The sequence below is a fragment of the Ruegeria sp. AL3 genome (assembly GCF_056536065.1).
The window spans coordinates 2,403,146-2,460,466 of the sequence record NZ_JBQFJG010000001.1 but is presented as its reverse complement, the minus strand read 5'-3'; the positions used below and the strand labels follow the sequence as shown (position 1 = coordinate 2,460,466).

At 57.9% G+C, this 57,321-nt stretch carries 54 protein-coding genes (2 of these 54 only partly in view); 34 read left to right on the top strand and 20 right to left on the bottom strand.

From position 1 onward, the window contains the following. From ACR3E6_RS12420 to pyrH, 8 genes are all read right to left on the bottom strand, one after another. Positions 1–190 carry the start of a DUF3772 domain-containing protein gene (locus ACR3E6_RS12420; protein WP_480487371.1) on the bottom strand. It extends 2,237 nt beyond the left edge of the window, so only the first 190 of its 2,427 coding nucleotides appear in the window; it begins with the start codon at positions 188–190; the stop codon falls past the left edge of the window. Next, the gene (locus ACR3E6_RS12415) at positions 190–1,224 is read right to left on the bottom strand and encodes a cysteine synthase A (protein WP_480487369.1); all 1,035 of its coding nucleotides are present in this window, start codon (positions 1,222–1,224) and stop codon (positions 190–192) included. Before ACR3E6_RS12415 ends, ACR3E6_RS12420 begins: the two co-directional genes overlap by 1 nt. A gap of 68 nt (positions 1,225–1,292) precedes the next feature. Further along, positions 1,293–2,408: an NUDIX domain-containing protein gene (locus ACR3E6_RS12410; protein WP_480487367.1), complete on the bottom strand. Its 1,116-nt coding sequence runs from the start codon at positions 2,406–2,408 to the stop codon at positions 1,293–1,295. Between the two features lie 27 nt (positions 2,409–2,435). After that, positions 2,436–2,876 carry a TrgA family protein gene (locus tag ACR3E6_RS12405; RefSeq protein WP_171632910.1) on the bottom strand — a complete coding sequence of 147 codons (441 nt, stop codon included), beginning with the start codon at positions 2,874–2,876 and terminating at the stop codon, positions 2,436–2,438. A gap of 15 nt (positions 2,877–2,891) precedes the next feature. After that, entirely contained in the window at positions 2,892–4,100 is a 1,209-nt protein-coding gene (locus ACR3E6_RS12400; RefSeq protein WP_480487365.1) for a class I SAM-dependent methyltransferase, read from the bottom strand. A 69-nt stretch (positions 4,101–4,169) separates the two neighbouring features. Next, a complete protein-coding gene (locus tag ACR3E6_RS12395; protein WP_480487363.1) occupies positions 4,170–5,594 on the bottom strand; it encodes a cryptochrome/photolyase family protein in 1,425 nt (474 codons plus the stop codon). A gap of 50 nt (positions 5,595–5,644) precedes the next feature. After that, complete coding sequence (locus ACR3E6_RS12390; protein ID WP_480487361.1) at positions 5,645–6,871, bottom strand: aminotransferase class V-fold PLP-dependent enzyme; 1,227 nt, start codon at positions 6,869–6,871, stop codon at positions 5,645–5,647. 264 nt (positions 6,872–7,135) lie between these two features. Continuing rightward, complete coding sequence (pyrH, locus tag ACR3E6_RS12385) at positions 7,136–7,888, bottom strand: UMP kinase (protein ID WP_480487359.1); 753 nt, start codon at positions 7,886–7,888, stop codon at positions 7,136–7,138. A 97-nt stretch (positions 7,889–7,985) separates the two neighbouring features. Between pyrH and miaA the strand changes: the two genes are divergently transcribed. The 5 genes from miaA (at position 7,986) to ACR3E6_RS12360 (ending at position 15,740) form a co-directional block, all read left to right on the top strand. Next, positions 7,986–8,879, top strand: coding sequence for a tRNA (adenosine(37)-N6)-dimethylallyltransferase MiaA (gene miaA / locus ACR3E6_RS12380; protein ID WP_480487357.1), 894 nt, complete (start codon positions 7,986–7,988; stop codon positions 8,877–8,879). Between the two features lie 355 nt (positions 8,880–9,234). Then, on the top strand, positions 9,235–10,899 hold the full coding sequence (locus tag ACR3E6_RS12375) for an ABC transporter substrate-binding protein (RefSeq protein WP_171723401.1): 1,665 nt from the start codon (positions 9,235–9,237) through the stop codon (positions 10,897–10,899). 136 nt (positions 10,900–11,035) lie between these two features. Next, complete coding sequence (locus ACR3E6_RS12370) at positions 11,036–12,082, top strand: ABC transporter permease (RefSeq protein WP_152457770.1); 1,047 nt, start codon at positions 11,036–11,038, stop codon at positions 12,080–12,082. 13 nt (positions 12,083–12,095) lie between these two features. Beyond that, a complete protein-coding gene (locus ACR3E6_RS12365) occupies positions 12,096–13,559 on the top strand; it encodes an ABC transporter permease (protein WP_171723402.1) in 1,464 nt (487 codons plus the stop codon). 93 nt (positions 13,560–13,652) lie between these two features. Next, entirely contained in the window at positions 13,653–15,740 is a 2,088-nt protein-coding gene (locus ACR3E6_RS12360) for a dipeptide ABC transporter ATP-binding protein (RefSeq protein WP_480487355.1), read from the top strand. A 119-nt stretch (positions 15,741–15,859) separates the two neighbouring features. Here ACR3E6_RS12360 and ACR3E6_RS12355 read toward each other — a convergent pair whose 3' ends face one another. From ACR3E6_RS12355 to ACR3E6_RS12345, 3 genes are all read right to left on the bottom strand, one after another. Then, positions 15,860–16,846 (bottom strand): MBL fold metallo-hydrolase, encoded by a 987-nt coding sequence (locus tag ACR3E6_RS12355; protein WP_480487353.1) that lies wholly within the window; start codon positions 16,844–16,846, stop codon positions 15,860–15,862. 130 nt (positions 16,847–16,976) lie between these two features. Further along, entirely contained in the window at positions 16,977–17,939 is a 963-nt protein-coding gene (locus tag ACR3E6_RS12350) for a LuxR C-terminal-related transcriptional regulator (protein WP_171632933.1), read from the bottom strand. Between the two features lie 97 nt (positions 17,940–18,036). Beyond that, positions 18,037–18,615 (bottom strand): lytic transglycosylase domain-containing protein, encoded by a 579-nt coding sequence (locus tag ACR3E6_RS12345; RefSeq protein ID WP_171632935.1) that lies wholly within the window; start codon positions 18,613–18,615, stop codon positions 18,037–18,039. A 203-nt stretch (positions 18,616–18,818) separates the two neighbouring features. Between ACR3E6_RS12345 and ssb the strand changes: the two genes are divergently transcribed. Together ssb and ACR3E6_RS12335 are read left to right on the top strand one after the other, a co-directional pair. Continuing rightward, positions 18,819–19,307, top strand: coding sequence for a single-stranded DNA-binding protein (ssb, locus tag ACR3E6_RS12340; protein ID WP_152457764.1), 489 nt, complete (start codon positions 18,819–18,821; stop codon positions 19,305–19,307). 18 nt (positions 19,308–19,325) lie between these two features. Then, positions 19,326–20,396, top strand: a complete 1,071-nt coding sequence (locus ACR3E6_RS12335) for a site-2 protease family protein (RefSeq protein WP_171639631.1) — start codon at positions 19,326–19,328, stop codon at positions 20,394–20,396. A gap of 9 nt (positions 20,397–20,405) precedes the next feature. Here ACR3E6_RS12335 and aroB read toward each other — a convergent pair whose 3' ends face one another. Both aroB and ACR3E6_RS12325 read right to left on the bottom strand, forming a co-directional pair. Then, a complete protein-coding gene (aroB, locus tag ACR3E6_RS12330) occupies positions 20,406–21,518 on the bottom strand; it encodes a 3-dehydroquinate synthase (protein WP_480487350.1) in 1,113 nt (370 codons plus the stop codon). After that, positions 21,519–22,106, bottom strand: coding sequence for a shikimate kinase (locus ACR3E6_RS12325; protein ID WP_152457761.1), 588 nt, complete (start codon positions 22,104–22,106; stop codon positions 21,519–21,521). A 79-nt stretch (positions 22,107–22,185) separates the two neighbouring features. On the opposite strand from ACR3E6_RS12325, the gene ACR3E6_RS12320 reads away from it, so the two are divergent. The 10 genes from ACR3E6_RS12320 to ACR3E6_RS12275 all read left to right on the top strand — a co-directional run bounded on the left by ACR3E6_RS12320 (position 22,186) and on the right by ACR3E6_RS12275 (position 34,048). Further along, positions 22,186–22,335 (top strand): hypothetical protein, encoded by a 150-nt coding sequence (locus ACR3E6_RS12320; protein WP_171168466.1) that lies wholly within the window; start codon positions 22,186–22,188, stop codon positions 22,333–22,335. Continuing rightward, positions 22,325–23,845, top strand: coding sequence for a hypothetical protein (locus ACR3E6_RS12315; RefSeq protein ID WP_480487348.1), 1,521 nt, complete (start codon positions 22,325–22,327; stop codon positions 23,843–23,845). Before ACR3E6_RS12320 ends, ACR3E6_RS12315 begins: the two co-directional genes overlap by 11 nt. A 2-nt stretch (positions 23,846–23,847) precedes the next feature. After that, entirely contained in the window at positions 23,848–24,804 is a 957-nt protein-coding gene (locus ACR3E6_RS12310; protein ID WP_171723408.1) for a site-specific tyrosine recombinase XerD, read from the top strand. A gap of 63 nt (positions 24,805–24,867) precedes the next feature. Continuing rightward, a complete protein-coding gene (locus ACR3E6_RS12305) occupies positions 24,868–26,175 on the top strand; it encodes an HlyC/CorC family transporter (RefSeq protein ID WP_171632949.1) in 1,308 nt (435 codons plus the stop codon). A 19-nt stretch (positions 26,176–26,194) separates the two neighbouring features. Then, positions 26,195–26,353, top strand: a complete 159-nt coding sequence (locus ACR3E6_RS12300; RefSeq protein ID WP_480487346.1) for a hypothetical protein — start codon at positions 26,195–26,197, stop codon at positions 26,351–26,353. A 235-nt stretch (positions 26,354–26,588) separates the two neighbouring features. Next, positions 26,589–29,006 (top strand): GcvT family protein, encoded by a 2,418-nt coding sequence (locus tag ACR3E6_RS12295; RefSeq protein ID WP_480487344.1) that lies wholly within the window; start codon positions 26,589–26,591, stop codon positions 29,004–29,006. A gap of 31 nt (positions 29,007–29,037) precedes the next feature. Beyond that, on the top strand, positions 29,038–29,637 hold the full coding sequence (locus tag ACR3E6_RS12290; protein ID WP_480487342.1) for a nucleotidyltransferase family protein: 600 nt from the start codon (positions 29,038–29,040) through the stop codon (positions 29,635–29,637). Between the two features lie 750 nt (positions 29,638–30,387). Next, on the top strand, positions 30,388–31,824 hold the full coding sequence (locus ACR3E6_RS12285) for a DegQ family serine endoprotease (RefSeq protein ID WP_480487340.1): 1,437 nt from the start codon (positions 30,388–30,390) through the stop codon (positions 31,822–31,824). 180 nt (positions 31,825–32,004) lie between these two features. Beyond that, entirely contained in the window at positions 32,005–32,685 is a 681-nt protein-coding gene (locus ACR3E6_RS12280) for a response regulator transcription factor (protein WP_152457754.1), read from the top strand. Then, positions 32,678–34,048, top strand: a complete 1,371-nt coding sequence (locus tag ACR3E6_RS12275) for an ATP-binding protein (RefSeq protein ID WP_171632960.1) — start codon at positions 32,678–32,680, stop codon at positions 34,046–34,048. Before ACR3E6_RS12280 ends, ACR3E6_RS12275 begins: the two co-directional genes overlap by 8 nt. Here ACR3E6_RS12275 and ACR3E6_RS12270 read toward each other — a convergent pair. From ACR3E6_RS12270 to ACR3E6_RS12260, 3 genes are read right to left on the bottom strand one after another with little or no spacing between them, the layout of a single operon-like run. Continuing rightward, complete coding sequence (locus ACR3E6_RS12270; RefSeq protein ID WP_480487338.1) at positions 34,045–34,512, bottom strand: CYTH domain-containing protein; 468 nt, start codon at positions 34,510–34,512, stop codon at positions 34,045–34,047. The two genes, ACR3E6_RS12275 and ACR3E6_RS12270, sit on opposite strands and share 4 nt — an antisense overlap. Beyond that, complete coding sequence (locus tag ACR3E6_RS12265) at positions 34,509–35,264, bottom strand: ParA family protein (protein ID WP_480487336.1); 756 nt, start codon at positions 35,262–35,264, stop codon at positions 34,509–34,511. Before ACR3E6_RS12265 ends, ACR3E6_RS12270 begins: the two co-directional genes overlap by 4 nt. 3 nt (positions 35,265–35,267) lie before the next feature. Further along, positions 35,268–36,788, bottom strand: coding sequence for a CHAD domain-containing protein (locus tag ACR3E6_RS12260; RefSeq protein WP_480487334.1), 1,521 nt, complete (start codon positions 36,786–36,788; stop codon positions 35,268–35,270). 305 nt (positions 36,789–37,093) lie between these two features. On the opposite strand from ACR3E6_RS12260, the gene ACR3E6_RS12255 reads away from it, so the two are divergent. After that, positions 37,094–37,441, top strand: coding sequence for a TfoX/Sxy family protein (locus tag ACR3E6_RS12255; protein ID WP_171632970.1), 348 nt, complete (start codon positions 37,094–37,096; stop codon positions 37,439–37,441). Positions 37,442–37,494: 53 nt separating this feature from the next. Here the strand turns inward: ACR3E6_RS12255 and ndk are convergent, their stop codons facing one another. Together ndk and ACR3E6_RS12245 are read right to left on the bottom strand one after the other, a co-directional pair. Continuing rightward, positions 37,495–37,917 (bottom strand): nucleoside-diphosphate kinase, encoded by a 423-nt coding sequence (ndk, locus tag ACR3E6_RS12250; protein WP_068334875.1) that lies wholly within the window; start codon positions 37,915–37,917, stop codon positions 37,495–37,497. 114 nt (positions 37,918–38,031) lie between these two features. Then, complete coding sequence (locus ACR3E6_RS12245) at positions 38,032–39,234, bottom strand: multidrug effflux MFS transporter (RefSeq protein WP_480488136.1); 1,203 nt, start codon at positions 39,232–39,234, stop codon at positions 38,032–38,034. Positions 39,235–39,340: 106 nt separating this feature from the next. Between ACR3E6_RS12245 and ACR3E6_RS12240 the strand changes: the two genes are divergently transcribed. The 9 genes from ACR3E6_RS12240 (at position 39,341) to metG (ending at position 48,692) form a co-directional block, all read left to right on the top strand. Continuing rightward, positions 39,341–41,191: an ABC-F family ATP-binding cassette domain-containing protein gene (locus ACR3E6_RS12240; RefSeq protein WP_480487332.1), complete on the top strand. Its 1,851-nt coding sequence runs from the start codon at positions 39,341–39,343 to the stop codon at positions 41,189–41,191. After that, positions 41,188–41,580 carry an ACT domain-containing protein gene (locus ACR3E6_RS12235; protein WP_171723418.1) on the top strand — a complete coding sequence of 131 codons (393 nt, stop codon included), beginning with the start codon at positions 41,188–41,190 and terminating at the stop codon, positions 41,578–41,580. The genes ACR3E6_RS12240 and ACR3E6_RS12235 overlap by 4 nt, the downstream gene beginning before the upstream one ends. After that, the gene (locus ACR3E6_RS12230; protein WP_171632979.1) at positions 41,577–42,197 is read left to right on the top strand and encodes a MarC family protein; all 621 of its coding nucleotides are present in this window, start codon (positions 41,577–41,579) and stop codon (positions 42,195–42,197) included. Before ACR3E6_RS12235 ends, ACR3E6_RS12230 begins: the two co-directional genes overlap by 4 nt. A gap of 41 nt (positions 42,198–42,238) precedes the next feature. Next, positions 42,239–42,820 (top strand): retropepsin-like aspartic protease family protein, encoded by a 582-nt coding sequence (locus ACR3E6_RS12225; protein ID WP_171632981.1) that lies wholly within the window; start codon positions 42,239–42,241, stop codon positions 42,818–42,820. Between the two features lie 48 nt (positions 42,821–42,868). Further along, entirely contained in the window at positions 42,869–43,489 is a 621-nt protein-coding gene (locus ACR3E6_RS12220; RefSeq protein WP_152457744.1) for an ImuA family protein, read from the top strand. Positions 43,490–43,551: 62 nt separating this feature from the next. Further along, entirely contained in the window at positions 43,552–44,766 is a 1,215-nt protein-coding gene (locus tag ACR3E6_RS12215) for an MFS transporter (RefSeq protein WP_171723420.1), read from the top strand. Then, positions 44,763–45,359, top strand: a complete 597-nt coding sequence (locus tag ACR3E6_RS12210) for a YceI family protein (protein ID WP_480487329.1) — start codon at positions 44,763–44,765, stop codon at positions 45,357–45,359. The genes ACR3E6_RS12215 and ACR3E6_RS12210 overlap by 4 nt, the downstream gene beginning before the upstream one ends. A gap of 80 nt (positions 45,360–45,439) precedes the next feature. After that, entirely contained in the window at positions 45,440–46,660 is a 1,221-nt protein-coding gene (locus tag ACR3E6_RS12205; protein ID WP_171632989.1) for an MFS transporter, read from the top strand. A 286-nt stretch (positions 46,661–46,946) separates the two neighbouring features. Then, positions 46,947–48,692: a methionine--tRNA ligase gene (metG, locus tag ACR3E6_RS12200; protein WP_480487327.1), complete on the top strand. Its 1,746-nt coding sequence runs from the start codon at positions 46,947–46,949 to the stop codon at positions 48,690–48,692. Between the two features lie 130 nt (positions 48,693–48,822). On the opposite strand, the gene ACR3E6_RS12195 is transcribed toward metG, so the two are convergent. Next, positions 48,823–48,996, bottom strand: a complete 174-nt coding sequence (locus ACR3E6_RS12195) for a hypothetical protein (protein ID WP_480487325.1) — start codon at positions 48,994–48,996, stop codon at positions 48,823–48,825. Here ACR3E6_RS12195 and ACR3E6_RS12190 point away from each other — a divergent pair. Both ACR3E6_RS12190 and ACR3E6_RS12185 read left to right on the top strand, forming a co-directional pair. After that, positions 48,995–50,095 (top strand): efflux RND transporter periplasmic adaptor subunit, encoded by a 1,101-nt coding sequence (locus tag ACR3E6_RS12190; RefSeq protein ID WP_171639648.1) that lies wholly within the window; start codon positions 48,995–48,997, stop codon positions 50,093–50,095. The two genes, ACR3E6_RS12195 and ACR3E6_RS12190, sit on opposite strands and share 2 nt — an antisense overlap. A gap of 3 nt (positions 50,096–50,098) precedes the next feature. Beyond that, positions 50,099–53,236, top strand: a complete 3,138-nt coding sequence (locus ACR3E6_RS12185; RefSeq protein ID WP_480487323.1) for an efflux RND transporter permease subunit — start codon at positions 50,099–50,101, stop codon at positions 53,234–53,236. Positions 53,237–53,307: 71 nt separating this feature from the next. On the opposite strand, the gene glpD is transcribed toward ACR3E6_RS12185, so the two are convergent. Further along, a complete protein-coding gene (glpD, locus tag ACR3E6_RS12180; RefSeq protein WP_480487321.1) occupies positions 53,308–54,891 on the bottom strand; it encodes a glycerol-3-phosphate dehydrogenase in 1,584 nt (527 codons plus the stop codon). A gap of 180 nt (positions 54,892–55,071) precedes the next feature. Between glpD and ACR3E6_RS12175 the strand changes: the two genes are divergently transcribed. The 5 genes from ACR3E6_RS12175 to ACR3E6_RS12155 all read left to right on the top strand — a co-directional run. Further along, positions 55,072–55,833 (top strand): DeoR/GlpR family DNA-binding transcription regulator, encoded by a 762-nt coding sequence (locus ACR3E6_RS12175; RefSeq protein ID WP_171633000.1) that lies wholly within the window; start codon positions 55,072–55,074, stop codon positions 55,831–55,833. A gap of 109 nt (positions 55,834–55,942) precedes the next feature. Then, positions 55,943–56,098, top strand: coding sequence for a DUF5993 family protein (locus ACR3E6_RS12170; protein WP_171116330.1), 156 nt, complete (start codon positions 55,943–55,945; stop codon positions 56,096–56,098). Positions 56,099–56,108: 10 nt separating this feature from the next. Further along, positions 56,109–56,678: a disulfide bond formation protein B gene (locus ACR3E6_RS12165; protein ID WP_152457736.1), complete on the top strand. Its 570-nt coding sequence runs from the start codon at positions 56,109–56,111 to the stop codon at positions 56,676–56,678. A 35-nt stretch (positions 56,679–56,713) separates the two neighbouring features. Then, the gene (locus tag ACR3E6_RS12160; protein WP_152457735.1) at positions 56,714–57,076 is read left to right on the top strand and encodes a DUF3302 domain-containing protein; all 363 of its coding nucleotides are present in this window, start codon (positions 56,714–56,716) and stop codon (positions 57,074–57,076) included. Between the two features lie 21 nt (positions 57,077–57,097). Next, positions 57,098–57,321 carry the 5' end (the start) of an HlyD family secretion protein gene (locus ACR3E6_RS12155; RefSeq protein ID WP_171633005.1) on the top strand. 922 nt of this gene lie beyond the right edge of the window, so 224 of the gene's 1,146 nt are visible here — the first part of the coding sequence; it begins with the start codon at positions 57,098–57,100; the stop codon falls past the right edge of the window.

Genomic DNA, 57,321 nt, shown 5'->3' with positions numbered 1-57,321 from the left:
AGCGCAAATTCTCTAACGCTGCGTCAGAGGCGCGGTTCGCCTCGATAACGGCTTCGGCCCGGTTAGCGGTTTTGACCCAACCTTGGTAATATTCACTTTGCCGATCCGTCAGCTGCGCGACAGCGCTATTCGAAAAGCCGACAAAGCACAGGAATAGCAGGGTCAGAAACAGGCGGACCCGTCCAAGCATCACACGTCCTCGAAAACGCCGGGAATGCTACGCGGTGCCTCGGTCATCCAATCCGGAACCGGAAGCTCTTTTTCACGCAGGAACTCGGGGTTGAACAGCTTGGATTGATACCGTGTGCCATAATCGCACAGGATGGTCACAATGGTATGACCCGGCCCCATTTCCTTGGCCAGGCGCACCGCCCCTGCCATGTTGATTGCGGTCGAGCCGCCCATGACCAGGCCTTCTTCACGCAGAAGATCAAAGATGTAGGGCAGCGCTTCGTTATCGGTGATCTGAAAAGAAAAATCCGGCGTGAACCCTTCCAGGTTTTTTGTGATACGCACCTGCCCGATACCTTCGGCGATCGACCCACCTTCCATCGCGATTTCGCCTGTCGTGTAATACGAATACAGGCCAGCCCCCATGGGATCGGCAAGACCGATCTTGACGCCCTTGGGCTGCAAAACTTCAGCAACGCCTGCCAATGTCCCACCCGACCCGACCGCGCTGACGAACCCGTCAACCTTGCCGTCTGTCTGCTCCCAGATCTCGGGCCCCGTGGTTTCCACATGTGCCTGACGATTCGCCACATTGTCGAACTGGTTGGCCCAGATTGCGCCATTGGGTTCAGTCTGCGCCAGTTCCTCGGCCAAACGGCGGGAATAGTGCACGAAATTGTTGGGGTTGCGATACGGGGCTGCGGGCACCTGAACCAGCTGTGCGCCCGCCAGACGCAGCATATCCTTCTTTTCTTCCGACTGGGTCTCGGGGATAACGATAACCGTTTTGAACCCCATCGACGCACCGACCAGAGCCAGACCAATACCGGTGTTGCCGGCGGTGCCTTCCACGATGGTTCCGCCCGGCTTCAGATCCCCGCGCGCGATGGCATCTTTGATGATAAAAAGAGCAGCACGATCCTTTACCGACTGCCCCGGGTTCATGAACTCGGCTTTGCCAAGAATCTCGCATCCGGTCTCTTCGCTGATGCGGCGCAGCCGGATCAACGGTGTTTTTCCTACTGCGTCAGCAAGATCTCGTGCAATGCGCATGGTCGCCTCTTGTCATTTGGTATCTTCGAAGATTTACAGGCGCACTGCCGGGACCACAAGCGCGATAGTCACGCGCGCAAACGATCCCGATGGCGGGCCAGCCAGTAAGCCAGAGACACCAGCTGCAAATCCTTGAAAAGATGGCGGTCCGTCATATCAATGAATTCGTCGAATGGCAGAATTCGACTGCGGATATCTTCACCTTCTAATTCCAGTCCACCGGTGATGGTTGTCTGGGTCAAGTTGCCAAGCCCGACATAGAGATACGTGAAACCCGTAGATGACCCGCTGGAGGAATACGCCCCGCCCGCATATTCCAGCCTGTCAAATTGAACTCCGGCTTCCTCCATGGCTTCGCGATGTGCCGTCTGTTCCGGCGTTTCGCCGGGGTCGATCATCCCGGCAACCGCTTCCCAAAGCCAGGGCTCTGGATCATCGATCAAAAACACCGGCGGTCTGAACTGCTCGACCAAAAGCACGGTGTCGCGGATCGGGTCATAGGGCAGAACGGACACGGCGCTGCCCTGCATCAAACCGCCCCGGTGCAGCACCGGACCCATGCTGCCGTCATGCTGCCGGTGCTGAAGGTCTATTTCCTCCATCCCGAAATAGTCGACGTAAACGCGTTCGTGCCGGTGCACGATTACGTCTTCGGCTATGTTCCGTGGATCGCCGGTTCGCCGTTGCCTGGCCATGATCTTTGCCCAGGCACGGGTTTGAATGGCACGGACGCTGCGCGCCATGGTTTTGGGATCGACTTTTCCGAAATAGGCCATTTCTTCTTCGGCGGCGAGCGCCGTAACCTCGCCCAATTTGTCCGCCCAGCCCTGCAACGACCACAACTCACCGGGTTGCCACGCGCCCGGGGTCGGGAAAAAGACCTGCGCCTGTGCTTCGCCCCCGTCCTCCAGAATGACCGTCAACGATTTCAGGTCATAGTCGAAGGATCCTTCGTAATAAGCCAGTCTGGCCAGATCATCGGAGGACAGGCCCTGCACCAGCAGACCTTCGACAGCGGCGCCCTTGGCGGACAGGATCATCGGGAAATCCTGCCCCTGAACCGCGTGAACCGCGTGATCGCACAGCTTGGCAGCGTGAAACGTTATTTCGCTCAGCGGACGACCCAGGACACGCTGCAACAGCGGCAGATACCGCAACGTTCCATAGAAAAACAAATCAGACAAATTCAATCTCTCTTGTGACGAAACGATTCAGCGCCATTTGCGACTGGCCTGTTCCGTGGCCAGACCGGCGACAACGGCGCCTATTGCAAGCGTAACCAGAATTTCGGGATAGATCAGCTGCTTGCCATAATCGATACCGATCGAAAAAATCGCCATCACAGCTTCGAACGGGCCGCCATATCGATTGCGCATCGCAAGGTCGAACATGCGGTAGCACCCCTGCACGAACAGTGCCCAGAAAATCAGCGAAGCAACGCCGGTCAGGCCGTTGTTTATGCCCGCGGTCCAACCACGCCCAGCGCGCTTGCCCATGATTTTCCAACCACAGATCGCACCAAGAGCCATGTTCACATAGGTGAAGTAGCCATAGTCCTTACCCTCTTCGCCGTTTTCGATAACCATGCCTGAAACAAGAAAGGCCAGCACGACGAGACAAACAGCGGCGACGAGACGCGAGGCAGTGGGCATGTGACGGTCCGTGAGTTAACTTGGTTTTGCTATTGTGATCTGTGTCACATCGCAATTGCCCGTGTCAAAGGCCGCGCCGCACGCAGTCAAATAATAATTCCACATGCGGCGGAAACGCTCATCAAACCCCATGTCCGAGATCTGATCCCATTTGTCGTTGAACGTTTCATACCAACGGCGCAGAGTCAGATCATAGCTTTTCCCGAATTCCTTCGAATGCACGACTTTCAACCCGGCCTGATCGATCTGCTGACGCAGGATGGTCGGCGACGGTAGCATCCCGCCGGGAAAGATATATTTCTGAATGAAATCAACGCCGTTCTTGTAAAAATCCCAGCGATGATCACCCACCGTGATGATTTGCAAGGTTGCCTGGGCACCGGGCTTCAACCTCTCACGAACGGTTTCGAAATAGACCGGCCAGTATTTCTGACCCACGGCCTCGAACATTTCGATCGAAGCGATGCCGTCATAGACCCCGCGTTCGTCCCGATAGTCTTGCAGCTTGAATTCAACCCGATCTGATAGACCAGCTTTTTCAATACGTTCCTTGGCGTACTTGAATTGCTCCTCACTTATGGTCAGGCCGGTGATACGCAAACCTCGTTCCTTTGCGGCATATTCCGCGAAGCCGCCCCAGCCACATCCGATCTCCAGCACATGATCACCCGGTTTGGCACCCATCTCATCCACAAGACTTGCGTATTTGGCGATCTGGGCCTTCTCGAGGCTTTCCTGCCCAGACTCAAAAATCGCGCTGGAATAGGTCATCGTGTCATCCAGCCAAGAACTGTAAAATTCGTTACCCAGATCGTAGTGATACGAGATATTCTTCTTGGCTTGGGCCCTGTTGTTTCTGTGCAGCCAGAACCGCAGCCGTTCATAGGCCTGAACAAGAAACTGGCCCGTAAACCCGTCATAAACGGTCTCGGTTCCAAGATGCACAAGATCCATGAAAGATCGCAGATCGGGTGTACTCCAATGTCCGTCCAGATACGCATCGGAGAAACCCAGTTCTCCTTCGCGGATCAGGCGCGCAAAGACATCGTCGTCGTGAATATCGACCTGTGCCACCGGCCCGGCCTTTACGCCTTCTGCGCGAAACGTGCGACCGTCGGGTAGTCTGATATCAAGACGCCCGGTTTCCATCCGGTTCAACATTTTAAAGACCTGGGTAAAATATCTGGGCAGGTCTTTTTGCCCTTCGGTCGTCGTCAGGATCATCCGCTCTCCCCTCTGCGGTACGCCCACAAAGCTAGGCGGCGAAATTGTTTCTGGCAAGTTTTCAGTTCCTTAGTGGGGTTTTCGGCTTTCATATGCGCGTAACGCGCGGGTCCGCCCTTCGGGCAATTCGACTATGGGTTTGGGGTAATCCGCATCCGGACGCAGCCCCCATGAACGCGGGACGGCATCAAAATACGACAAAGCGGATTGACTGGGTTCGGTGTAACCTTCAGCGATCCAGCGACGCGTATAATTCCCGTCAGGATCGAATTTTTCGGCTTGCGTCTGGGGATTGAAAATCCGAAAAAACGGGGATGCATCGGGCCCAGATCCAGCAACCCACTGCCAGCCCATGGCATTGCAGGCCGGATCCCAGTCGATCAGGCAATCCTCGAACCATGTCATCCCTATTTTCCAATGAGTCATCAGGTGCTTGGTCAGATAGCTTGCGACAATCATCCTCGCCCGGTTGTGCATTCGACCCGTCACATACATTTGCCGCAGCCCGGCATCGACAACAGGTATTCCAGTTCTGGCCTGCCGCCACGCAGTGACTTCGGGATGGTCCGGATCAGTATTCCAGGGAAAACTGTCCCATTCCGGCTTCCAGTTGGAAGCCACCAGTTGGGGCGTGTGATACATCAGGTGATAGGCAAACTCGCGCCAGACGAGTTGACGTAGATAGGCATCGGCACCGGGTGTACCGGTCAATGCGGCCCTTTGGACCATATGCCAGACTGTACGCGGCCCAATTTCACCCAAAGACAGGTATTCCGACAGATTGGACGTTCCGTCCTGATCCAACCTGTCCCGGTTGTTGGAATAGTGAGAAATTCGCTCAAGAAACGCCTCTAGATGATCCAGAGCGGACTGTTCGCCGGGTTTTACATGAGGGCGAACGACGGCCGCGCCCCTGTTCATGGCATTCCCCATCTGCCAATCGCTCAATTTGTCAGAAGCGGGCCACGACACCGGGGCCTGCAAATCGGCAACCCGCGCATTGGGAAATTGTACATCCCGCCCCTGAACCGCACGCCACATGGGTGTGTAGACCCTGAATGGATGCCCCGACTTGGTGGCGACGGTCCAGGGTTCGAAAAGAAGATGCCCGGCAAATGACTTTGCCGTCACTCCTTCTTTTGTAAGCACAGACTTGATCTTCCTGTCACGTTCGATTGAGGCCGGATCGTAAGCGCGGGACCAGAAGACGGAGGTTGCGCCGGTCTCGGCCACAACCTGCTGCACCTGTTCAAGCGCGTCGCCGCGTCGGAAAATAAGTCGGCTGCCCATATCGGCCAGTGACGCTTTGAAAGCCTCCAACCCCAAGCCCAACCGCCACTTCGGCGCGGCCCCCATCTGTTCGACCAGATGGTCATGAATAAACAAAGGTATGACCGGACGGCCACTTTCGGCCGCCGCAGTCAACGCGGGGTGGTCCGACAGACGCAAGTCCTGTCGAAACCACAAAATGATCGGAGCCTGCTGTTGCTTCACAATACGCCCTTGAGGTTTTTTGATTTCTACGCACCCTCAAGAGTAGTGGATCACAAAACGCGCTCAAGAGCCTCCAATAGCTGATCAACTTCCTGCTTCGTGGTGTAATGGGTGAAGCTGACCCTCAAAACACCCTGCGCCGGGTCGACGCCCATCGCCTGCAAGGGGCGCACCGCATAGAAGTCTCCGCCACCCGCCATGACACCGTATTGCGCCAGTTCCGCCGCAACCGGTTCAGCCGGACGGTTCAACGAAAGCGCAACGGTGGGTGCGCGCCGGCTGGCGTCGGAAGGACCGATCAGACGCACCGCGTTTCGATCCTTTACCGCATCCAGAACCGGTTGCAGCAACGACACTTCGTGCGAACGCATCAGATCGTGGGCAAATACGCCCTGTTCTGCCGCACCCGTGTCGGGCCCGCCGTGGTGGGCGCAAAGCATCTCAACATAGTCCGCCATACCTGCACTGGCCGCAATCTGCGCGTGATCGGGGCCAGCGGGGGTAAATCGTTTATACAGGACATCGCCGTTGAAATAATGCGCCTGGTTGGGCAACAGCTCTCCCAATGTGCGGCGGATGACCATGCACCCCTGATGCGGGCCATAGGTCTTGTACGCAGAAAACAAATAGATATCCGGCCCCAAATCGCCAACATTCGGAAATCCGTGCGGGGCGTAGGATACGCCATCAACGCAGACAAACGCACCCGCCGCATGCGCAATGGCAGTGATCTCGGTGACCGGATTGATCTCACCAACCACATTAGAGCAATGCGGGAAACAGACCAGACGCACTTTTTCGTCCAGCATGTTTTCAAGATCCTGAGGGTTCAGCGACCCGGTTTCCGGATCAATCTGCCATTCCCTCACCTCTATCCCGGCCTCAGCCAGACGACGCCACGGACCAGAGTTGGCTTCGTGATCCTGATTGGTCACGACGATCGCCTCGCCGGGCTTCATCCATTGCCGGAACGCCTGCGCCAGGACATAGGTTTTCTGGGTGGTTGAGGGGCCAAAACTCAGCTCATCCGTGTCTACGCCCAGAATGGCGGCCATGCGCGCACGCGCTTCGTCCATTTCGGCGCCCGCAAGGCGGCTGGCCTCATATGGGGCGTAAGGCTGCACCTTGCGCTGCGTGTAGAACCGCGTCAGCCGGTCGATCACCGGTTTGCAGGTGTAAGACCCACCCGCGTTCTCGAAAAACGCCTGGCCCTGAAGGCTGGGTTCGGAAAAGGCCGGGAATTGCGCCCGAACGAAATCGATATCCAGAGAGCTCATGCCTCATTGCTCCTTAGTTGTGCAGTCAGATCAATGAGATGCCCGCGCATGTTTCCGGACACCTCAGAAATCATGGCAGGTCTTCCAGCCCAGCCTGTGCTTGGGCCTTTGGCCGACGAAACACGGGGCAGCCCTTCGCCTTGGAAGGACACCGATACTTAGACAGGGCCGCCCACAACCGTCAAGCGAAAGCAAAACGCAAAAGCCCCGGCGCGATGCCGGGGCTTTGAAAGCTTGCAGAGCTGTCGGGCGCTTACGCAGACCTCACCCCTGAACCTTGGTATAGATCCCCTCGCCCGCGAGAATTCCGCGGAAGCCGCCGGGCTCATCAAGTCCGAAGACGATCAGGGGCAGATTGTTGTCGCGCGCCAGTGCGATGGCCGAAGCATCCATGACACGCAACCGTTTGGCCAACACGTCATCATAGGTCACGGTATCATACCGCACGGCGTCAGCATGTTCCGCAGGGTCTTTGTCATACACCCCATCCACTCCGTTCTTGCCCATGAAGATCGCCTCGCACGCCATTTCGTTGGCGCGCAGGGTGGCTGCGGTGTCTGTCGTGAAATACGGGTTGCCAGTACCGGCGGCGAAAATACAGACCCGCTTTTTTTCGAGGTGCCGAACAGCCCGGCGGCGGATATAGGGTTCGCACACCTCGTCCATGCGAATGGCCGATATCACGCGGGTGAACACTCCGATCTCTTCCAGTGCGGATTGCATCCCCAGCGCGTTCATCACCGTGGCCAACATGCCCATATAATCCGCCGTTGTCCGTTCCATGCCCTGGGCTGAACCGCTCAGGCCGCGAAAAATGTTTCCACCGCCGATGACCATGCAAATCTCAACGCCCAGATCGTGAACCGATTTCACTTCTTGCGCGATGCGTTGAACTGTTGGTGGGTGCAAGCCGAATCCCTGATCCCCCATCAATGCTTCGCCTGAGATTTTCAACATGACCCGATTGTACTTTGTTTTCGGGGTCTCGGCTGTTTCAGAAGAAGGGGAAAGGCTCATGTTGCGCTCCGGGCTGGCACGGGGTTAATTTCCGGCGCAAAATGAAGCAAAAGCTCCGCAGGTTCAATGCGGTTGGTGAGGATAGAGGCAACCGCGCATGACCCGGCGATCAACAGACCTGCTTTTTCGGCAACTGCCGCCTGTTCCGGACGACAAGCCGGTTCTGATCGCGGGGCCCACGGCGTCCGGGAAATCAGCACTGGCGCTGGAGATCGCCGAACGCCATGGCGGGGTTATCGTCAATGCGGATGCGAGTCAGGTTTATGACTGCTGGCGCGTCATCTCGGCCCGGCCGTCCGCCCAGGAAGAAGCCCGCGCGCCGCATCTGTTGTACGGGCACGTCGCCTATGATCAGGATTATTCTACCGGCCATTGGCTGCGAGAGGTTCTGCCTCTGTTAACGGGGCACCAGCGCCCGATCATTGTCGGTGGGACCGGATTGTATTTCTCGGCCCTGACCGAAGGCATGGCCCAAATTCCTGCGACGCCACCCGAAGTTCGGGCCGAGGCCGATCAGATGCCCATGGTAGACCTTCTGGAGGGGGTCGATGCAGACACGCTTGCAAAGCTGGACATACACAACCGTGCCCGCGTGCAACGCGCATGGGAGGTGCAGCGCGCCACAGGTCGCAGCCTGTTGTCGTGGCAAGCCGAAACGCCCCCACCGGCACTTCGGCTGAACGAGACCCTGCCGATCGTTTTTGACGTTGATAAAGCATGGCTGCTGAACAGGATAGAACGCCGCTTTGACCAGATGCTGGAACAGGGCGCGATCGAGGAAGTGCGTGCCATGCAGGACCGGTTCGATCCCACCCTTCCGTCCTGCAAGGCCATAGGCGTGCCGGAACTCAGGGCATATCTGGACGGCGCGATGACTTTGGATCAGGCGCGCGAGCGCGCAACCATTGCGACGCGTCAATTCGCAAAGCGTCAACGCACCTGGTTTCGCGCCCGAATGAAGGCCTGGAATCACATCGATCCCACTAGGTGATACCCGGCACGTCTGACATTGCACAAGCAAGATGCCCCGCCAGCTCTCGAAGCTTACGAGAACTTAATGATTTACTGCGGTTTCCCTTAACAAACCAAGAAAACAATGGGTAAGTCGGCATCGTTTTGGGCTGCTGGAAGAAATGCGTCTTCACGACTTCAACGGATCGCGAATGTCGTTTTTGTACTACTTATGACGATTTCGAACATTGACCTTATCAGAAATCTGGTGCCGAATAACGACATGGGGATGAACAGAGTCCAAGAAACAAAATCCTTCACTCTGGCGACCGTAAGAAACCGGGTCGCGTAGAGCCATAATCAATCAACAAAATCAGTGTCACAGGGAGACATCCATGACGAATACCGTATCCACCGAAGACAAGGTGCACTGGGCGGCAGCGATGCACGCTCAGGAATACCGCGACGGCAAGCTAAGCCGAAGGGAATTCATGACGCGCGCAACCAGTCTTGGGGTTACTGCCGCAGCTGCCTATGGCATGATCGGATTGCCGACACCTGCTTTGGCCGAAACAGCAAAGCAGGAAGGCGGCACGCTGCGTGTCCAGCAGGAAGTCCGCGCCCTCAAAGATCCCAGAACTTATGACTGGTCGCAGATCGCAAACGTGACGCGCGGCACGCTGGAATATCTGGTCGAGTACAACTCGGACGGATCGTTCCGTGGCATGCTGCTGGAAAGCTGGGAAGTCAACGATGACGCAACCGAATACACTCTGAATGTCCGTCCGGGCGTCAAGTGGAACAACGGCGACGATTTCACGGCTGACGACGTTGCCCGCAACATTGCGCGCTGGTGCGACAAGAGCTCGGAAACCAACTCGATGGCGGGCCGCTTTGCAACCCTGATCGACGCGGATACCGGTCAGGCCGGTGAGGGTGTCATCGAAGTCGTCGACGCAACCACGGTCAAACTGAACCTGCCAAAGCCGGATATCACCCTTATTCCGGGCATGGCCGACTATCCCGGCGCGATTGTTCATAGCTCGTTCAGCGAGACTGACCTGCTGAACAATGTTGGAACCGGCCCCTATCTGATGGACGAACTTGAGGTTGGCGTAAAAGCCGTTCTGGTTCGCAACCCGGATCACACCTGGTGGGGTGAAGAAGTGTACGGCCGCCCTGCTCTGGACCGTATCGAGTACATCGACTACGGAACCGACCCTTCTGCCTGGTTGGCGGCGCTGGAATCCGACGAAGTCGACATGCTGTATGAATCGGTGGGTGAATTCATCGACGTGATGGACGGGCTTGGCTATGTGAAGTCAGAAGTGGTAACCGCCGCGACCATCGTTATTCGTCCCAACCAGCTGGCCGAGATCGACGGGCAAAAGCCTTATGCGGACAAACGTGTCCGGCAGGCCCTTCAGATGGCCGTAGACAATTCCGTTTGTCTGGAACTGGGCTATGGCGGTCGCGGAGCGCCGGCGGAAAACCATCACGTAGCACCGTTGCATCCGGAATATGCCGAGCTTCCACCGCAAAAGGTTGATCCCGCGGCAGCCAAGGCGCTGATGGACGAAGCCGGTTTTGGAGATTTCGAGCACGAGATCATCTCGATCGACGATGACTGGCGCCGCAACACCACAGATGCCGTTGCCGCGCAGCTGCGCGATGCCGGAATCAAGGTCAAGCGGACCGTTCTGCCGGGCAATACCTTCTGGAACGACTGGGCCAAGTACCCGTTCAGCTCGACCAACTGGAACCCGCGTCCGTTGGGTGTTCAGATTTGGGCGCTTGCTTATCGTACGGGCGAAGCCTGGAACGAGTTCGGCTATGCGAGCCCCGAGTTTGACGCCATTCTGGAAGAGGCGCTGGCCATTGCCGACGCGGACAAGCGTCGCGAAGTCATGGCGCGTGGCGAAGCACTGCTTCAGGAAGATGGGGTTACTATTCAGCCCTATTGGCGCTCGCTCTATCGCCACATGAAAGAGGGTCTTGTTGGAACCGACATGCATGTGACCTTCGAACACCATCACTACAAGTGGGGCTGGGCTGCCTAAGCACTGCAATACACACACGAGGGGCGCCTGACACGGGCGCCCCTTTCCAGCCGCAGACTTGCCGACGCGGGGTCGGACGTCCGAGGCCAGAAAATGGTCCAATGATCTGCGGAATACCTGAACAACAGGGGCCACCATGGGACTATTCATCCTACGACGGTTCGGAGTGATGCTGCTTACGGCATTATGTCTGACATTCGTCGTCTTTTTCCTGACCAACCTATACCCGAACCTTGAAAAGCTGGCGAAAACGCAGGGCAACCAGCGTATGTCGGATGAGCAGGTCGAAGCCTGGTTGGAAAACCGCGGCTACTTGCAGCCGACACTCGTTAAATACGGCCAATGGTTGGGCGTGATGCCCGGGTTCCAGAATACACTGGAAGATGGCCAGTTCGTGGGAACCTGCACAAGACCCGGTTCGACTGCAGAGGACACGGCAAGATATTGTGGTGTTCTTCAGGGCGATTGGGGATACTCAACCGTTTTCAAGGAAGAAGTCGGAACCATCGTTGGCAAGCGCTTGGGCAACACAGGTTACCTGATGTTCTGGGTTTTGGTCCTGATGGTGCCTTCCGCCCTGATCGTTGGTGTACTGGCCGGGATGCGAGAGGGATCAGCCCTGGATCGATCATTGTCGACCTTCTCAATCATCACGACAGCGACACCGGAATACGTATCGGGCGTTATCTTCATCGCGATCTTCACCTCGTCCACCGTGGGGCTGAAATGGTTCAAGGGAACCGCGACGCAAGCGATGGAGAACCCGACATTCGAAAACTTCTTCCTGCCGGTTCTTACCATTGCGCTGTACGGTATGGGCTATATCGCCCGGATGACCCGCGCTTCGATGACCGAAGTGATGACGGCGCAATACATCCGGACCGCACGGCTGAAGGGTGTCTCGTTCCCGAACATCGTCATGAAACACGCCTTGCGCAACGCGTTGATCGCGCCGTTCACGGTTATCATGCTGCAGTTCCCATGGCTGCTGAACGGCGTGGTGATTGTTGAAACCCTGTTCAACTACAAGGGTTTCGGCTGGGCGCTGGTTCAGGCCGCTGGCAACAACGACATTCAGCTTCTGCTGGCGATCTCGGTCGTGTCGGTCTTCGTGGTTCTGATAACGCAGCTGATTTCGGATATCGGCTACGTTTACCTCAACCCGCGCATTCGCATTTCATAAGGAGGGTGAGATTATGGAACCACTAACCTGGACCGGCTCTATCGCCTTCCTGAACCCACTGCTGATGATCGCACTGGCAGCACTTTTCCTGTCGATCCTGGTCTGGATCATCGCCAGTATCTTTTTGCCTGAACAGCAGATTGTCGTGAACCCGGATGGATCCGTCAGTTCTGGCGGCGGTGTCCGTGGATTGATCCAGCTTGCGCTGCACTACAGTTTCCTTGCCAGCGTGGGATTGGCCGTGGCTTATCTGGTGCTGGGCATCCTGATGGGCACTGGCGCAGGGATCATCGGCGCAATTTCCCAGCAATTCCTGCCAGTATGGGTCGCGCTGATCATCATGTTCGCCATGTCCATCGCCTTCAAACGACGGTTGGGGTTGTACGGCAAACTGTATGACAGTCCCATCGGAATGATCGGCTTTGGCCTTGTGATGTTTTGGGTCTTTACTGGCATCTTCGGCGCTCTTGATCTGATCGTGACCCATGACCCGCTGACACAGATCTCTGGCATGAAGAACAAAGTGCCGGGAACGCCTCTGCCAAATCTGGAGGACGGCGAGTATGCCTGGTATCTTCTGGGCGGTGACAATCTGGCGCGTGACGTATTCAGCCGGATGGTCAAGGGGGCCTGGGTTGTGGTGCAAATTGCACCGCTGGCAACGATGTTCGCCTTCATGGTCGGCATTACGCTGGGGCTTCCCGCCGGTTACTATGGGGGCCGTTTTGATACATTCCTGTCCTTCCTCGCCAACCTGATCCTCGCCTTCCCGGTGATCCTGCTGTTCTACCTGCTGGTGACACCGGAGATCGTGGCGACCGGGGTGCCGAACTACATGGCGGCCGTACTGTTCGTGTTCCCGATCCTGTTCATCGGCGTATTGCTGAATTCACGCTATTACACGCGCCCGAATTTCCGTACGCCGTTGCTGATCGGTGTTCTGGGTGTTGCGATCTGGCTGTATCTGTCGCTGATTTCGACCGGTGGCTACATCATCAACACCGACGCCTACCGGATCTGGGGCCTGCCGACCTATCTGGACCTGTTCGATATCCCCGGCGGTATTCTGGTGGTGTTCGTCTCGGTGGTCTTCGTCAACTCGCCCACGGTCTTCCGTATCGTGCGCGGCCTGGCGCTGGATATCAAAACCCGAGATTACGTGGCTGCAGCCCAGACACGCGGCGAGGGGCCGTGGTACATCATGCTTTGGGAAATCCTGCCCAACGCACGCGGCCCCCTGATCGTCGATTTCTGTCTGCGCATCGGTTACACCACCATTCTTCTGGGGACTTTGGGCTTCTTCGGACTGGGCCTTCCGCCGGAAAGCCCGGACTGGGGATCCACGATCAACGAGGGGCGCAAGCTGCTGTCGATCTACCTGCACCCTGCCCTTCCTCCTGCCTTTGCACTGCTGTCGCTGGTTCTTGGTCTGAACCTGCTGGCTGACGGTCTTCGCGAGGAAAGCCTGAAGGACTGATGTGATCGAGGCCGGGGGGCCAGCCCCCCGGACCCCCCGGGATATTTTTGGCCAGATGAAGGGGATCCCCGCATTTGGTGAGGAGTAAGCAAAATGAGCAAAATGGCGGATTATGACGGCCCGATCCTGGAGATCGACAAGCTGTCCATCTCATTCTTTACCCGCCTGCGGGAAATCCCCGCCGTTATGGATTTCTCGGTCAGCGTAGAGCCCGGTGAAGCCGTGGGGCTGGTTGGTGAATCCGGTTGTGGCAAATCAACCGTGGCACTGGGCGTTATGCAGGATCTTGGCAAGAACGGTCGCATCGTCGGAGGCACGATAAAGTTCAAGGGCCGCGATCTGGCAGAGATGTCGGCCGAAGAACTGCGCGACATTCGCGGCAATGAAATCGCGATGATCTATCAGGAGCCGATGGCATCGCTGAATCCGGCGATGAAGATCGGCAAACAATTGATGGAAGTGCCGATGATCCACGAGGGGGTAAGTCAGGAAGAGGCTTATTCCCGTGCGCTGGAAGTGGTGACGGACGTTCGCCTGCCAGACCCCGAACGGATGTTGAATTCGTTTCCGCACCAACTGTCGGGTGGTCAGCAGCAGCGGATCGTGATTGCGATGGCGCTGATGTCGAAACCGGCGCTGTTGATCCTGGACGAGCCGACAACGGCTTTGGACGTGACCGTCGAGGCCGCCGTGGTTGAACTGGTCAAGGATCTGGGCAAGAAATACGGCACCTCGATGTTGTTCATCTCGCACAATCTCGGGCTGGTTCTGGAAACCTGCGACCGTCTGTGCGTGATGTATTCGGGTGAAGCGGTCGAGCGCGGCTCGATCAAGGATGTGTTCGACGAGATGCAGCACCCTTATACACAGGCGCTGTTCCGTTCGATCCCGCTGCCGGGGGCTGACAAGAACACGCGTCCGCTGGTGGCTATTCCGGGGAACTTCCCATTGCCCCACGAGCGGCCTCCGGGTTGCAACTTCGGACCGCGCTGCGACTATTTCGAAGAGGGGCGCTGTGACGCGAAGGAAATCCTGATGGAGGCCGTTCCTGGAAATGACCGGCACCACACCCGCTGCCTTAAATTCCAGGAAATCGACTGGAACGCCCCACTTGCGCTGGCCGATCAGAAAGAAAAGGGTGAGATTGGCCGAACGGTTCTGAAAATGGACAACCTCAAGAAATATTACGAGGTTGCGGCAAATGCCTTGTTTGGCGGCGGTGAGAAGAAGGTTGTGAAGGCCAACGAAACGCTCAGCTTCGAGGCGCACGAATCCGAGACACTGGCCATCGTGGGGGAATCCGGCTGCGGCAAGTCCACCTTCGCCAAGGTGCTTATGGGATTGGAGACGGCCACAGACGGGCAGATCCTGCTGGACAACCGCAACATCGAACAGGTGCCCATCGAAGAACGCGATGCCAAGACGATCGGCGAAGTTCAGATGGTTTTCCAGAACCCGTTCGACACGCTGAATCCGTCGATGACCGTTGGCCGTCAGATCATCCGGGCGCTTGAAATCTTTGGTGTCGGAAACTCTGAGGCCGAGCGCAAGAAGCGGATGCTGGAACTGCTTGATCTGGTGAAGCTGCCGCGCGCCTTCGCGGACAGAATGCCGCGACAGCTGTCGGGTGGTCAGAAACAGCGCGTGGGTATCGCACGCGCCTTTGCCGGCGATGCACGTATCGTTGTGGCGGACGAACCCGTCTCGGCGCTGGATGTGTCGGTTCAGGCCGCCGTGACGGATCTTTTAATGGAGATTCAGCGAGAGCACAAAACCACGCTGCTGTTCATCAGCCACGACCTGTCTATCGTGCGTTACCTGAGCGACCGGGTCATGGTGATGTATCTGGGCCATGTTGTGGAATTGGGCACCACGGATCAGGTCTTTGCCCCGCCCTATCACCCCTATACCGAGGCGCTGCTGAGCGCGGTTCCGATTGCGGATACCTCGATCGAAAAGCAGCATATCGTTCTGGAAGGCGATATTCCCTCGGCCATGAACCCGCCACCAGGCTGTCCGTTCCAGACGCGTTGCCGATGGAAATCCGAGGTGCCTGACGGTCGGTGCGAATCCCACGTGCCGCCGGTGCAGACGCTGGCGGATGGCCACCAGATCAAATGCCACCTGGCCGAAGATATTCTGGCCCGGATGGAGCCGGTGATCAAAGTCGCGGCGGAGTAAACCCGTTTCTGAACCTTGAGAAAGGGCCGGTCAGGAACCGGCCCTTTCTATTGGCGCCGCGGTTCGTGGGGAGACAGGCGGCGCTTGGGAGTGGCGTGAGTGGCGACCCCGGTAATTCGTCAGCCGGTCATGACGTTGTTGCCGAAATGCATGAATTCCTGGTTCATTCCTGCAATGCCACCGGCTTCAAGCAGAAGGCTGGCACTGTCGAGCATCTTGTAGCTCTGCTGAGCTTTCACCCAGTCGTCGGCAGATTGCAGAGTGGTCAGCGTGTAGGATGTGACCTCATTCAGGTAATGTGTGGGGATGATCACCTTGGGCTGGAGCTTGGATACGATGTCGTTGCCCTGATCGAAGCTGAGGATATGTTCCGAGCCATCAACCGGCAGCGTCAGAACATCCACCCGACCGATCGCGTCCCAGAACTCCTGTGGCGGGTTGTGGCGGTTGTCGCCCCAGATCAGCGTTCGAATGCCGCCGGTCTCGACCAGATAGACGACCATATCCATGTGGCCCACGTTGTTCGGCGGGCAGGCTTCCACACCGAACTCGGCCAGCGCATTGGTCCAGTCATACCATCCGGGCGCGACACAGGCGTGCTTGTCGGCAAAACCGGTGATCATGATGTCTGCAAACTCGAAATTGCCCACCATGCGATCCAGCACCATGGTCGAACTTGGGCGTTCAATCGCATCGTGATCAAAATGGGCATGGGTCGACAGGGTGATATCCACCGGGATTTGCGGGAATTCGTTGCGGAACCAAAGCCCCCAAGCGCCCGACGGATCATCGCGCCAGGGATCAAACAGCACTGTTGCGCCATTGGGCGAGGTGATCTTGATCGCACAATGACCATAATAGTCGATGCCAACCGTCCCGGTGCTGGCCTGACCCGTTGCGCCTTGCAGATCTATCACGTGATTGTTGTTGCCCGGCTGTAGCCACGCCTGAGACTGCGCCTGAGCCGGTCTTGCGCCCAGTACGGAAGCAGTCGCACCGACACCGGCAGCCCCCGCCGCCATAAAGAACGACCGGCGAGACAGCCCCGGCGCCAAATGATCCTTGTCCCCGTTCAGGATGGTTGGTTTCAGATCTTTGCGATCCATTTTTGTGTACCTCTCTGTTGGACATATGCAGGTTTTCCACACGTCCCAATCAAAGGTAACAAGCCAAGGCATCTTGGCTCAGACCGAAAAAATGTGGGCGGAATATGGGGGAAAACCCCATATTCCGTGTTCACGAAATCGAGAGCAAATGACTGCGCAGGTTCTTGCTGCGCCCTTCAAGGCCCAGCTTGCGGCGGATGTTGTTGCGGTGAAAATCGATTGTCGATGTTTCTCGGGACAGGGCCTTGGCGATGTCCTTGGTTGTTTTTCCAAACATGACCATCTGCGCAATCTCGATCTCCGTCGGGGTCATTGCTGCAAACGCATCCGTCAGTTTGTCCGACAATGAAGACGTGATCTCGTTCAGGTTCTTCTCGGCCAACTCAAGATAGACATACTGCGCTTCGTCCCCGGAAAGCTGCGTTCGAACCTTTTCCAGATAGGGCAGAACTCGGCCGCGCACCTGTTCGACAATTTCGTGATCGCGGTTTTTGCGTTCGTCATCCAGACTGGACAGCAGAACGCGAAGCGCCGTGTTGGTTTCCTGCAATTCACGGGTACGATCTGCGACACGGGTTTCAAGCTGCGCCAATGTTTCGTTGAGTTTCTCTTCCAGCGCGCGGCGCAGGTAAACCTCTTGCAACAAAGCCAAATCCGACTCGACCATGCGTGCGAACTGCGCCAACCCTTCGCGGAACAACAAGGCACGCCGGTTCTGCTTTCGATCCAGAACACAAATCGTTCCGAACACCGATCCATCGGGCCATTTCAGCGGCAGGCCGATGTAAAATGTCATCCCATGTTCCAGATCGTCATTGTCGGCCCAATCCGGATCGCAGGCTGCATCCTCAACCACCAGTTCTCCGTCCCGTTGCAATACGCCCTGACAATAAAGTTTGGGATTCAACTGGAAACTCAAACCAACCGGATACGGGTTTTCGGGATGATCCGAGGTGATCAGCACCGCGTGATCCGGTGCGTCGGTTTTCATGATCAGGCTTGCGGGCACATCCGCCAATTCCGCGACCAGATCAACCAGTTGCTGCCAGTTAACCAGCGTTTCTTGCGGGATCTCAGGGTGGTCAACAGGCATCAGGCGGCCTCACCAGTTGCTGGACGATACCCTTTCAGGTTAGTTGGACTGGTTGCGTCGGATCAAGAACCGGACGTTCTGCGTCGCGGCATAGGGTTTAACCGCCCCAGATAACCTTCACGTAGTTCTGGGTTTCCTTGTATGGCGGTATGCCGCCATGCTTTTCCACCGCTTTTGGGCCAGCATTGTAGGCGGCCAAAGCCAGTGGCCAGGATTTGAACTTGCGATACTGCCAGGACAGGTATCTGGCCCCACCTTCGAGATTCTGCTTGGGGTCATGCGGGTTGACCCCCAAAAGCTCGGCGGTCTGAGGCATCAATTGCGCCAATCCCAGAGCACCCTTGTGAGACTTCGCGTGCGGGTTCCATCCGCTTTCCTGCTGAACAAGGCGCAGGAACAAGTCTTCGGGAATGTTGTGAAGGCGGGCAGCCTGTTTCGCCAGATCCAGATACTGGCCGCGATACTTGCCAGTATATCGCTTGCCGGTATGCGTACGGGATGTCTTGGGTTTCAACCGCGCGGAGTCGCGATACTGCGTCGCCGCACGGGAATCCAGAATCTTCGACTGCTTGAGGAAGATATCCTTGCGGCTTTTGGTAGACAGAGTTTGCGCCTGCACAGGCAAAACGGCCAGCACAAGGCAGACAACAGAAAACCCAGCAACCCAAGAACGCATCAATGCCTATCCTGCTCGATAAGAAACCAGTCGGATTATAGGTATTCCCACAAAAAATGAAAGCTTGGTAAAGACCAAAGTAAGACTCTTGCCCAACACTGTTGTATCTACTGTTTTCATCCATGATGCAGGCCGTATAGGGTCTCACGAAACAAGTCGCGCCAGATTCGGCGCACATACGCGAAAACAGAACGAGGAATTACATGGCGGGTTCAGTCAACAAGGTCATTCTGGTCGGAAATCTTGGCCGCGACCCCGAGGTCCGGTCGTTCCAGAACGGCGGAAAGGTTTGCAATCTGCGCATTGCCACGTCAGAGAACTGGAAAGACCGCAACACGGGCGAACGCCGCGAACGCACGGAATGGCACTCGGTCGCAATCTTCTCGGAACCGCTGGCCCGTATTGCAGAGCAATACCTGCGCAAAGGCAGCAAGGTTTATATCGAAGGCCAGCTGGAAACCCGAAAATGGCAGGATCAGTCCGGGCAAGACCGTTATACAACCGAGGTTGTTCTGCGCCCCTACCGCGGTGAATTGACCTTGCTCGACAGCCGCGGCGAAGGCGGCGGCAGCGGCGGTGGTTACGGCGGCGGCCAAGCCGGTGGCAGCGGGTACGGAGATCCTTACGGCGGTCCGTCCAGTTCCCCGGCACCGGCATCGGGTGGAATCGACGACGACGAGATTCCGTTCTAGAAAATTCGGAGACACGACATGACATGGTCCTTTTCTCTCGGCCGGTTGCTCGGGTCCGAACTGAGGGTCCATGTCACGTTTTTCCTGCTTCTGGCCTGGGTGGGCTTTGCGGCCTATTCCGCCGGTGGCCTGCCGGCCGCCATAGACAACCTGTTGTTTGTTCTGGCCTTGTTTGCCTGTGTGGTCGCGCATGAATTCGGTCATGCCCTCATGGCGCGGCGCTTTGGAATCAAGACCCCAGACATAACATTGTTGCCGATCGGCGGGTTGGCCCGGCTTGAAAGGATGCCGGAAAAACCGATGCAAGAAGTGCTTGTGGCACTTGCAGGTCCGGCGGTGAACATCGTGATCTGGGTCATACTGGTCGCCTTCGGAGCAGGAGTGCCGATCGAGACGCTTTCCCAGATCGATTCACCGGGTATCGGGTTTCTGAACAGGCTGGCCTACATCAACCTGCTGCTGGCCGTATTCAACATGATCCCGGCCTTCCCCATGGACGGAGGGCGCGTATTCCGCGCCCTTCTGTGCCTGCGCATGGACCGCGTCAAAGCAACACGGGTGGCTGCGGTCGGAGGTCAGATCGTTGCGGTGGGTCTGGGGTTTTTGGGGCTGAGTTCAGGCAACCCGTTTCTCGTGCTCATCGCCGTGTTCGTGTTCATCGCCGCCAACGCCGAAAGCCAGGACGTCGCCCTGCGCTCCGCAGCGCGCCGGGTACTGGCCCGGGACGCGATGATCACCGAGTTTCACGCGCTTTCCCCCGACGATACGCTGAGTACCGCGGCGCAAGCCGTGATTCACACCACTCAGCACGAATTCCCTGTATTGGACTCAAGCCAGGCCCTGTTGGGATTCGTCACGCGTGAACGGCTGTTTGCTGCGCTGGCAAGTGACCAACCCAGATCAGCGCCCGCCACGTCGATCATGGACGCGGCGGTCCCCGCAGTTTCGCTTACCACCGGGCTCGAGACCGTTCTGGAGCACTTGCACAACGGCGCTCCGGCCATTGCTGTGGTCACTCGGGGTGGTCGCATGATGGGTTACATCACGCGCGAGAACATCGGTGAACTGATGGTCATTCAGGGGCGCTAGGCCTTCAGGTCAAGCCGTGGCAAGCGCATCCGACAGGACCGAAAGAACCGCATCTTTCGGCACATCTGAGGTCACGAACGCTTCTCCGATCCCACGCGCCAGAATAAACCGAAGCTGGCCATCCACGACTTTCTTGTCCTGTCCCATAAGATCCACCAGCGCCTCGGCGCTTGGCAATTCGCTCGGAATATCGGCCAGATCCGTCTTCATCCCCATGGCACGCAAATGCGCGCGCACCCGGCTTGGATCCTCTTGCGAGCACAAACCCAGGCGCGATGACAACTCAAACGCCAGCGCGCAGCCAATTGCCACACCTTCGCCATGCAGAAGGCGGTCGGAATATCCCGTCGCGGCCTCCAGGGCGTGGCAGAACGTGTGCCCCAGATTGAGAAGAGCCCTGTCACCTTGTTCGGTTTCATCCCGCGCGACGATGTCGGCCTTCATTTGCACCGAGCGCGTCACCGCGTGTACCCGGGCCGCCATGTCACCCGAGGAAACGCTTGGCCCGTGCGCCTCAAGCCAATCAAAGAATTTCGCATCGCCAAGCAATCCGTATTTCACGACCTCGCCATAGCCCGACAAGAAGTCTCTTTGGGTCATGGTCCCCAGAACAGAGGTATCCGCCAGAACCAGAGACGGTTGATGAAACGCGCCGATCAGGTTTTTGCCCTGTGGTGCGTTGATCCCGGTCTTTCCACCGACCGAACTGTCCACTTGCGCCAGCAAGGACGTTGGAATCTGCACAAAGCGAACACCGCGCCGCAGAACCGCCGCTGCAAAGCCTGCCAGATCTCCGATGACGCCGCCCCCCAAGGCCACGACGACATCCCGGCGTTCGACTTTTTCTGCGAGCAGCCACTCTACAGCGCGCTCGAAATGCGGCCAGCTTTTGGTTGCCTCTCCGGCGGGCAGCGCCAGCGCGGTCATCTCGATCCCCGCGGCATTCAGCCCGGCGCGCAGCGCCTCAAGATGCAGACCGGCCACGTTTTCATCCGTCAAAACCGCGACTTTTGGCCGGGCCAGAAGTGGTGATATCCAGCCCCCTGCCCGCGTCAGAAGATCCGGACCGATTTCAACATCATAGGATCGGTCACCCAGGTCCACATGTACTGTTTGGTGCATTTATTTGAGTTCCAAAACATCAGGGCGCGCCAACAGAGCGTCGACAACGCGGCCTACCATATTTTCGATCGAGGTCTCGCCATCCGAATCCACTGTCAGATCGGCCTCAGCATAAACCGGCACGCGGGCCTCGTAGAGGGATTTCAGCGTCGCATAGGGATCGTCGGTGCGCAGCAGAGGACGGGTGTCTTTGTGGCGCACACGGTTCCACAGAACATTCAGATCCGCGCGCAGCCAGACGGCAGCGCCCTTTTCGGCGATGATGCGACGGTTTTCCGGCTGGAGAAACGCCCCCCCACCCGTTGAAAGAATGCCTTTTTGTTCATCCAGCAAGCGCCCGATGACCTGCGATTCCTTGGTGCGAAAGAAAGGTTCGCCGTCACGCTCAAAGATTTCAGGAATGGTCATGTTGGCGGCTGATTCGATCTCGGCATCGCTGTCCAGAAACGGAACACCCAGACGTGCGGCCAACGCGCGACCCACCGCAGTCTTGCCAGCCCCCATCATCCCCACCAGAACCACGGTTTTGTGCAGATCAAAACCACCCTGTGTGTCTGTGGAATGTGTGTTATGCTTAATTTCGCTCATTTAAACGTGAATGACGTGATCTTGGGAAAAATGCCAGTTATAACTTGGCCAAAATCAAAAATTGAGGCAGCGTGGGGCCATGGGCCGACTGATCAAATTCCTGATATATGTTCTTTGCCTGGTATTCATTGGGCTGGTCGCCTACGCCTATGTTGGCCCATTCTTTGGCGCGGATTTTTCTGCGCCTCAAAGTGAAATCCGCGAACCGGTCGTATTGGATGTCAACTAAACAGGCGCTGTTGGCGGTCTTTCTGGCGGGATCGGCACATGCGCAGACCCCGTTATCCGCGATCGAGTGGCTTGCGGATCCGCCGGAAAACCTGCCCGGAACCGTATTGCTGGAACCGCCGGTGGCACAGAACGGCGGATTGCCCGAAATTGAGGTCACGCCGCTTGAAGCGTTGTCGCAACCTTTGGGCCTGGTCGCATCATCCGTCACCGGGTTGCCCGTGGATTTGTGGCAAGGCAGCGATGCGAACCGGCTGGCGGAGCTGATCGCGAAGACGCCCGTTCGCGACAACCCGGCCATGCAACGCCTGTTGTTTACATTGCTTCTGTCGGAAACCCGGGCACCGGCGGGCCCTGATGCGCAAGAGATTATGCTGCTGGCGCGGCTGGACCGTCTGATGCAACTGGGCGCGGCTGATCCCGTGCAATCTCTGGTTCAACTGGCCGGGCCGACCGATACACAGGATCGATTTCAGCGCTGGTTTGACGCAACGCTGCTGACCGGTGATGAGGATCGCAGCTGCACCGCCCTTATCGCCGAACCGCATCTGTCAAAGGACTACGCCGCGCAAGTGTTCTGCAAAGCCCGACGCGGAGATTGGGCATCGGCCGCGTTGACGCTTGAGGCAGCGCATGCCCTGGACATCCTGCCACCGGAAGAGCTGGCGGTTCTGGATCGTTTTCTAAGCCCTGAACTCTATGAAGGCGCGGCTTATCTGCCCCAACCTAAAAACCCGGATCCATTGAGTTTCCGACTGTTCGAAGCGATCGGAGAGCGGCTTCCTTCCGCCTCGTTGCCACGCGCTTTCGCCAACGCGGATCTTCGGGATGTGGCCGGATGGAAAGCGCAGATCGAAGCCGCCGAACGGCTTACACGCATTGGCGCTTTGACGCCCAATCAATTGCTTGGACTTTATACCGAAAGGTCCCCGGCAGCGTCCGGCGCAGTTTGGGACAGGGTCGCAGCCATCCAACGATTTGAAAGCGCATTGGATACGCGAAGCGCTGAAGCCATCGGAAAAACGCTGCCGACGGTCTGGCAGCAGATGCGCAGCGTCGGGCTTGAAGTGCCCTTCGCCGAATTGTTCGCCGAGCGTCTGTCAAAGGTTTCGCTGTCGGTGCCGGCGACTGAAAACCTGCGCTGGCGCATTCTGATGCTGTCTGGCCTGTACGAACAGGCTGCACAATCAGCGCCGGACAACTCGATCGATACCCTGTTTCTTGCGGCGCTGGCGCAGGGTGATCCGGGGCGGGCGGTTTCTCCTTCTCCGTTGGCCGACGCGGTTTCTCAGGGGTTTGCATGGGCAGCACCCGTACCCAACGACATCGACGCCTTGCTGGACAATGGTCAACTTGGTGAAGCCATACTGGAAGCCATGCAGTTGTTTGCGCATGGTGCACGGGGCAATCTGGTGGATCTGACCGCAGCAATCGCAACCTTCCGACGCGTGGGCCTGGAAGACACCGCGCGGCGTGCCGCGCTGAGCCTGTTGATCCTTCAAGAGCGCTGAAGATGGCTATTCCGGCGACAAATGAGCTATGGATTTCGACCTTTCTACAGGCCCAGGCAGCGGAACTTGGCGCGGCGACAAATACCTTGCTGGCCTATGGCCGCGATCTGAAAGACTTTGCATCCTGGTTGCAGCACAGGGGATCCGGATTCGATCAGGCAGATCGTGATCAGATCGAGGCCTATCTGATCGACTGCCAGGCACAGGGCTTGTCACGTTCCACCCGCGCGCGGCGATTGTCGGCGATAAAACAGCTGTACCGCTTTGCATTCGAGGAAGGCTGGAGCGAGACGAACCCCGCCATCCAGATCAAAGGTCCGGGGCGGCAGAAGCGACTGCCCAAAACGCTGGACGTGCCCGAAGTCGACCGTCTTCTGGCAGCCGCCCGACAAACCGGGCGCAGCAAGGGCGATCGCATACGCAATACCTGTTTGATGGAAGTTCTGTACGCCACCGGGATGCGTGTGACCGAACTTGTGTCCTTGCCCGTTTCCTCGGCCCGTGGCGATCCCCGTATGTTGCTGGTGATGGGCAAAGGCGGCAAGGAACGCATGGTACCCCTGTCCCCACCGGCGCGGGATGCTTTGGCTGCCTGGTTGATCGCGCGGGACCAAGCCGAAGACCAGACCGTCGAGAAAGGCGGTCAAATATCCCGTTTTCTGTTTCCGTCGCGCGGCAAATCCGGCCACCTGACGCGGCACAGGTTCTTTCTGCTGGTCAAGGAACTGGCCGTTCAGGGTGGCGTTTCACCCGAGAAAGTCACCCCGCATACCCTGCGCCACGCCTTTGCCACGCATCTGCTGGCCAACGGCGCTGATCTGCGTTCGATCCAGACCTTGTTGGGTCATGCCGACGTTGCAACGACCGAGATTTATACTCATGTTCTGGATGAACGGCTGTCGGAACTGGTGTTGCAACACCACCCGCTGAGCAAAGACCCTGACGAAGACCGGGGCTAAGCCCTTGATCCAGCAGCGCGGCATCCCCATAACGGATGCGTCACCCTAACCCACCAAGGACCAATGGAACCCTCATCTTCTCTGATCGACAGCACATTCTGGATTACGTCAGGCGCGATCCTCTTGTTGCTCGTTTTGTCCGGCTTTTTCTCGGGTTCGGAAACGGCGCTTACAGCTTCGTCTCGCGGAAAACTGCGGGCGCAGGCCGACAAGGGATCACGGGGCGCAAAAAAGGCGCTGGAAATCACCGATGACAATGAACGCCTGATCGGCTCGGTTCTTCTGGGCAACAACCTTGTCAACATCCTGGCCGCCTCGCTGGCGACGGCCTTGTTCACCCGTATATTCGGCGAAAGCGGTGTGGCGTTGGCGACCCTGGTCATGACTTTGCTGGTGCTGATCTTTGCCGAAGTGCTGCCCAAGACCTACGCCATCACCAATTCCGAAAAGGCCGCGGCAGCTGTTGCCCCGATCATCAGCGTCGTCGTGACGGTGTTTTCGCCCATTGTGGCGGCGGTGCGGCTGCTGGTGCGCGGTGTGTTGCGCCTGTTCGGCGTGCAGATCGATCCCGACAGCAACATTCTGGCTGTACGCGAAGAGATTGCCGGCGCCTTGCAACTTGGTCATTCCGAAGGCGTAGTCGAAAAGGAAGACCGCGACCGCATCTTGGGTGCGCTGGATCTGGGCGACCGGACGGTGGAAGAGATCATGCTGCACCGATCGAATATCGAGATGATCGACGCCAATGCCGCCCCAGAGGAAATCCTGAAACAATGTCTGCAAAGCCCCCACACCCGTCTGCCTGTGTTCCGGGACGAGCCGGAAAACATCGTGGGTGTTGTCCACGCCAAGGACCTTTTTCGCGCCATGTATGCGCAGGCAGGCAGCAGCGACGGCGGGACCGACCGTTTGGCAAGCTTTGACATCGGAAAGGTGGCAAACGACCCTTACTTTGTGCCCGAAACCACGACGCTGGACGACCAGATGCGGGAATTCCTGCGCATGCACAGCCATTTTGCATTGGTTGTGGATGAGTATGGGTCACTGCGAGGCCTGATCACGCTTGAAGACATTCTTGAAGAAATCGTGGGCGAGATCGCCGATGAGTTCGACATAGACGAAGAGGTGCCGGTAATGCGCACCGAAGATGGCCAGTATCTGGTTGAAGGATCCATGACGATCCGGGATGCCAACAGGGCGCTGGACTGGTCTCTGCCGGATGACGAGGCGAACACGCTGGCCGGTCTGGTGATTCACGAGGCCCAGATGATCCCTGACGTCGGTCAGGTGTTTTCGTTCCACGGTTTCCGGTTCGAGGTCACGGCGCGTGAAGGCAACCGTATCACGGGACTGAAAGTGCGCCCCCTGTAGCGCCTGCGATTTTTCTGAAATGTTCCGCGCGCTGCCCAAGTGCCTGTCGTCAACTGAACGACCCAATTGCACTGAACCGGGCCCGGATATTCCGATCATCGCACAGTTCGACCCAAGCACGGAGCTGGGCGAGATGGGCCAGTTTGATCACCCCGACTTTGTTTCAGCTGTGCAGTAAAGTGGAAAAGCAGCCTTCAAGGCCGAAAAACCACCGGGCGATGTCGTGCTGAACGAGGCCCAGACCGCCTGTTTGTTTGCCCTCGGCTACAGGTTTTGACGACATTGGCTGCGCGAGAAGGCTGTGAAATCCAAAGCTGGTGCAATAGGTGACATGCGACACTTGTTGTCGCTAACAGACGAGTAATATCCCCATCGGCTCTACAGTTTTTTCCAAAGTCATGGGGAGGAACACTGTGAAAACCACCTGTCAGGTTGCCGTCATCGGGGGCGGCGTCGTCGGATGCTCGGTGCTCTATCACCTGACCAAGCTGGGCTGGTCCGACGTGATGCTGCTGGAGAGGTCGGAACTGACCAGCGGATCGACATGGCACGCGGCGGGCGGGTTTCATACGCTCAACGGCGACACCAACATGGCCGCGCTGCAGGGCTATACTATCCGGCTGTATAAAGAGCTGGAAGAGATCACCGGCATGTCCTGCGGGCTGCACCATGTGGGCGGCATCACGCTGGCCGACAATCAGGACCGGTTCGACATGCTGCTGGCCGAACGCGCCAAGCACCGCTTCATGGGGCTGGAAACCGAGATCGTCGGCCCCGACGAGATCAAGAAGATCGCCCCCATCGCCAACACCGACGGCATCATCGGTGCGCTTTATGACCCTCTGGACGGGCACCTCGACCCCTCGGGCACGACCCATGCCTATGCCAAGGCCGCGCGCATGGGCGGCGCCACGATCGAGACCCACTGCATGGTGCGCGAGACCAACCAGCGCCCCGACGGTACATGGGACGTGGTCACCGACAAGGGCACCATCCATGCCGAGCATATCGTCAACGCCGGCGGCCTCTGGGCGCGCGAGGTCGGCGCGATGGCGGGCATCTACTTCCCGCTGCACCCGATGGAGCATCAATACCTCGTCACCGACAACATCCCTCAGATCGAGGCGATCATCGACGCGGGCGGCGAACATCCGCACGTCATGGACCCGGCCGGTGAAAGTTATTTGCGGCAAGAAGGGCGCGGCCTGTGCATCGGGTTCTACGAACAGCCCTGCAAGCCCTGGGCCGTGGACGGCACTCCGTGGGAGTTCGGGCACGAGCTGCTGCCTGATGATTTCGACAAGATTACCGACAGCATCGAGTTCGCCTATCGCCGCTTCCCGGTTCTGGCCGAGGCCGGGGTGAAATCGGTAATCCACGGCCCCTTCACCTTTGCCCCCGACGGCAATCCGCTGGTCGGACCAGTGCCCGGCGTGCGCAACTACTGGTCGGCCTGCGGCGTGATGGCCGGCTTCAGCCAGGGCGGCGGCGTCGGCCTGACGCTGGCGCAATGGATGATCGAGGGCGAGCCCGAGCGCGACGTCTATGCCATGGACGTCGCCCGCTTCGGCGACTGGATCACCCCCGGCTACACCCGCCCCAAGGTGATCGAGAACTATCAGAAACGCTTCTCTGTCGCCTACCCGAACGAGGAACTGCCCGCCGCGCGGCCCAACCGCACCACGCCGATGTATGACATCTTCAGCGATCTGGGCGCGGTCTGGGGACAGCAATACGGGCTCGAGGTGCCGAACTATTTCGCGCAGGAGGACGAGCCGACCTATGAACCCCCCTCCTTCCGCCGCTCGGACGCCTTCGCGGCAACGGGCCGCGAGGTGCGCGCCGTGCGCGAGGGCGTCGGCATCAACGAGGTGCACAATTTCGGCAAATACCTTGTGACAGGCCCCCGCGCCCGCGACTGGCTGGATCGGATCATGGCCGGGCGCATCCCCAAGCCGGGCCGCCTGTCGCTGACGCCGATGCTGTCGCCCAAGGGCAAGCTGATCGGGGATTTCACCGTGTCGTGCCTGGGCGAGGAGGAATTCCAGCTCACCGCCTCATATGGTGCGCAGAATTTCCACATGCGCTGGTTCCGGCAGCATCAGGAAGACGGCATAACCATCGAGAATATCAGCGACAAACGCAACGGGTTCCAGATTGCAGGCCCCAATGCCCGCGAGGTTCTGGCTGCCTGCACCCGCGCCGATATCAGCGACATTCGCTTCATGGACGTGCGCCGCATGGTCGTCGGCATGACCGACTGCATCGTGCAGCGGGTCAGCTATTCCGGCGACCTGGGGTTCGAGATCTACTGCGATCCGATGGCGCAGCGGCAGCTGTGGTGGACGCTTTGGCAGGCCGGCCAACCGCACGGCATCACCCCCTTCGGCATGCGCGCGATGATGAGCCTGCGGCTGGACAAGTTCTTCGGCTCGTGGATGCGCGAATTCTCACCCGACTATACCCCCGCCGAAACCGGGCTGGATCGCTTCATCGCCTTTGGCAAGGACGCCGATTTCATCGGCCGGGCCGCCGCCGAGGTGGAACGTGCGACAGGCCCCGCGCGCAGGCTGGTGGCCTTCGAGGTCGATGCAGTCGATGCAGACGTGAACGCCTATGAACCGATCTGGCTGGACGGCAAGGTTGTGGGCTTTTGCACCTCGGGCGGTTATTCGCATTATGCCCGCAAGTCCGTCGCCATCGGTTTTCTACCATCCGAACGCGCAGCAGATGGGCTTGAAACGAAGATCGAAATACTGGGCCAGATGCGTACGGCAAAGGTCATCTCGACACCCTTGTTTGACGCAGATGGCGCCCGAATGAGGGGATGACTCGGGCTCGGGCTGACGGCATTGTGCTGAAATGACTGAAATACCCATTATCCTTCTGGCGGCTGGCCAATCCAGCCGCATGGGCGGCATCGACAAATTGATGCAGCCGATCAACGGCATCCCGTTGATCGCCCGCTCTGCAAGCGTGGCTTGCGCCGTGGGACCTGTGATCGTCGCCCTGCCCCCTAAACCAAATCCAAGATATGGCGCGCTTGATGGCATGGATGTTCAGATCGTTCCGGTCCGGGATGCGGCAGAAGGCATGAACGCCAGTTTGCGCGCCGCGATCCAAAACCTGCCACCTGATGCACCCGCCGCGATGGTTTTTCTGGCTGATCTGCCCGATCTGACAGAAGCTGACCTGGCAGCAATCCTGAAAGCGCGAGAAACCCATCCCCACAACCTGATCTGGCGTGGGACGACCGAGGAAGGAAAGCCCGGTCATCCGGTGGTGTTTGACAGATCCCTTTTTGATCAACTGTCACAATTGCAGGGGGACGACGGTGCCCAGAAGATCGTGCGAAAGCATCAAAACAGTGTTCATCTGCATCCCCTGCCCGGCCGAAACGCACTGTTGGATCTGGATACCCCGGGTGACTGGAAGGCCTGGAGCAAAAAACATGCCCCCTGAACAAACACGGCCCGGTCTTATCGACCGGGCCGGTGCCCAAAACAGGACTACCACTTTGCTCAATCTCCAAAGCGCGGCCAGTGTGCTTTCAGAAACACCCCGGCTCTCAAACAGCCAAACCTAAACAAGACCCCCTCGTTAACACGCCGTTATCACTTTTGGTGATCGAGTTAGCCGCCAGCGCCCCCTAGCGCTTTTGGCTCCCCTCACTTGGGCACCTTCATCCTCACTTATCCGATCGTTCGAAACAACGTAAAATTGGAAGGAAGGGTTAATTTGGGTCTTGTTCAAATGGCTTTTACGCAACATCGCGCCAACCAGAAATCAACTTAAAGGCGATAGACTGTTTTCACAAGAGGTAGCGATTCGTGATTAAACGCAAACTTATTAGCCAATATCCGTAATCATCCATATTTTTTTTGTGTCAAGCCATGTCTCAACCAAACCCACCCACAACCATTGGAAGAGCAGCTCTTTTCCCCATCATTTGGAAGGATGATTGTCAACAAAACAAAACAAATTCAATGTTTTTGAAAGTTTGACGCCATTTTTAGCAACAATCCTCCGATTCGCTGCGGTCTTGGTCGGTGAAATTCCGCGAATCCCGATTGACGTCGACCGCAAGCCAACACCGACTTTGTGGCAAAATTAAGATTTATTAATTGATCAGTCAGGAAACGCCAATTCTGAGCATGCATCTGTTGTCTCAACGCGCAGCCGCAACTGCGCGACGATAATCAGGAGACACAAATGAGCATCCGCAAATCCTCGCTTTTACTTCCCCGCACTTCCAACTGGGTCGGTGTCAGTGCGCTCGGCGCGGCCCTACTGGCAACGACGGCTATCCCTTCCATGGCGGACGAGGCATTGGCTGACCTGGTTGAGACCGTTTCACCATCGGTCGTAACCATCATCGCTGAACAAGACGCAGTGCCGACCCCAGCCCAGGGGCAGAACTTTGACTTCGAAGGACACCCGTTTGGTGAATTCTTCAAACGCTTCGGCGGCCCCGAAGGGTTCAACATGCCGCAACGCGGCCCGTCTCAGGGCCTGGGTTCGGGATTTGTTCTGGACGAAGCCGGATACATTGTCACCAATCACCATGTCGTCGACAATGCCTCGACCGTGACCGTAAGGCTCAGCGATGACCGTACCTTCGACGCCGAAGTGGTCGGAACGGACCCGCTGACGGATATCGCGGTTCTGAAAATCGACGCGGGAACTGACCTGCAAGCCGTAGAGCTTGGCGACAGTGATGAAATCCGCGTAGGTGAAGACGTGGTCGCCATCGGCAACCCCTTCGGCCTCAGCTCGACCGTGACCACGGGCATCGTTTCGGCAAAAGGCCGCAACATCTCGGAAGGCCCTTATGCCGAGTTCATCCAGACGGATGCAGCGATCAACAAGGGCAACTCGGGCGGCCCCCTGTTCAACATGGATGGCGAAGTGGTCGGTGTGAACTCGGCCATCTATTCGCCCAGCGGTGGTTCGGTGGGGCTTGGATTTGCCGTCACGTCCAACATCGTTGAACACATCGCGGCCGATCTGCGGGATGACGGACAGGTGAGCCGCGGTTGGCTGGGCGTGTCGATCCAGAACGTAAGCCCACAACTTGCGGCAGCGTTGGGAATCGAGGCTTCCTCGGGCGCGCTGGTGTCTGACGTGGTTGCGGGCAGCCCGGCAGACGGCGCCCTGAAGCAGGGAGACGTTATCCTGACCTTCAACGACGATGCCGTGGAGTCCAGCGGTGACCTTCCCATCCTTGTGGGTACGACCAAGGTCGGCACCGACAGCACTCTGACCGTTTTGCGTGACGGCAAGATGGAAACGGTGACCTTGACGGTTGGCCAGCATCAGGCCGCATCGGCCGAGGCCGACAAGCCGGTCGAGGCGGAAATTGCGGGAACAACACTGGGTGTGACCGTGGCCCCCCTGACCGAAGCGGTTCGGGCAGAAACCGGTGTTGCTGAAACCGTCCAGGGCGTCGTCGTCACCGACCTGAAGCCCGACAGCCCAGCGGCAAAGGCCGGCCTGCAACGCGGCGATGTGATCGTCAAGCTCGGCAATCAGGACACTGTCTCTCCGGACGCGCTGAAATCTGCGCTGGACAGTGAGAAAACCGATCCTGCGCTGGTGCTGATCAACCGTGGCGGCAGCCAGATTTTTGTCGCGGTCGAACTGGCCTGACCTTGAACATGCGTGCGCCGCTTGATGGGGATTTTCGGCGCACGCCTCACCCGGCGGATCAGAGTTGTCCACTATCCGCCGGGCTTGCCGGGTGCCGGCCCAGCACCCGGCAAGAACTTCTTCTAACCATATGCTTTAGTTAAAATTTGTGTTTAAATATCAAAAGAAAGGATCCCGACCATGAGCCGCCGTCTGTTGATCGTCGAAGATGATGCTGACACCAGGGACTTCATCGCCAAAGGTTTTGGCGAAGAGGGGTATGTGGTCGAAACCGCCGCTGACGGTCGTGAGGGATTGTACCATGCCACGGACGGTGGGTTTGACGCCATTGTTCTTGACAGGATGCTGCCCGGTCTGGATGGGCTGTCGCTGATCAAGTCAATGCGGGCCGCCGGTTTGAAAACCCCGGTTTTGATGCTGACGGCGATGAGCGCTGTGGACGAAAGGGTCAAAGGGCTGCGCTCGGGCGCTGACGACTACCTGGTCAAGCCTTTTTCGTTTCAGGAGTTGCACGCCAGAATCGAAGCCCTTTTGCGTCGCCCTCAGGAATCCGAAGAGACGCCGACATTGACTTGCAAAGACCTTCAGATGGACTTGTTGACTCGCAAAGTCACACGCGATGGGCACGAGATCACTCTGACACCGCGTGAGTTTCAGATTCTCGAATTTTTCCTGCGCCGCAAAAACCGTGTGGTGTCGCGCACCATGTTGCTTGAAGGGGTTTGGGATTATCATTTTGACCCGAACACCAACGTCGTGGACGTGCATATTTCGAAGTTGCGACGCCAGTTGGACGAAGGCGGTGACGCGCCGTTGATTGAAACCGTCCGCGGAGCGGGTTACATGATGTCCGATGGATAACCTTCGGCTTTCCCTGAACAATTCCCGCACAAGGCTGGTTGCAACCAGCATGTTTCTGAGCACGATTCTGACGGCGTCTGTGCTCGCCATCGTCTATGTGACCGCCAACCGAAGCATCGAGGCCGAAACCCGCTCGGTCGTGTCAGCCGAGTTGACGGGGCTTGCGGATGAATACGAAAGGCGTGGGCTGATAGGTTTGATCACTGCAATTGAGCGCCGTTTGCCAAGTGCCGCCGAGCGGGATGCGCTTTACCTTTTGACAGACAGGTTGGGGGTCAAACTTGTCGGCAATCTCAAGACCTGGCCGGTGAACATTGCTGCCGGAAGCGGTTGGGTGGACTTGGAATTGCGCCGGGCCGACAACGATCAGCTTGTGCCCGTTTCAGCCGCATCCATCCGCCTGCCGGGCGGCGAGCGCCTGCTGGTCGGGCGGGATGCAGCGTCACGCCAGCAATTCGACAGGGTACTGTTTCGCTCGGTTGCGCTGGCGCTTGGGATAGCTTTGGTTTTGAGTGTCATCACCGGCTGGTTGTTCACGCGTTTGGTGTTTTCACGCCTTTCGGATATCGCCAGTACGGCCGAGAATATCGTTTCAGGCGACCTTTCAAAACGGATGCCGCTGCGCGGAACCGGGGACGAATTCGATCAGGTTTCAGGCACATTGAACAACATGCTTGACCGGATCGAGGAGTTGATAAGCAACCTTCGGACCACATCTAATTCAATTGCTCATGATCTCCGCTCACCTTTGTCTCGTCTGCGGCAAAGGGTCGAGGCCCTCTCTGAACCCGACAAAAGCGACTTGGATCGCGAGATCGACATTGCGCGGGCGACGGGTGAAATCGATCACGTCCTGCGGGTTCTGGGGCAGCTCACTGAAATCTCTCGGGCCGAGGCCGGCCTGGGGCGCGAGCAATTCGAAACCATCGATTTGCAGCAACTTGTTGGTGATGTTGTCGAGCTTTATGACCCGGTGGCCGCCGATCAAGGCGTGCAGCTTGAAGTCAAAGGTTCCGCCCCTGCCATTCAGGGGCACCGGCCCCTTCTGTCGCAAGCTCTTTCCAATCTGTTGGAAAACGCAATGCGTTACGCGCCGGAACATACTGCAATCACGATTTCGATCGGTACTCGCGACGGTTTCACCCAACTGAGCGTCAGGGATCGTGGCCCCGGCGTACCGCCTAAAGAACTGGATCGCCTTCAGCTTCCCTTCGTGACACTTGACCCCGCGCGGACGGAACGGAATGCGGGTTTGGGCCTGGCTCTGGTGGCCGCAATCTCACATATGCACGGCGGAAAATTTGCCGCCCGGAACTGCGACCCCGGGCTGGAAACCACGATCAATCTGGCACAACTGCGTTAATCCGGAACACCGTATATCGCCATGGTCTTGTTCTTGTATCGCGTGTCGGCGGTGACATCCGCACCGAACCAATCCGGTGGCACGTATGCTTTGGCCTGCTCCTCCGAAGTGAACTCTACCTCGACCAAGCATAGCGGCGCCAGATCACCTGAAAAGACGTCCAGCTCGAACAGCAAGCCATCCGGCAAATGGCCGGTGTAGCGCTCTTTTTCCACCCTGCGCCCTTCTGTTTCCGGCCAGAAGGTTTCGAACTGATCCGCAGTTATCTCAGCCTCTCGCTCTAACCGGACCAGGCCACCAACCCCTTTCAAGGTCAGGAAATACGCATCGTTCTTTTGCCTCAGCCGCAGCTCGGTGGAATCGTCGGGGGCCGTCAGATAACCCTGTCTTACGACGGCCTTTTTCGCTTTGCTCAGGTCCGGCAGGCTTGAAACCAGAAACTTGCGCTCGATTTCCTTGCTCATTGGTTCGAAATCACTCCGTTTTCCAGCTCTTCAAACAGCGCCCTGTAAGACGCACAGGCCGCACTGCGCCCGGCATAAGTACAGACCGGGGCACGATTCTGACCCATCTTTTCAATATCCGCAGCGAAAGGAACCACCGTCCGCAAAAAGCGTTTCGGATACAGCTTGCGCATCGCCTTCATGGTTTCCTGATGCAAAACCTTCCGGTGTTGCACCATCGAAAAAAAGGCGCGCAGCTTTTTCTTGCGCAGCTTGTGTTGTTCAAAAAAGCTCACCAACTGATCGAAACTCCGCTCGGACAGGGTTGTCGGCATGACCGGCACAACGATTTCGTCGGCAGCTTTGAAGACATTTTCAGACAAAGTCGAAAAGTTGGGCGGGCAATCCAGAACGATCACGTCATAGTCGCTGCCCGCGGCCATCAAAGCTTTTTTCAGCCGCGAGCGTTTGTTTCGCATCCGCGTCAGGAACACGTCGAAGTCGCGGAAGGTCAGGTTCGCCGGCAGAACGTCCAGCCCTTCGAAATCGCTGGCCCGGATCGCCTTGATAAACCGCTCCACATCCTCGAAAAACCGCGCATCCTTCAGTTTTTTTGATGGCTTCACACGAAAGTAGAACCCTGAAGCGCCCTGGGGGTCGAGATCGCACAACAGCACCTGTTGCCCCGCCTGCGCATAGGAATAAGCCAGATTCACCGAAGTAGCGGTTTTGCCGACACCGCCCTTGTTGCTGTAACAGGCAATGATCTTCATTCCTCACTCCTTTTTTCGGTGAAACAAGTTCCGAAACAGGCGCCGGCTATCTGGCCCGTCAAACTTCTGAAAGCTGGCAATTACGCGGCTCCGCTCGGCCTTTTGGCGCTGATCCAGAACGGCAATCAATCCCCCCACGGCCAGGCCCATCCGCGCATCCACACGGCCCCGCGTGTCGCTGTGCTGCGCGACAAAAGCCGTCAAGGACTTTTGCTGAACAGCGCAATCGTTGAACACGCCCAGATTGTCCTGTAGCTTTTTCAATGGCTTGATGATTTTCTTGAAGCTCTTTTCATCGAACAGAGGCCCAAAAATCTCCATCAGATAGCGCAGTTTCTTGCAATCGATACGAAGGTCATGCACGGTTTCGTCCCGAGTTTCGTCAGTGACACCGCGTGCGATTTTGCAGACCTTGCGATACCGTTTCCAGATCAATGCGCACGCGTATTCATGTGCTGCCCGTTTCGCGTTTGATCCGGGCGTCAGGCGGTCTGTTCCGTTGAACATCGCCGTCAGATCGGACATACGGGCGTTGTATTCGTCACTGCGCAACCGGCGGGACAAGCGTGACAGTTCCTTGGCACGCTCCTTCTCGAAAAGGTCGAACATCTCTTGAAGGCCCGCGTGAAGACTGGGCGGTACAAGACTGAAGTATTTATCTTTTTCCAGAAGATAGACATCCAGATCACGCATACGCCCGGTGGCGGCCATGAGATCGGAAAAGACACGTTTCAATTGCACTGTCTGCGTGTCTGAAAAAACGCCTTTGAACAGGCTGATCACGGAGCGGACCTTTCGCAATGACACCCGGTAATCATGCAGAAACTCTGTGTCGATATCGGCTAACACCCCATATTCGTTTTGCCGGGCAACTTGCAGATATGTTTGAATAATATCTGCCGCGACCTGAATAGACGGCTCAGCTTCCCACAACTTGATCTCTGGCTTGGCCCGATAGGCGACCATGCCAGGGAAAAGTCCGGCACAAAGCGCTTCGACACCCGACCCGCCCCCGGACAAGGCGGAAATCGCGGTGTTCACCTTTTGAAATTCTTTCTCATACCCCCGCAGCCGCTGAAGCTGAACGATTGCTGCCTGACCCGTCTGCGAAGACAGGCACCAAGCCGTTCCCCTGACCAGCGTTTTCTCCAGCTCATCCAATACGGCGAGGGGTTTCGTCTGAATCTCTCCGGTTCCGATCTGCATCAGCGCACGCAGTTTGGGGAAACCCTTCAAAGCGGCTGTCACCGGACCCTGCGGCAGGTCTTGAACAAACCGCCCCTGCCCCTTGCAGCGTTGAGACAGCGGCGCGCGGCCATTCTGGAAAAGCCACAGTGTTTCTGCGACCTCAACCAGAACACGACCTGAATTCCGCAACGATTGATCGTGGCAATCCAAAAGCACGAAAGATCTCGATTCCGCTGGTGGGTCGATCCTGATCGTGAACCCGGGAATGAGCTTTTCAACATGCGCTTGGTCAATGGATTGGGACAGAATGCACTGAACACTTGAAGGATCGGTCATGATCCACCAATCCGGGGCGTTTTCAGGTATTCATTGACATTTGCCTCAACGATCTTCTGCACGCTGGTTCCTTCTTCGACGGTTCTGATCTTTCATCACGTTCAGCGTATTCGGCTTTTACCTTGGTCAGCAGTTTGTCTGGCCCTGGACCGACCCGCGTTTGGTATCTGTTGGCTTTTGAAACCCGGACCGCCGAGGCAGCATGACTTCATGAGAGCGGAAACACCAGAAGACAGCAAGACATTATGTTGCGCCAACGCGCAAACATGGGTGACAGACCCCAGAGGTGCAATTAAGACAGGCTAATGAGCGATCCAGTTTCTTCGATCCGCAACCTTGGACCGGCTTTCGAGCAGGCCTGCGCGCGCGCCGGCATCCACTCGGCTGAAGAACTGCGACAGCTGGGACCGGATGAAGCCTATGCCCGGCTTTTGCGGGCTGGCACCAAAGCACATTTCATCGGCTACTATGTTTTGGTGATGGGGCTTCAGGGACGCCCTTGGAATGATTGCAAGGGTGAAGAGAAGAAGAAGCTGCGACAGCGTTTCGACGCGATCAAGGCCGGCAACAGCGCCGCGCCGGAAAACCAGATGGTTGCCGATCTGGATGCCATCGGGGTCCGCGTTGCAACCAAAGATCTAAAGCAGGTCTGAATAAAAAAGGCCGCTCCTGGCGGAGCGGCCCGATCTTTCGGCAAAAAACCGGCTTAGCCGACCAGTTCGATGCCCGAGAAGAAATATGCGATCTCAACAGCCGCGGTTTCCGGAGCGTCGGAACCGTGAACCGAATTTTCGCCAACCGATTCAGCGAACTCGGCGCGGATGGTGCCCGGTGCTGCGTCCGCCGGGTTGGTTGCACCCATAACTTCACGGTTCTTCGCAATGGCACCTTCGCCTTCCAGAACCTGAACAACGACCGGAGCCGAAGACATGAATTCGCACAGTTCGTCATAGAACGGGCGCTCGGCGTGCACTTCGTAGAACTTGCCGGCTTGTTCCTTGGTCATGTGGATGCGCTTCTGCGCAACGATACGCAGCCCGGCTTCTTCGAACTTGGCGTTGATCTTTCCAGTCAGATTGCGGCGCGTTGCGTCGGGTTTGATGATCGAGAATGTACGTTCCAGTGCCATGTCGGCCTCTCCTTACAATGTGGCGCGGGTCCGCGCCGAAATCCATCGCGCGCCGCGTATCACGGTCTTTCGCTCATGAAAAGTGTTATGATGGTTTGCCTGCCGCTTTGGCGCTCAGAATGTATCCGGCAAAGGGTCTGTCCGGTCCAGACGCCGAACGTAAAGCACTGCAAGCAGACCTGCAAAGCTGCTGGCCCACATCATGCCCAGAACCAGAAACGGCCCGTTTTCAGGGCTGACAAACGCACCCGTCATCGAGGTCAGGATCGCGCCAAGCCCGACCACCATCGCCCCGGACAACCCTGCCGCGCTGCCTGCCAGTTTGGGTCGCACGGACATGACCCCTGCCGAAGCGTTTGCATTGGTCAGTCCATTGCCGAACCCAACGCAGATGGCCGAACCGAAGAATACCCAGACTGACCCCAGCCCGGCGATGAACAGAAGCAATCCGCAGAATGGCCCGGTCGAAGCCACAACGCGGCCGATCAGGATCATTGTGGTCAGACGTGTCCGTGCCGCGATCCGACCAGTAACGAAGTTACCGACCATGAACCCGCCTGTTATGATACCAATCCCAAGGCCCAACATGGCAGGGCTCAGATCAAACCACGCGGCGGCGACCAATGGCGCACCGGTGATGAAGCTGTAGAACCCACCAATCGAAAACGAAGCGCATAAGGCATAACCCCAGAATCGGCGGGCGCGAAACAGATCCGGATACTCGCGCAATTGGGCGGTAAAGGTTGAAGAGCGGTTTGTATTGGTCTCGCCCATGTCGAACCAAAGCAAAACCAGCAGCCCTGCCCCCAGCACAGTGTAAAGAGCAAATCCCGAGCGCCAGCCAAAGAGCATGTCGAGTGTCCCACCCAGCATAGGGCCAAGCATTGGGGCCAAAGCCATGGCCATCGCCACATACCCCAGTTTGCTTGCAGCCTCATTCGGCGGATACCGATCTCTGATCGATGCGCTTGAAAGAACTGACCCAGCCACCACCGCGGCCTGCAAAAGACGAAAGCCCAGAAAGGTCCAAATGGCCTCGGCCAGAGAGCAACCGATTGAGGCGATGACGAAGATGGTGATGCACATCAAAAGTATCGGTCTGCGCCCGTAACGATCGGAAAGCGGACCCATGATCAGTTGCAACACGGCTGAGACCGACAGATACCCGGCAACCGACAGGTTAACCAAGCCATAATCCACACCGAAATCCGTACTCATGTGGGCCAGAGACGGCAGGAACATGTTCAATGACAAAACCGACAGTGCCGTGGCAAAGATCAGAGTGACCAAGTGCGGAGGTGTCCGGGCCGCGCGCATGTGAAAACCGTTCTGAATAGCAAACGACACAGCGCTATCACATTGCTGAAAGCTTGAACATGCCGAGCCGCTGGCGGTGGCAACACAGCTCTGCTAAGAGCGCCCCATGTTACGGATCGAAGACATCACCTATGCCGTTGAAGGTCGCCCGTTGTTTGACGGCGCAACCGCGACAATTCCCGATGGTCACAAGGTTGGCCTTGTCGGTCGGAACGGAACCGGAAAGACCACGCTGTTCCGCCTGATCCGGGGCGAGTTGGCTTTGGAATCGGGAAATATCTCGGTCCCGAAACGCGCTCGGATCGGTGGCGTGGCGCAAGAGGTGCCCTCCTCCGACGTCTCGCTGATCAATACAGTTCTGGCCGCCGATACCGAACGCAGTGCGTTGATGGCCGAGGCCGAAAGCGCCGAAGACCCGATACGCATCGCTGAGATTCAGACACGTCTGGCCGATATCGACGCCTGGTCCGCCGAGGCCCGCGCAGCTTCGATCCTCAAGGGGTTGGGCTTTGACGACGAAGACCAGCAGCGCCCCTGTTCGGATTTCTCGGGCGGGTGGCGGATGCGCGTTGCGCTGGCGGCGGTGCTGTTTTCTCAGCCCGATCTGCTGCTGCTGGACGAACCGACCAACTATCTGGACCTCGAAGGCGCGCTTTGGCTGGAAAGCTACCTAGCCAAATATCCGCACACGGTCATTATCATCAGCCACGACCGCGGCCTTCTGAACCGCGCCGTGGGGTCGATCCTGCATCTGGAAGACCGCAAGCTGACCTATTACGCGGTGCCCTACGACAAGTTCGCGGAACGCCGTGCGGAACGGCTGGCACAGGCGGAATCGGAAAACGCCAAGGCCAAGGCCCGCATCGCACATCTGCAAAGCTTTGTGGATCGGTTCCGCTACAAGGCGTCGAAGGCCGTTCAGGCCCAGTCGCGCCTGAAGATGATCGAACGCATCCAACTGGTCTCGACCCCGCAAGAGGCCGCCCTGCGCGCCTTCAGCTTTCCGGAACCCGAGGAACTGTCGCCGCCGATCATCCAGATCGAAGGCGGCGTCACCGGCTATGGCGAAACCGAAGTGCTGCGCCGCCTGAACCTGCGTATCGATCAGGATGACCGTATCGCGCTGTTGGGCAAGAACGGACAGGGCAAGTCGACCTTGTCCAAGCTGCTGTCGGACCGGCTGCTCCTCATGGCGGGCAAGATGACCCGCAGCAACAAGCTGCGCATCGGGTATTTCGCACAGCATCAGGTGGATGAGCTTTACGTGGACGAAACGCCGCTGGACCACCTGCGCCGTCTGCGCCCCGACGAAGCGCCGGGCAAGTGGCGCTCGCGTCTGGCCGGGTTCGGGTTGAATGCGGATCAGGCGGAAACCGAGGTCGGGCGCCTGTCGGGCGGACAGAAAGCGCGGCTTTCACTGCTGCTCGCCACGATCGACGCGCCCCATATGCTGATCCTTGACGAGCCGACCAACCACCTTGACATCGAAAGCCGCGAGGCGCTGGTCGAGGCGCTGACGGCCTATTCCGGCGCGGTGGTTCTGGTCAGTCACGACATGCACCTGCTGAGCCTTGTCGCGGATCGTCTCTGGCTGGTTTCGGACGGTACCGTCAAACCTTTCGACGGCGACCTTGAAGCCTATCGGTCCCTGCTGCTGGCGCGCGACAGACCCGTCAGGGAAAAGCCCCGCGCGGTCAAATCGAAACGCCCCCCACGCGAGACGATACTGGCCTTGCGTGCGGATCTGCGCAAATGCGAGGACCGAATCGAAAAGCTGACGGAAATGCACGACAGGCTTTCGACCAAACTGGCCGATCCGGCGCTGTACGAGGACGAAAGGATCAACGACCTGGAAACCTGGAACCGCAAGTTCACCGAAGTCACCGAGGCCATGCAAAAAGCCGAGGCATTGTGGGTCGCGGCCGCCGAACGGCTTGAACAGGCAGAAACCGCATGAGCACGCCCATCACGGACACCGACGCCATGATCGCAGGTATGCAGCCCGACTTGCAGCCCGGTGAATTTGCCTTTGTCGTCTGGCCTGACAACAAACCCTGGCCTGACGGAACACGTGCAAGCTGCGTCGAGGCGGAGGGGTTGTCCCTGATCGTCCCGATTGACAGCGCGCCACAAGACACGGTCGCCATGCACTGCATCACATTGCAGGTTCATTCCTCTCTGGAGGGCGTGGGCCTTACCGCTGCTGTATCTGGTGCTTTGGCGCGGCAGGGAATACCTGCAAACATGGTCGCGGGATATCACCACGACCACATCTATGTCCCCGCAGCGCAGTCGCAAGACGCCTTGCGGGTCCTACAAGACCTGCAACGGAGCAGCAAACAGTGATAGACAGCGCATTCCTGATTACTGCGTTCACGACGCTATTCGTGGTGCTCGACCCGCCTGCGCAAACACCGATCTTTGTGGCACTGACCCAGGGCATGGATTGGAACACGCGCCGCTCGATCGCAATCCGCGCGTGTCTGACGGCGGGCGTCATTCTGGCCATGTTTGCCGCCTTTGGCGAAGCCCTGCTGGGGTTTGTCGGTATCTCGATGGAGGCATTCCGGGTCGCAGGTGGCGTCCTGCTGTTCCTGACAGCGCTCGACATGCTGTTTGAACGCCGAACAAAACGGCGTGAAACCAGCGCCGAGGAAGAAGAGCACCCGGATCCATCGGTCTTTCCGCTGGGCATCCCGCTGATTGCAGGCCCCGGATCGATTGCAACGATGATTCTGCTTGCGGGTCAGCAGCCCGGTATACAGGGGTTGGCCATCGTCATCGGTGTGATGCTGGTCGTGCTGGCGATGGTGTTCGTGATGTATCTGACATCCGGCGCTGTGGCCCGTATTCTGGGCAAGACCGGGCTGAACGTACTGACCCGCCTGCTGGGCATGTTGCTGGCAGCTTTGTCGGTTCAGTTCATCTTGGATGGCCTCAAGGCCTTTGGATTTGCGTCCTGAATTCCCATGTATCACTCAGATAGTCTTGTTGGGATAACGGTATGGATGGCGACAGCATTGCACGTTTGGCGTATCTGAGCTTGCTCGGCGCAGCGGTGGTGGCCTGGTTCATCTCTCAGAACCGGCAATCGCTGAACAAGACCCTGCAACAGATGATGGCCTGGGTGTTCATCTTTATTGGCGTGATAGCCGTCATCGGCTTGTGGGAAGACATACGGTCTTCGGTTGGCCCTGCCCCGCAGATGACCGTCACCGGCAACGCGATCGAGGTGCCTCGTGCCTATGATGGTCACTATTACCTTCCGGTTTTGGTGAATGGTGAGCCGATCAACTTTCTTGTCGACACCGGCGCCAGCCAGATCGTTCTCAGTGCCCGGGACGCAGAACGTGTAGGCATCGATCCCGATCAACTGAACTATTTCGGCCGCGCCCTGACCGCCAACGGCGAGGTGCGCACGGCGCCGGTGCGGCTTGACACCCTGACCGCAGGGCCCATTACCGACCAGAACGTATCGGCCTGGGTCAATGAGGGCGAGCTGGACAAGTCGCTTCTGGGGATGGAATATCTGCATCGTTTCTCGAGCGTCCAATTTGCAAATGGTAAGTTGATCTTGTCTCGTTGACGGCCCGGGCAGCTTGAGAACAAAAATAGAACATGCTAGTGTTCCGGCATGTCCACTCAGCTTCTTGGCCACAAAACTGCGCGTCAGGCACCGGGGGTAAAGCTCCATCCGCAGATCACCCTGGAACTGGGCCGCGTGCACGAGGCATGCGGCCCCGCCCGGCGCAGCTTTGCCATGTGGCTGGCCAGTCAGACGCAGGGGCCGGTCTTGTGGATTTCCCCCGCCTGGGAACCCGGCCAGCTGAACCCCGATGGGATGATGGCCTTTGCCGATCCGGCCCGGTTCATATTTGTTCATCCCACCCGTGCCGAAGATCTGCTGTGGTGCCTGGAGGAGGCGCTGCGCAGCGGGGCCATTCCGCTGATAATCGGCGACCTGCCCGGCGCACCGGGGCTCACGCCGATACGCCGGATGCATCTGGCTGCCGAACAGGGGGGTGCGATGGGGCGGGCTCCGCTTGGTTTGCTGCTGACACCCGGAGATGGCGGCGCGCAAGGGGTTGAAACGCGCTGGCACATGGCGGCCACCCATCGGGATGAGGCTCGGATCTGGGCTCTGACACGCCGCCGCGCCCGTGCCCTGCCCCCGGTCACATGGCAGGCCACCATGACCGCCGCTCGTGCCGGGTTGCATCTGGAACGGATCGAAACCGAAGACACACCGGCATAAAGCCACACGGATCACGCAAGAAGTGACTGGTCAAAACCCGGGCCGCGCCCTAGCGTCACGACATGAGCCATCCGATCCATGACAGCCGCTATTCCTGGCTTCGCCTTCTGATCACGCTCGCCATTGCAACAGTGGCGAATGTCGGCATGTGGGCCGTGATCGTGGTCATGCCCGCAGTTGAAACCGAATTCGGGGCCGGTCGTGCCGAAGCCTCGATGCCGTACACTCTGGCAATGATCGGTTTTGCCCTGGGCAACATGTGGCTGGGGCAGGTAGTGGACCGGCTGGGCGTCACCAGCGCCCTGATCGGAGCAGCCGTCTTAAGTGCGCTGAGCTACGTGCTGGCAACGCTGGCACCAAGCATAATGTTGCTATCCGCGGCACATCTCCTGCTGGGGCTGGGCACATCGATTGGGTTTGGCCCGCTGATCGCAGATATCTCACATTGGTTCATGAAACGGCGCGGCATTGCCGTCGCGTTGGTCGCCAGTGGGAATTACCTGTCCGGCGCCATCTGGCCCACCATGCTGTCCGGAATTCTGGCGCGGGATGGATGGCAACAGGTCTATCTGACGCTCGCCGTGCTGACGCTTGTCGTCGTCATTCCCCTGTCGCTGCTGCTACGCCGCAGGGTTCCGGTCGAGGCACACAGCACCGCCGCAGCATCCGCCAAAATCAATGCACGAAGTGTCGGTGTATCACCGCGCGCGCTGCAATATATTCTGGGCCTGGCCGGGATCGGTTGTTGTGTCGCCATGTCGATGCCACAGGTTCATATCGTCTCCTATTGCGTCGGGCTGGGATATGGACCCGCGGTCGGGGCCGAGATGCTGTCACTGATGTTATTGGGTGGTGTTGTCAGCCGGATCATCTCGGGTTTGTTGGCAGATCGGCTGGGCGGGGTCCTGACGCTTTTGATCGGTTCGCTCCTGCAATGTATCGCCCTGTTCCTGTTCCTGCCCTACGATGGAATGGTGTCGCTTTATGCCATCAGTCTGCTCTTTGGTCTGGCACAGGGCGGCATCGTGCCCAGCTATGCGTTGATTGTCCGCGAATACATGCCGCCGCGAGAAGCTGGCGCGCGCGTCGGGTTCGTCATGATGATGACTATTCTTGGCATGGCACTCGGTGGCTGGATGTCAGGATGGATCTACGACCTCACCGGAAGCTACCAACTGGCGTTCGTGAATGGCATCCTTTGGAACGGTCTGAACATTGCAATCGTTCTGATGCTGCTCAGAAGATCCCGCCCTACACGGGAAGGCGTCATGGCATGACCCTTCTGACCCGTCGCAGCCTGCTTGCCGGGCTGGCAACCCTGCCCCTGACCCGGGCAGCACAAGCCGCATTGCGGCCATACATCCTGTCGGATGAAGGCACCCGGGTCGGGTTCACCTTTGATCTTGCGGGGGTGACACAGTCAGGGACGGTGCCGATCCGGACCGCCGATGTTCAGATTGACACAGATCGGCTACAGAACAGCCAGGTCACGGTGACACTGGACGTCAGCAAAGCCAGAACACGGCTGCCCTTTGCCCGTATGCCCATGCTCAGCCCCAGCGTTTTGGACGCGAAACAGCACCCAACGATCCGGTTTGTGTCAACAGACATACAACTGGGCGCGGAAGGGCGAATATCAGATGGCGCTCGGATCACGGGTGATCTGACGGTCCGCGGCGTGACCCGCCCGATCACATTGGAGGCCAATCTGTACCGGCAGGCGGGAAGTGCGGCAAACGATCTCAGCCGTCTGACCTTTGGTCTGAAGGGCGCCTTGAACCGGCACGACTTCGGAGCTTCGGGCTATCCTGACCTGGTTGATGACACTGTCGGCCTGGACATCCGCGCCGAGATCATACGCGCGACCTGATCGCCGAACGGCAAAAAACGACTCGCTAAAGTCGAATTGATGCGCGCATTGTGCGGCGACCCTGCCAATCTGAGACCACCATGCGCACGATCATTTCATTTGCCGCCCTGTTTCTTTCGGTCATTCTGCTTCAGCTTTCGACAGGAGGCGTCGGGCCACTCGATGCCATTTCCGGCATCACGCTGGATTTCACGACCGAACAGATCGGTCTTTTGGGGTCTTCGCACTTTCTGGGGTTTTTCATCGGCTGCTGGTGGGCGCCACGTCTGATGGGCAATGTCGGTCATTCACGCGCATTTGCAGTTTGCACCGCGTTGGGCGCGATGGGTCTCATCGGACATACGCTGACCGAAAACCCATATATCTGGGCCGCCCTTCGTGTGGCCTCGGGCACCTGCGTCGCAGGCGCATACACGGTGATCGAGGCATGGCTGAACGCAAAGGTCACCAATGAAACCCGAGGGCGTGCAATGGGAACGTACCGGATCGCGGATATGGGCGCGTCCCTGTGCGCCCAGTTGATTATCGCCGTTCTGCCCCCGGCCTCTTACGTCTCGTACAACCTGCTGGCGATCCTGTGCTGTGCGTCACTTCTGCCGCTGACGCTGACCAAAGCAAGCCAACCCAAAACACCCGACGCGCCCCGTCTGAAACCCAAGCTGGCTTGGCGCAGCTCACCCTTGGCCGTGGCTGGCGTGATCGTGGCCGCGCTCAGCTCGGCCTCGTTCCGAATGGTGGGTCCGGTTTACGGGCAAGAGGTCGGACTGGGCGTCGATCAGATCGCATTCTTCCTGGCCTCTTTCGTACTGGGTGGAGCGCTTGCTCAATACCCTGTCGGCTGGCTGGCTGATAAATATGACCGGCGCTGGGTGCTGATCTGGCTGTCAGCTGCCGCGGTATTCAGCTGCGGCGTCACCATGGCGGCCAGCGGCACCGGAACGATCGGAGTCATGTCGGCGGCCGTGTTCTTCGGCCTGACAACCTTCCCGATCTTCTCGGTCTCTTCCGCCCACGCAAACGACTTTGCCACGTCCGAGGAACGGGTGGAACTCTCGGCTGCCCTGATGTTCTGGTTTGCCTTGGGGGCAATTGCATCGCCCTACATAACCTCGACCCTGATCCAGCAATTTGGCCCCGGTGCCCTTTTTGCCTTCGTGGCGTTCGGGCATGTCTTCCTGATCGTGTTTGGTCTGGCGCGGATGCGGTCTCGCCCCACCCCCGAGGAGCGCACGAATTATGTTTACGCCCCGCGCACCTCATTCACGATTGGTCGCCTTCTGAAACGATCACGGGAAGACTGAACAACCCAACGCCCCCGTTTTTTGAATATCTTTTGTGATCGCCCCGGCCTTTTCGGTCGGTTCGGTATGGAACAAGGAGAAGGCGCTGCCACTCGGAGTCGCAGCGTTGAGACCCCTCTGTTCACTTCAGTGGCATTTTACGTCTCCGGAACGCGATCCAGACCGTCGCGGCAGCACGATTTTCGATCCCTTCGGGATCTAAATCGACAAGCAAGTCAATGCCGGGCTTTTGCTGGGCGATCACATCATGTAGACGGGCGCGCAGACAGTTACGCGGAAACGGATCATGGCTCGGATTCTCATCACCTCGGCGATCCCCTACATCAACGGGATCAAACACCTCGGCAATCTGATCGGCTCGCAATTGCCGGCTGATTTGTACGCACGCTACCAGCGTGGCCGGGGGAACGAGGTCATGTTCCTGTGCGCCACGGATGAACACGGCACACCCGCCGAGCTGGCCGCCGCCAAGGCTGGCAAGCCGGTGGCGGAATATTGCGCCGACATGTATGCGATTCAGGCCGATATCGCCAACCGGTTTGGTCTCAGCTTCGATCACTTCGGCCGCTCGTCCAGCGACCAGAACAAGCGCCTGACCCAGCATTTTGCGGGCAAGCTGGATGACGCGGGCCTGATCCGCGAAGTCAGCGAGAAACAGGTGTATTCCAACGCCGATGGCCGCTTTCTGCCTGACCGGTATATCGAAGGCACCTGCCCTAATTGCGGCTATGATCGCGCACGCGGCGACCAGTGCGAAAACTGCACCAAACAATTGGATCCGACGGACCTGATCGAGCCGCGCTCGGCCATTTCCGGATCCACCGATCTGGAAGTGCGCGAGACCAAGCACCTGTATCTGCGTCAATCCGCGATGAAGGACAAGCTGGATGCGTGGATCGACAGCAAGACGGACTGGCCGATCCTGACCACTTCGATTGCCAAGAAGTGGCTGCATGACGGCGACGGCTTGCAGGACCGTGGCATTACCCGCGATCTGGACTGGGGTGTACCGGTCAAGAAAGGCGATCAGGATTGGCCGGGGATGGAAGGCAAGGTCTTTTACGTCTGGTTCGACGCCCCCATCGAATACATCGCCTGCGCCAAGGAATGGGCGGACGCCAACGGCAGGACTGATGCGGATTGGGAACGCTGGTGGCGCACCGACAAGGGCGCGGACGACGTGCGCTATGTCCAGTTCATGGGCAAGGACAACGTGCCGTTCCATACCCTGTCCTTCCCGGCCACCATCCTGGGCACCAACGCGCATAATGAAGAGGCCGGATCACCCGAAAGCTGGAAGCTGGTGGATTACATCAAGTCGTTCAACTACCTGAATTATGACGGCGGCCAGTTTTCGACCAGCCAGGGCCGTGGCGTGTTCATGGATCAGGCGCTGGACATTCTGCCTGCCGATTACTGGCGCTGGTGGCTGCTGAGCCATGCACCCGAAAGCAGCGACAGCGAATTTACCTGGGAGAATTTCCAGCAATCGGTGAATAAGGACCTTGCAGACGTTCTGGGCAACTTTGTCAGCCGCATCACCAAATTCTGCCGCTCGAAATTTGGTGAGACCGTGCCCGAAGGTGGACAGTTCGGCCCCCGTGAACAGGCCTTGATCGAAGAGCTCACCAAACGTGTCCGCGCCTATGAAGGCCATATGGAGGCGATGGAGGTTCGCAAATCCGCGCAGGAGCTGCGGGCAATCTGGGTCGCAGGAAATGAATATCTACAGGCCGCAGCTCCGTGGTCCACATTCAAGGAAGACCCCGAGCAGGCCGCCGCGCAGGTACGTCTTGGCCTGAACCTGATCCGGCTTTACGCCGTTCTCAGCGCACCGTTCATCCCCGACACCTCGGCCCGCATGCTGAGCGCGATGAACACTCTGGATACCAGCTGGCCCGATGATGTTGCCACCGCATTGAACGCCTTGCCGTCCGGCCACGACTTTGCCGTGCCAGACGTTCTGTTCGCCAAGATAACGGATGAACAGCGCGAAGAATGGCAGGACAGGTTCGCGGGAACCCGCGACTGATCGGTCCGGCACAATAGACCCGGGGGGCCCATTTCGGGCCCCTTTTGTTTGGGCCACGCGGCTGCGTCAGGGCCTAAGCCAGCATAAGTGCTTGAACTTTTGACCTCCGCCCTGACCAGCGCGGGACTCATCACGCTTGAGATATCGGCACAAAAAAGTCATCCTGAGACAAGGTTCCTCCGACTCGCGTCGCCGTGGCGACTGGGTCGGTATCTTTTGTTTCTGCATCGATCGAGGCTTTCGCCATGTCCCCAGCATTCCTTTCACCCAACAAGACCAGCAGGCATTTGGCCGCCGCATTCATGCTGATGTCCTTGGGTTTGGCGCATCCGGCGACCGCGCAGGAAGAAGGGGCACCGCCAAAGGTTTCGATAGCGGCGGCCTATACCGAGGAAATCACCGACGAAGCCACGTTCATCGGACGCGCCGAGGCAATCAACAAGGTCGATATCGTGGCGCGGGTGAACGGATTTCTCAACAGCCGCGAGGTCGAGGATGGGGCGACCGTCAAAGAAGGCGATCTGCTGTTCACCATCGAACCCGACCTGTACGAGGCGACGCTTGAGGCCCGAAAGGCCGATCTGAACCGGGCCGAAGCAAATCTTGAACTGGCAAAGGTCGATCTGGCGCGTAAAGAAGAACTTTACAAACGCGACGCGACACCTGAGTCAGAACGCGACATTGCCCGCGCCAACGAACTGGTCGCCGAGGCAGAGGTGAAGGCGGCCAATGCTGCAATCCAGCAGGCCGAGCTTGACCTGAGCTACACGCAGATACATGCGCCATTCGACGGCCGTATCGGCAGGATCACGACCAGCGTCGGAGATGTGGTCGGCCCAAACAATCCTCCTCTGGTCAATATCGTCAGCGAGACGCCCATATATGTGAATTTCTCGTTGAACGAAAAGCTCTTCACCTCAGTCTTGCAGACTTATGGTGAAAACTCGGCATCGCTGGCGGAAAGCCCGCAAAGCCCGAATGTGCACGTCATCCTGCCCAACGGCACCAAGATGGATGAAGTCGGCAGAATTGTATTCGTTGACAACCGTATCGACCCATTGACCGGCGCAATTACCATTCGCGCCCAGTTCGACAACGCGGACCGGCTGATTCTGGATGGCGCCTTTGTGAATGTGCAGATCGAAGCGCTGGAACCGACCTTGCAGGTGTTGGTGCCTCAAGCCGCCTTGCAGCGCGATCAGCGGGGTGAGTTTGTCCTGGTGGTCAACGACAAGCAGATGGTTGAACAGCGTTACATCACCACCGGTGACACGGTCGGAACCGCGATTATCGTGCTGGACGGGCTGCGCGAAGGCGAAAGCGTCATTGTCGAGGGCCTGCAACGGGTTCGCCCCGGCGTCGCTGTTGACGCAGTCGTCGCCTCTGAACAACCGGGAGAGTAACAGATGTTCTCAGCCCTGTTCATCAGCCGGCCCAAGCTGGCGCTCGTCATTTCGCTGGTGCTGACCATCATGGGCGGTATCGGATACCTTGTGCTGCCGGTCGCGCAGTTTCCCGATATCACGCCGCCCGTGGTCAACGTCTCGACCACCTATACCGGCGCAAACGCCGAGACCGTTGAAAATACCGTTGCCGCGCCGATCGAGGCGCAGGTCAACGGTGTGGACGACATGATCTACATGACGTCCAGATCATCGGACAACGGGTCCTATTCGCTGGATGTGACCTTTGAGGTCGGCACCGATCCTGACATCGCATCGGTCAACGTTCAAAACCGGGTGGCGCAGGCCATGTCGTCGCTGCCAGCCGAAGTGACTTCGTCCGGCGTGGTGACACAGAAATCTTCGACCAACATGCTGATGCTGGTCACTCTGACCTCACCAAATGGGACCTATGACAGTGTGTTCCTGTCGAACTATGCCTCGATCAATCTGCGCGATGCGCTGGCCCGCGTGCAGGGCGTCGGCAAGGCCGATGTTCTGACCAACCTTGAATACGCCATGCGGATCTGGATGGACCCGGACAAGATGGCGGCGCTGTCCATCACACCGGGGGATGTCATCAATGCGATCCGGGAACAGAATATCGAAGTATCCGCCGGTTCGATCGGTGCGCCACCCGTTCCCGAAGGGCAGACGTTTCAATACACGATTAAATCCAAAGGCCGTCTGACCTCCGCAGAGGAATTCGGTGACATTGTCATCCGGACAGGTGACGCCGGTGCCATCGTCCGCGTCAAAGACATCGCCCGGGTAGAGCTTGGCGCGGAATATTATGCGGCTTCCGGCTATTTTCAGGCGGTTCCAGCCACGGTTATCGGCATCTATCAGGCCCCCGGTGCAAACGCTTTGGCGGTTTCGGAACGCGTGCAGGCGGAATTGGAGCGGCTGTCCCGCGCCTTTCCGACAGATGTCGAATATGATGTCCCCTTCAACACGACCGACTTTGTCGAGGCGTCTTTGAACGATGTGGTCTCGACCCTGATCCTGACCTTCATTCTGGTTATTTCGGTTGTGTTCGTGTTCCTTGGAAGTTGGCGCGCAACGATCATTCCGGCGGTGGCAATCCCGGTATCCCTGATCGGTACTTTTGCCTTCCTGCTGGCGTTTGGGATGTCGCTGAACACCATCTCGCTGTTCGCCTTGGTGCTGGCCATCGGTATCGTGGTGGATGACGCCATCGTCGTCGTCGAAAACGTGGAGCGCATCATTGCCGATGAAGGGTTGCCCCCTGCTGAAGCCACCCGTAAAGCCATGGGCCAGATCACGGGGCCGGTCATCGCGACCACACTGGTTCTTTTGGCGGTGTTCGTGCCGGTCACGTTCATGCCCGGCATCTCGGGGCGGCTGTACTCCCAATTTGCCATAACGATCTCGACCGCTGTCGTAATCTCTTCCATCAACGCTCTGACCCTTTCGCCCGCCCTGTGCGGCTTAGTTCTTCGTCCCCGGTCCGGCCCTCCCAAAGGGGTGCTTGCGATGTTCGAAAACTTCATCGGCACCGTGCGCAACGGCTATGTGGCCATTGTACGAAAGCTGTTGGTTTTTCCGGCCATTGCGCTGGCCATCGTGGTTGGGCTTGGCATGGGAACCGGAACAATCATGTCCAACACCTCGGCCGGGTTTATTCCGCTTGAAGACAACGGGTATCTGTTCGTTGATGTTCAGTTGCCTGATGCCGCAACGTTGGAACGGACCGAGGCGGTCACTGCTCGTCTTGACGAACAGATAAGTGAAATCCCGGGCGTCGCGAGCACGGTTCTGGTCAACGGCTTTTCGATGCTGAACGGCACGATCACCAACGGCGCTGCGATTTTCGTCAATCTCGAAAACTGGAGCGAACGGCAAGAAGAGGATCTGAGCGCGGACGCCATTCTGGCCAAAGTGCTGGCGATCGCGAACGGTGAATCAGCAGCTTCGGTCCTTGCATTCAACCCACCGCCCATCCAGGGCCTTGGTATGTCCGCCGGTGTCGAGATGGAAGTTCAGCAAACCGGTGGTGGCACTCCGCAGGATCTGGCCTCGGCCGTGGGTTCGTTCGTGTATTCGGCCAATCAGAGACCCGAGATTGGGCAGGCCTATACGACCTTCCGCGCCAACGTCCCACAGCTGTTCGTTGATCTGGACCGCGAAAAAGCCAAAACGCTGAATGTCTCGGTCGCCGAGATATTTCAGACCATGCAGGCGCAGCTGGGATCTTACTATGTCAATGACTTCAACCTGTTCGGCCGTGTCTATCGCGTGATGATTCAGGCCGATGGGACCTATCGGGACAATGTCGAAGATATCGCGAACCTCTATGTCCGTTCTCAAAACGGAGACATGGTGCCGCTGGGGACACTGATCGACGTTGAAAACGTGCTGGGTCCGGTTCTGCTGAAGCGCCACAACCTGTTCCGGTCGGCCACGGTGACGGCGGTCCCTGCACCCGGCTTGTCCAGCGGCGATGCAATCAACGTGATGACCGAAGAATCCGCGACCGCCCTGCCCCCGGGCTATGCGTTCGAATGGACAGGGACAGCGCAGCAGCAGCTGGCCTCGGGAAGTCTGGTGATCATCATCCTCGGGCTTGCCATCCTGTTCGGTTACTTGTTCCTGGTGGGTCAGTATGAAAGTTGGACGCTACCTGTTTCAATCCTGCTTTCCGTTGTCGTTGCCTTGTTTGGGGCCGTGGCGGCGGTGGCCATCGTGGGCAGTGACATCAACCTCTATACGCAGATCGGTATGATCATGCTTGTCGGGCTGGCCTCGAAAAACGGTATTCTGATCGTCGAGTTCGCCATGGAGCAACGCGCCAAGGGGCTGTCCATCAAAGAGGCCGCAGCAGAGGCAGCATATCAGCGTTTCCGCGCTGTGATGATGACTGCGCTGTCCTTCCTACTTGGCGTTGTCCCCCTGCTGGCCGCCAACGGAGCCGGTGCCGCCAGCCAGAAGGCGATTGGTGTCGCGGTATTTGGCGGGATGCTGGCCGCAACGCTGGTTGGTGTGATCGTGGTACCCGTGCTCTATGCCCTGATGCAAGGCATGCGGGAATGGTTGAAGGGCAACAAGAGCGGCCCCGACCCTACGGAAAAAGCCGCCTGAACACCGAAAGCCCCATCTGAACTGTTGGGGCTTTTTTGCAATTCCGCTACTAGGATTCAGGCGTTTTCAGGCTATCCCTTATCCTCGGACCGTTCGGACATCCATTGATCGATCCGCGCAATCTGCTCGGCACTCAGCCGCAAGCCCAGCTTGTTGCGGCGCCAAACCACATCTTCGGCTGAGCGGGCATATTCCTTGTTCATCAGCCACGCGACCTCTTTCGCTGTCAGGGTTGCGCCAAACTCCTCTCCCAGATCGGATACCTGTTTTGCATCACCCAAAACATCCCTTGCTTCAGTCCCGTAAGCTCTGATCAGGCGGGCAGCCCAGCTTTCGGTCAAAAAAGGATAGGCCGCCATAAGATCGCTTTTCAGGGTTTCGACAGCATCCACCGGAAAATCACCCCCCGGCAGTGCGACACCTGCGGTCCAGGGGCCGGGCAGGTGCGGAAAATACTCACCGACCTTCTCAAGCGCGCTTTCTGCAAGCCTGCGATAGGTCGTGATCTTGCCGCCGAATACATTCAAAACGGGCGCCCCGCCCTGCGCATCGACTTTCAACGTGTAATCCCGCGTTGCCGCAGTGGCACTGCTTGCTCCGTCATCATAAAGAGGCCGCACGCCGGAATAGGTCCACACGACATCGTCGCGCGTTATGCTTTTTTTGAAGTACTTTGATGCAAAGGCGCACAGGTAATCCTGCTCGGCCTCTGTGCAGACCGGTTTGGTCGACGGGTCCGGATGATCCTGATCCGTTGTCCCAATCAAGGTAAAGTCCTGCTCGTATGGTATGGCGAAAATGATGCGGCCATCTTCGCCCTGGAAAAAATAGCATTTGTCGTGATCGTAAAGCCTGGGCGTCACGATATGACTGCCCCGCACAAGCCGCACGCCCTCGCGAGAGTTCACGCGGATCTTGGATTGAATAATGTCGCCCACCCAGGGCCCACCTGCATTGATCAGCATCTTGGCCCGGACCAAACGGGTCTCACCGCTGATCCGATCCCGAACGGACACTTCCCAAAGATCGCCGACCCGCTCGGCCGAGGTCACTTCGGTTCGGACCATGATCTGCGCGCCGCGCGACTCGGCGTCACGCGCATTCAGGACCACCAATCGCGAGTCTTCGATCCAGCAGTCGGAATATTCATAAGCCGTTTCGAACTTGTCCTGCAACGGGGCCCCCTCGGGCGCTGACCGCAGGTTCAATGACGTCGTGCCCGGCAGGATTTTGCGCCCGCCCAGATTGTCATACATGAACAGGCCCAACCGGATCAGCCAGGCCGGACGCCGCCCGCGCATCCACGGCATGACCGTGCTGAGCAACCGCGAGGTCGGCGTTTCGGAATCAAACCGCATATCCTTGTGGTAGGGCAGCACAAAACGCATGGGCCAGCTGATATGCGGCATCGCGCGCAGCAGGGTTTCACGCTCGATCAGGGCCTCACGCACCAGGCGAAATTCAAAATACTCAAGATACCGCAATCCGCCGTGAAACAACTTGGTCGAGGCAGAGGACGTGGCAGAAGCGAGATCGTTCATCTCGACCAGCGTCACCGAAAGACCCCGCCCGGCGGCGTCCCGCGCTATTCCACAGCCATTGATCCCGCCGCCGATGATGAAAAGGTCTGTGATCTGGTTGTCCGTTGACTGCATATCCATTGATTCCCTGCCTGACACGGTTGCGGGCATTAGCCAGAATGACCTTCGCTTCGTCAATGTTTATGTTCGTTTTTTTTCTTTTTGCAACACTGGTATGAATTTCCAGCAAGTTGGCTTGCCAAAATCGACAAAAAGAACAAAAACGAAAATCAATCCTCTACACCGGAACTGCCCATGTCCTTGTCCTTTCGCCAATCCGACATTCTGGAAATCGCCAGCACCGATGGGCGCGTTACCGTCGAGGGGCTGGCTGAACGCTTTGGCGTCACCGTTCAGACGATCCGGCGCGACCTGACCGAGCTTGCAGATGCGGGCAAGCTGGACCGGGTTCACGGGGGCGCTGTTCTCCGCTCGGGTGTTTCAAATATCGGATACGAGGACCGCCGCGCGCTGAACGCGGACGCCAAGACCCGCATCGCTCAAACCTGCGCGGCTGATATCCCGGATGGCGCATCAATTTTCATGAACATCGGAACCTCGACCGAGGCCGTGGCAAGGCAGTTGCTGAACCACAAGAACCTGCTGGTGGTGACCAACAACATGAACGTTGCAAACATTCTTGTCGAAAACCCGGACTGCGAAATCATCATGGCCGGCGGCGTTTTGCGTCGGACAGACGGGGGGCTGATCGGCAACCTGACCGTATCAGCCATCCGGCAGTTCAAATTCGACATCGCCGTCATAGGATGTTCGGCGCTGGACGCGGATGGCGATCTTTTGGACTTCGACTTTCAGGAGGTTCAGGTCAGCCAGGCCATCATCGAGAAGGCGCGCCGAACTTTTCTGGTTGCCGATCATTCAAAGTTTCAACGCTCGGCCCCGGCGCGGATAGGATCAATTGCCGAACTTGACACGGTGTATAGCGACCTGCCCCTGCCCGGCAAGCTGCCAGAGCATTGTCGCGAGTGGCAGACTGATGTCGTCATCTGCGACTAGAGGCGGGCAAATAACAACGTCCGGGCGAGTTGCGCGGCTTGCCAGATCGAACTTGGCCTGACACTATCCTTCATACAAGAATTTGTGCACGGGAGGGGAGGACCGGGCCATGATTGCGCTTTTATTTTCGTTGTTTATCGCCACGATGGGGCTGAACTATTTCAAGTTGACCAAAGCTGGCAACGCCTTGTTTTTCGTCACATTGGCCATGTGTATCTACTGGTTGAAATTCCACGCCACCACACCGCTTACAATTCAACTCTGAGGGGCTTGCCATGACACCTGAACTGTCCCGCACCCTCAACGCGATCGGTATGCTTGCCGTCTGCCTTGTACTGGCGTTGGCGTTTTTCTATCAGCTTGTCCTCTATGAACTGCCCTGCCCGCTTTGCCTGCTGCAACGTGTTGGGTTCGTTGCCGTCGGTGTGGGGCTTGGTTTGAACCTGCTCTACGGTCCACGGCCGCAACACTATGCCATCGTGCTGATTGCGGCCTTGTATGGAGGCACTGTATCGATCCGCCAGATTCTTCTGCATATCGTACCCGGCACCGGGCACTACGGCTCTCCGGTTTTGGGTCTGCACTACTATACCTGGGCCGGGATCGCCTTTTTCCTTGTGTTGCTGGGCACGTCGATCATGCTGTTATTTGATCGCCAATACGCCGACCCTTCTGGTCAGGAACCAAGGTTCGGAGGAAATGCTCTGGCAAAGATCGCGTTTTTCGTCATGCTGGCTTTGGCGGTGCTGAACGCGGGTTCGACCTTGCTGGAATGCGGGCCGGGTATCTGCGCTGACCCGCCGACAAGCTACAAGTTGATTGACGAATTGGACGCCGGCAACTGAAGATACCGTAACCTTCCCGAAAAGGAGGAGCGAGCATGGGACTACTGGGACAGCCGCTTGGCTATTATGACTATCTGACTTTCGTGGCATTGATCCTGCTTCTGGCGGCTGTGATGGCGTTGTTTCTTTTTCTCATGGGTCTTCCGGGTCGGATCGCCATCAAGCGCAACCATCCCCATGCCGAGGCCGTAAAGATCATGGGCTGGATGGGATTTCTGGCCGTGGTGCCCTGGGTCCATGCCTTTATGTGGGCGTTCCATGATGGCGTTACGGTCGACATTCGCCGTGGCCCTGACGAGGAAAAAGACGCCATTCGTGATGAAATCAAACGTCTGGGTGGCGATGTCCGACCTGAATATCAAGGTCGACTGGACACAGACGATCCGCAGCAAAGCTAAGGCCAGAGGAAGTCACAAAACATGTTCGTCGCCCTTGGCATCACGTTATTTTACATCATTTTCGTCTGGCTTATTTTCTTCAAGCTGGAACTGCTGAAATTCAACATCGCCTGGGGCATCGTATCCTTTTGGGTTGGCGCGCACCTGTTGCTGATTTTTCTGGTCGCATTGCGGTTCTTTCAACCCTTCTCGGCCGACAGCCACGTGGTGCGTTCGACCATACAGATCATTCCCAAACTGACACA

What these genes read in the sequence shown, in the direction of transcription:
- ACR3E6_RS12415 (WP_480487369.1), bottom strand. Translation starts at nt 1,224, where the DNA reads ATGCGCATTGCACGAGATCTTGCTGACGCAGTAGGAAAAACACCGTTG.
- ACR3E6_RS12405 (WP_171632910.1), bottom strand. Translation starts at nt 2,876, where the DNA reads ATGCCCACTGCCTCGCGTCTCGTCGCCGCTGTTTGTCTCGTCGTGCTG.
- ACR3E6_RS12400 (WP_480487365.1), bottom strand. Translation starts at nt 4,100, where the DNA reads ATGATCCTGACGACGACCGAAGGGCAAAAAGACCTGCCCAGATATTTT.
- ACR3E6_RS12390 (WP_480487361.1), bottom strand. Translation starts at nt 6,871, where the DNA reads ATGAGCTCTCTGGATATCGATTTCGTTCGGGCGCAATTCCCGGCCTTT.
- pyrH (WP_480487359.1), bottom strand. Translation starts at nt 7,888, where the DNA reads ATGAGCCTTTCCCCTTCTTCTGAAACAGCCGAGACCCCGAAAACAAAG.
- miaA (WP_480487357.1), top strand. Translation starts at nt 7,986, where the DNA reads ATGACCCGGCGATCAACAGACCTGCTTTTTCGGCAACTGCCGCCTGTT.
- ACR3E6_RS12375 (WP_171723401.1), top strand. Translation starts at nt 9,235, where the DNA reads ATGACGAATACCGTATCCACCGAAGACAAGGTGCACTGGGCGGCAGCG.
- ACR3E6_RS12370 (WP_152457770.1), top strand. Translation starts at nt 11,036, where the DNA reads ATGGGACTATTCATCCTACGACGGTTCGGAGTGATGCTGCTTACGGCA.
- ACR3E6_RS12365 (WP_171723402.1), top strand. Translation starts at nt 12,096, where the DNA reads ATGGAACCACTAACCTGGACCGGCTCTATCGCCTTCCTGAACCCACTG.
- ACR3E6_RS12360 (WP_480487355.1), top strand. Translation starts at nt 13,653, where the DNA reads ATGAGCAAAATGGCGGATTATGACGGCCCGATCCTGGAGATCGACAAG.
- ACR3E6_RS12355 (WP_480487353.1), bottom strand. Translation starts at nt 16,846, where the DNA reads ATGGATCGCAAAGATCTGAAACCAACCATCCTGAACGGGGACAAGGAT.
- ACR3E6_RS12350 (WP_171632933.1), bottom strand. Translation starts at nt 17,939, where the DNA reads ATGCCTGTTGACCACCCTGAGATCCCGCAAGAAACGCTGGTTAACTGG.
- ACR3E6_RS12345 (WP_171632935.1), bottom strand. Translation starts at nt 18,615, where the DNA reads ATGCGTTCTTGGGTTGCTGGGTTTTCTGTTGTCTGCCTTGTGCTGGCC.
- ssb (WP_152457764.1), top strand. Translation starts at nt 18,819, where the DNA reads ATGGCGGGTTCAGTCAACAAGGTCATTCTGGTCGGAAATCTTGGCCGC.
- ACR3E6_RS12335 (WP_171639631.1), top strand. Translation starts at nt 19,326, where the DNA reads ATGACATGGTCCTTTTCTCTCGGCCGGTTGCTCGGGTCCGAACTGAGG.
- aroB (WP_480487350.1), bottom strand. Translation starts at nt 21,518, where the DNA reads ATGCACCAAACAGTACATGTGGACCTGGGTGACCGATCCTATGATGTT.
- ACR3E6_RS12325 (WP_152457761.1), bottom strand. Translation starts at nt 22,106, where the DNA reads ATGAGCGAAATTAAGCATAACACACATTCCACAGACACACAGGGTGGT.
- ACR3E6_RS12320 (WP_171168466.1), top strand. Translation starts at nt 22,186, where the DNA reads ATGGGCCGACTGATCAAATTCCTGATATATGTTCTTTGCCTGGTATTC.
- ACR3E6_RS12315 (WP_480487348.1), top strand. Translation starts at nt 22,325, where the DNA reads ATGTCAACTAAACAGGCGCTGTTGGCGGTCTTTCTGGCGGGATCGGCA.
- ACR3E6_RS12310 (WP_171723408.1), top strand. Translation starts at nt 23,848, where the DNA reads ATGGCTATTCCGGCGACAAATGAGCTATGGATTTCGACCTTTCTACAG.
- ACR3E6_RS12305 (WP_171632949.1), top strand. Translation starts at nt 24,868, where the DNA reads ATGGAACCCTCATCTTCTCTGATCGACAGCACATTCTGGATTACGTCA.
- ACR3E6_RS12300 (WP_480487346.1), top strand. Translation starts at nt 26,195, where the DNA reads ATGTTCCGCGCGCTGCCCAAGTGCCTGTCGTCAACTGAACGACCCAAT.
- ACR3E6_RS12290 (WP_480487342.1), top strand. Translation starts at nt 29,038, where the DNA reads ATGACTGAAATACCCATTATCCTTCTGGCGGCTGGCCAATCCAGCCGC.
- ACR3E6_RS12285 (WP_480487340.1), top strand. Translation starts at nt 30,388, where the DNA reads ATGAGCATCCGCAAATCCTCGCTTTTACTTCCCCGCACTTCCAACTGG.
- ACR3E6_RS12280 (WP_152457754.1), top strand. Translation starts at nt 32,005, where the DNA reads ATGAGCCGCCGTCTGTTGATCGTCGAAGATGATGCTGACACCAGGGAC.
- ACR3E6_RS12275 (WP_171632960.1), top strand. Translation starts at nt 32,678, where the DNA reads ATGGATAACCTTCGGCTTTCCCTGAACAATTCCCGCACAAGGCTGGTT.
- ACR3E6_RS12270 (WP_480487338.1), bottom strand. Translation starts at nt 34,512, where the DNA reads ATGAGCAAGGAAATCGAGCGCAAGTTTCTGGTTTCAAGCCTGCCGGAC.
- ACR3E6_RS12265 (WP_480487336.1), bottom strand. Translation starts at nt 35,264, where the DNA reads ATGAAGATCATTGCCTGTTACAGCAACAAGGGCGGTGTCGGCAAAACC.
- ACR3E6_RS12260 (WP_480487334.1), bottom strand. Translation starts at nt 36,788, where the DNA reads ATGACCGATCCTTCAAGTGTTCAGTGCATTCTGTCCCAATCCATTGAC.
- ACR3E6_RS12255 (WP_171632970.1), top strand. Translation starts at nt 37,094, where the DNA reads ATGAGCGATCCAGTTTCTTCGATCCGCAACCTTGGACCGGCTTTCGAG.
- ndk (WP_068334875.1), bottom strand. Translation starts at nt 37,917, where the DNA reads ATGGCACTGGAACGTACATTCTCGATCATCAAACCCGACGCAACGCGC.
- ACR3E6_RS12245 (WP_480488136.1), bottom strand. Translation starts at nt 39,234, where the DNA reads ATGCGCGCGGCCCGGACACCTCCGCACTTGGTCACTCTGATCTTTGCC.
- ACR3E6_RS12240 (WP_480487332.1), top strand. Translation starts at nt 39,341, where the DNA reads ATGTTACGGATCGAAGACATCACCTATGCCGTTGAAGGTCGCCCGTTG.
- ACR3E6_RS12235 (WP_171723418.1), top strand. Translation starts at nt 41,188, where the DNA reads ATGAGCACGCCCATCACGGACACCGACGCCATGATCGCAGGTATGCAG.
- ACR3E6_RS12225 (WP_171632981.1), top strand. Translation starts at nt 42,239, where the DNA reads ATGGATGGCGACAGCATTGCACGTTTGGCGTATCTGAGCTTGCTCGGC.
- ACR3E6_RS12220 (WP_152457744.1), top strand. Translation starts at nt 42,869, where the DNA reads ATGTCCACTCAGCTTCTTGGCCACAAAACTGCGCGTCAGGCACCGGGG.
- ACR3E6_RS12215 (WP_171723420.1), top strand. Translation starts at nt 43,552, where the DNA reads ATGAGCCATCCGATCCATGACAGCCGCTATTCCTGGCTTCGCCTTCTG.
- ACR3E6_RS12210 (WP_480487329.1), top strand. Translation starts at nt 44,763, where the DNA reads ATGACCCTTCTGACCCGTCGCAGCCTGCTTGCCGGGCTGGCAACCCTG.
- ACR3E6_RS12205 (WP_171632989.1), top strand. Translation starts at nt 45,440, where the DNA reads ATGCGCACGATCATTTCATTTGCCGCCCTGTTTCTTTCGGTCATTCTG.
- metG (WP_480487327.1), top strand. Translation starts at nt 46,947, where the DNA reads ATGGCTCGGATTCTCATCACCTCGGCGATCCCCTACATCAACGGGATC.
- ACR3E6_RS12190 (WP_171639648.1), top strand. Translation starts at nt 48,995, where the DNA reads ATGCTGATGTCCTTGGGTTTGGCGCATCCGGCGACCGCGCAGGAAGAA.
- ACR3E6_RS12195 (WP_480487325.1), bottom strand. Translation starts at nt 48,996, where the DNA reads ATGAATGCGGCGGCCAAATGCCTGCTGGTCTTGTTGGGTGAAAGGAAT.
- ACR3E6_RS12185 (WP_480487323.1), top strand. Translation starts at nt 50,099, where the DNA reads ATGTTCTCAGCCCTGTTCATCAGCCGGCCCAAGCTGGCGCTCGTCATT.
- glpD (WP_480487321.1), bottom strand. Translation starts at nt 54,891, where the DNA reads ATGCAGTCAACGGACAACCAGATCACAGACCTTTTCATCATCGGCGGC.
- ACR3E6_RS12175 (WP_171633000.1), top strand. Translation starts at nt 55,072, where the DNA reads ATGTCCTTGTCCTTTCGCCAATCCGACATTCTGGAAATCGCCAGCACC.
- ACR3E6_RS12170 (WP_171116330.1), top strand. Translation starts at nt 55,943, where the DNA reads ATGATTGCGCTTTTATTTTCGTTGTTTATCGCCACGATGGGGCTGAAC.
- ACR3E6_RS12165 (WP_152457736.1), top strand. Translation starts at nt 56,109, where the DNA reads ATGACACCTGAACTGTCCCGCACCCTCAACGCGATCGGTATGCTTGCC.
- ACR3E6_RS12160 (WP_152457735.1), top strand. Translation starts at nt 56,714, where the DNA reads ATGGGACTACTGGGACAGCCGCTTGGCTATTATGACTATCTGACTTTC.